The organism is Pseudanabaena sp. UWO311, from assembly GCF_006937785.1.
Taxonomy (GTDB): domain Bacteria; phylum Cyanobacteriota; class Cyanobacteriia; order Pseudanabaenales; family Pseudanabaenaceae; genus Pseudanabaena.
The window spans coordinates 55,064-112,734 of sequence record NZ_SJEE01000003.1 but is presented as its reverse complement, the minus strand read 5'-3'; the positions used below and the strand labels follow the sequence as shown (position 1 = coordinate 112,734).

Here is a 57,671-nt window from a genome sequence, read left to right as displayed (position 1 = left end):
GAAGCTGATTGTATTCGCTACTTCCCCGATGGGTTGCTGATAGTTGAAAATGGCAAAGTTAAAGACATAGGTAGTTATGAAGAGTTATACACTAAATATGCAGATATTCCGATCGCAGATTATCGTGAGCACTTGATTGTCTCAGGATTTATCGATACTCATATCCACTTTCCACAAACAGAGATGATTGCTTCCTATGGTGAGCAATTATTAGAATGGCTGAGTACCTATACATTCCCGATAGAACGGAAGTTTGCTGATCGCAATTATGCTTTAGAGATTGCTTCTATCTTTCTTGATGAATTATTACGAAATGGAACTACGACTGCTCTAGTTTTTACGACAGTATTTCCGCAATCGACAGATGCTTTTTTTGAAGAGTCCCAGCGCCGCAATTTGCGAATGATTGCTGGCAAGGTGATGATGGATCGGAATGCTCCTGAATTTTTGCGCGATACAGCAACATCTTCCTATGCAGAAACTAAGCAATTAATCGAGAAATGGCATAAATGCGATCGTCTACTTTACGCTGTCACACCAAGGTTTGCTCTGACATCGACACCTGAACAACTAACTAATATCAAAAAACTTTTAGTGGAGTTCCCTGATGTTTATTTACATACGCATCTTTCAGAAAATGTTAAAGAAGTAGAAGCAGTTATAGCAGATTTTCCTAAAAGCACTGGTTACCTAGATGTTTATGATCAAGCTGGGTTAGTTGGTGAGAGATCAATCTTTGCCCATGGAGTTCAGCTTACAGATCAGGAATTTGCGAGGCTATCAGAAGCGAAATCCGCGATCGCCTTTTGTCCAACATCTAATCTGTTTTTGGGTAGTGGACTCTTTAAAATAGAAAAGGCAAAATCTTTAGAAACCCCAGTAAAAGTGGGATTGGGAACTGATGTGGGCGCTGGAACCAGTTTCTCGATGTTACGCACCGCTAGCGCAGCCTATCAAGTCGCGCAGTTGCGATCGCAAAAACTTTCAGCCTTTCAAGCATTATTTTTGGCTACTTTGGGCGGGGCAAGAGCCTTATGTCTTGAGGATAAATTAGGCAATTTTGAAGTTGGGAAGGAAGCTGATTTTGTCGTGTTAAATTTACGCTCAACGCCAATTATGGCTTTAAGAAATCAGTCATTTGATTCAGCTAATCTACCTACACTTGCCGAAATTTCCGATCAGCTATTTGCCACAATCATCATGGGTGATGATCGTGCGATCGCCGCAACTTATATCATGGGCGAAAAAGCAGAATTTTAGAAACCCTAAAAGCAAAAGCAAAGGGAGGCGCTTCGCGCCTCCCTTTGCTTTTGCTTTTAGGGTTTTATGTAGAGCTAAAAATCTGCACTTTGAGGGAAACGGGGAAATGGAATGACATCGCGAATGTTACCCATGCCTGTGATGAACTGGACTAAACGCTCAAAACCAAGTCCAAAACCAGCATGAGGGACAGTACCATAACGACGTAAATCTAAATACCACCAATAGTCTTCAGGATTTAGACCAACACTGCGAATTCTAGCTTCCAATACATCAAGACGCTCTTCTCTTTGTGAGCCACCAATAATTTCACCCACTCCTGGGGCAAGAATATCCATAGCTCTTACAGTCTGGCGATCACTTGTAGTATCTTCATTCACGCGCATATAAAAAGCTTTGATGCCAAGAGGATAATCCATAACGATCACTGGCTTCTGGAAATGCTCTTCAGCTAAAAATCTTTCATGCTCTGATTGTAGATCTAATCCCCATGACACGGGAAACTCAAAGGTTTTGCTACACTTTTCGAGAATGGCAATTGCTTCTGTATAGGTAATTCGCTCAAATTGTTCTTCGACAATTTTGCGAGCATTGGTCATCACTTGAGCATTTACCCGTTCTTGGAAAAACTCCATATCTTCGGGACAGGTTTCCAAAACATAATTAAAAATATATTTAAGAAAATCTTCGGCTAGATCAGCATCACCCTCAAGATCGCAAAAGGCAACTTCTGGCTCAATCATCCAAAACTCAGCAAGGTGGCGCGAAGTATTTGAGTTTTCCGCTCGAAAAGTAGGACCAAAAGTATAGACATTAGAAAAGGCACTCGCCATAATTTCTGCTTCTAGCTGACCACTCACGGTCAAAAATGCTGGCTTCCCAAAAAAGTCTTGCGAAAAATCTATGGGTTTACCCGCTGCCGCAACTTTATTTAAGTCTAAAGTGGTGACACCAAACATTTCGCCTGCACCTTCACAATCACTAGCTGTGACAATCGGCGTGTGTACCCACAAAAAACCACGTTCTTGAAAAAACTTATGAATTGCAAAAGCACAGGCATTTCGCACTCGAAACACAGCCCCAAACATATTCGTGCGAGGACGCAGATGGGCGATCGTACGCAGAAATTCAATGGAGTGGCGTTTTTTCTGCAAAGGATAGGTTTCAGGATCTGCAAGACCAAAAACCGCGATCGCTGTCGCTTGCATTTCTACCCTTTGTCCTTTGCCCATAGACTCGACTAGAGTCCCAGACACCTCAATCGATGTACCTGTAGTGATCTGCTTAACTAGAGTTTCGTAGTCATCAATTGTCTGTGGTAAAACGATTTGTAATCCCTGTAGCGACGATCCATCATTAATTTCTAAGAAGGATATCCCCTTGCCTTCGCGCTTTGTCCGTACCCAACCACGAACAATATATGAGTCATTAGTTTGACCGCTACGCAATAGGTCAATAATTCTTGGAGATACCATATGCTAGAAATAATCGCTAGAAATATCTATGAATAGTTGGCAGAGCTATGAAATCAGCAATCATATAGCTCAGGCAAGTATCCTAACATTTTGGAGCATAGGATCGTCAAAAACCTTGTTTCCCCCTCTAGAAAAATCCCCCAAATATTTATGGTTTTGCCTCTTCAATGATCAGGTCATAATCCGTGAAAATTGATAAAGCATAGTCAAAATCTAAATAAAATATTAAAATTTAAACCAAATTTAAAGAGTCCAACCGTCGAGCAGCCTAGTTCTGATATGCCATTTCCCGAATTAAGGGCAAGCGATTACTAATGTAATTGCTGAGGTCATTTTGTTGGTGGGAGTCGAGTGAAGAGCGCTGCTGGACTTGATCAACCAACCAACTCATCAGGCCATCATCATCAAGATTTAAGAGTAGATTTGGCTGTGCTTGACTGACTGAGTCCCAGAAGAGGCGTATGATAGCAGGTGTCATGACGATTTACCTTAACCTTAATATTGTTCTAACATTTTATAGGTTAGTACATTTGCTCGTTAGTATTGTTAAAAATCACACAAAATGAAATAAATGACACCTCTCTCAGGATTGATTCATCAAAACCAATTTTGAGGATTTCAGCCATATAGGGTCTGAAATCCTCAAAATTGGTTTCATAATTGCTGCAATTGATTGATATTGTTCAAACCGATATTTATAAAAAAATATACAAAACGCATCATTAGTTCATTCTCATTATTCATTCGCAACAGAGGTATTTTTTATGGCTAGACAGGTAGAAATTTGGAACGATCGCGCTGAAATCACCTCAAGAGCGCTGTTATTGTGCCAGCTTGCCTATGATGAAGCGATCGCTAAAAGTCAAAGATTTACTATTGTCGCCGCAGGTGGTAGCACACCTCGCGTCTTGTATGAACTTTTAGCAAATAAAGAATGGGACTGGTCAAAGGTACATGTTTTCTGGGGAGATGAGCGCTATGTACCTGTTAGCGATCCTCAAAGTAATGAAGGTATGACTCGTACCGCATGGCTTGATCGCGTAGCAATTCCTGCGTCAAATATTCATGCAGTCCCCACTGATGCTAATGATCCTGCGATCGCGGCGGCAAAATACGAGCAGCATATTCAAGAATTTTTCGGTGTGAGTACGGGAGAAATTCCTCAATTTGATTTGATGTTGCTAGGAATGGGTGATGATGGGCATACAGCTTCGTTATTTCCACATACTAAGGCACTCAAAGTTATTGATCGTCTTGTAACCGTCGGCGAAAAAGATGGACAACCTCGGATCACGATGACCGTGCCTTTGATTAATCAGTCTAAAGAGATTATTTTCATGATCGAAGGAGCTGCGAAAGCAAAAGCTTTAACTGCGGTGTTAGCGCCCAAAGGCGATATCAATCAATATCCATCACGATTGATCACAGGGAATACGATCTGGCTATGCGATCGCACGGCGATGAAATCAAAATAATATAAAGGTGATCGCTTCGCGATCACCTTTATAAATAACAATAAAATCGTGTCTAAACTAAATCCTGAACAATACGAGCGTCTTAGGCGTGAAGCCAAATCCCCATATCGTGGTCTCCGCCTATTTATCTATATGACCCTTGCAGGCTCAGGATTTATTGGTGCGGTTGTTTTTTTTGCAAGATTAATTGCTGGAAATGGTGACCTAGAGTCAAATTTGGGAAACTTTGCCTTGCAGATTGGGGTTTTAGCTTTAATGCTATGGCTATATCGAATTGATCGGAGCAAAAAATCAAAGTAAGTACCTCGGCATAAATAAAGCCCAAAAAACTGTGCTAATCCGCTGCGCGGGCAGCACAGTTTTTTGGGCTTTATATTTAATTACGACTACCTACTGAGTCCATTGCTATAATGTCTTAATCATTTTAATTTTGATTAATCTGCAATTCCAAAAAATCTGCAATTTAGTCTAAACTGATATTTTTTAACCTTAGAAACACTTCAATTTCATATTAGGTTTGGGACGGCTTGATATGCAAAGTTGCAAAAATGCAATAGAGGAATTGGTAATTGCAGAAATTGACTTACAAATTTCTCATTTACCCCAATACCGCCGCGATCAGATTAACTTAAGCGAAGTTGCAGCCTATGCGTTAAACCGCTTACCACCGATGTACGCAACATCAAAATTAGGTTGGCTAAGACAACGCAAAAAAGCTACAACCGAAATGCGATCGCAAATTGAATCCGCAGTTCGACGAGCACTAGTCAGTGTTAAGCCTGATGCATTAAGAGACTCAAGACCTCTACCATCGCAAGAGGTCGCCAGTCATGCACGTTCCCTTGCGGCACTCCAGCAAATCTTAGGCGCAGAAAATGCATCTTGGAAGGATATTCCCACGGCTCTAGAGAATGCCTTGCTGACAGTTAAGCTCAAAAGTGCTGTAAGTAATACCTACTTGGTTACAGGTAGACGAGAAGCAGCAGCTGGAGGAGATGAAACAGCTTTTGAGCGTAAGCAACCTGAGATTTCTTGGAAAGGTAGACAGGTTCAAACTTCAGTCAATCCAAGCAAAGATCAGCAAAAAGCTAGAGATTTTCAGACTTACATGGTGGATGTTAATTATCAATTCAGTAATGTATTAGAAAAATTAGTACTGTCTCTTGCTTACCATCAAGTTCAAAAATTACATCCTGCGATCGCGGAAACAGTGGATCTCGGTGAAGCAACTGCCTATGTATTAAATCGGCTCCCTCCCATGTATGCAACTTCAGAAAAAGGCTACAAATCTTTAAGACTGAGAGCGCGAGAAGTTTACGGTAAAGAGGTAGTTGCAGCTCTCAAAGAGGCGATCGCTGTTTGCGTAGAGGCTCCAAATATTGAAAAAGTTCCTTTGCCTTTAGCCCGTTTTGAAGCGGAGCTAGAAGAATCATTGGAGCAACTAAGTTGGATCTTGCATCGCGATGATATCAATTGGCGCAATGCACCATTTATCGTTGAAGAATGTTTACTTAAAGTTGTCAATAATGAAATGGACTGGCGTAAGCGCAGCGATTATAACTATCCATACACTCCATAATACCAATTCAAGAAATGGCAACGCAATTTCTTGAATCTCAAAACCTTACTGGGTTTGTTTTTTATTCGCTGAAGTGCTAGGCGAATAGATATAAATCATCTCTTTTTGGGGTGCTTATTATTAAAAAAAAGCGCACTCAGGTGCGCTTTTTTTAATAATTTAGGATTGCAATTACAGCGCTTTACACCCAAATCCGAACCAGTAGATTTTTTATAGGAAGAGTTTTTTACTTACTGTAGCAATGTAAGCGTTGCGTAAGGCATAAAGCCCAAAAAATAGTAGCGGCTCGAAGCGCCGCCACTATTTTTTGGGCTTTGATTTTTCCTAGCTATATCTTGCATTGTCATTATAGTTATGGAGATTGCAATTTCATGATTTGTGGTGTTGATTGTTTAGAATTAATCAAGCTTGAATTGTTTACGTTGTATTTGCCAATACATTTCAGCCTAGGATTTCTTTCTATTATTTGCTCTAACATTGACAGTCGCTCACTAGAAGCTTGCATGTCATTAGGATTTGAATCAATCCATTGAGTATATTCATCTAGAGCATCATACCAATAGAGATTTTCCGCAAAGATTCTCGCCTTTTCTAGATTTGTTGAAGCTTCTTTTACTCGCTCGATTACTGATGAGTTACTTTCCCGCTTGACAATTGCTTTAGTGTCAATTTGATTACTACTATTTAAGTCTTCATATTCACTATTAGCTTGCACATAGCGAATATGCCAAGAGTAAGTTTTACTGATCTCCAAACTAGGAGAATTGGGAGGCAGTGTAAACCTATATAGTCCAGACTTATCTTTAAGAATATCTACCGAGCGCGATCTAAAAATTGATTTAGCATTAAAACCAAAACCTTCTCTCAAAATGAAATCTATATAAAAGCTTTTCTCATTTTTTACTTCATTTTGTGATTTATGGTCGATATACCAATAGAAAGTTGGACGTGCTGCAAGTGTTCTTGCCCCATCAATAGGAGCTAAAAGATCCACAGCAACTAGGTTGCCTAAATTTGCACATCTGACTGTTCCTCTTTCATAATATCGATTTTGAACTATGCCTAAACCATAAGAACTACTATCCTTTGATTTCGCTGCATTTGGCACACACCAACTAATTGCAACAAGGAAGATTGTCGCCAAGCCCAATACAGGCAAATGGAATAGAGATCGCCAGATGTAAAGTTTCATCTTTACTCATTCCCTAACTGTAAATATTCATTATTTACTAGCTATGCGGTTCTCTAAATTATATCAACCCTAAGCTTGTTCGATACACAGCCAAAATTACTACCTAAGACGGACGGTACGCTGTCATAAACCTATGTCAAATGCCAGCATCCCCAAAAATTAGCGATCGCATTACCCAATGCCTTGATAATTATTAATGCTAACCGACCAAGCTTTATGAATCTATTAAATCTCAATCAAGCTGACCTATCAAACATTCGTTTGATTGCTTCTGATGTCGATGGTACTCTTACCCAGAATGGTAAATTTGTTCCAAATTTCATCGATACTCTCCTTGATCTACAGTCATCAGGAATTAAAGTTTTTTTGGTAACTGGTCGTTCAGCGGGATGGGTCAGCGCTTTAGTTAATTATCTCCCCGTCACGGCAGCGATCGCTGAGAATGGTGGACTCTATTTGCAGCCAGATGGTAAGCAAGATTTGCTTTCTGATATTCCTGACCTAACTGAACATCGCCTTCTATTGGAGAATGCTTTCTGTCAGATTAAAAATAGATTTTCTAATCTAAAAATATCTTCTGATAATCAGTTCCGTATTACCGATTGGACTTTTGATGTGGGTGATTTAGCTGCCGATGAGATTAGTGCGATCGCAGGGCAATGTCACGAAATGAGTTTAGGCTTTACCTACAGTACTGTCCAATGTCATCTCAAACTCGCGCATCAAGATAAGGCAATAGGTTTAACAAAAATATTAGGGCGCTATTTCCCAGAGTTCAATCAGTATCAAGTTCTAACTGTTGGAGATAGCCCCAACGATGAGGCAATGTTTGATCCTGACAAGTTCCCTCTGTCTGTGGGAGTTGCCAATATCTTGCACTATCAAGACAAAATGACTCATCTCCCAAAGTATGTTACTCAAGCATCAGAGTTTTTAGGCTTCGCCGAACTGGCAAAATTATTGCTACAGCAAATCTAGCAACCAGCAATTCTAATTATGAAACCGATTGTGTTGTTTCCAGCGACTTTGGCGCTGGAAACAACACAATCGGTTTTTTGAAAGCCCACCCTCGGCAGGCTTTCAAAAAACCGATTTTTATATGAGAATCTCTGTCTAGCAACTTGATTTAGATAAAAAAAGCACCCAATGGGTGCTTTTTTGGTTAGTATGCGTCTTGTAACTCGTAAAAGTCTGGGGTGACGTAATCCTTTCGCATCGGATAGCCGATCCAGTCTTCAGGCATCAAAATCCGCTTGAGATTAGGATGACCTTCGTAGATGATGCCATACATATCGAAGGTTTCGCGCTCTTGCCAATCAGCAGTTTTCCAGATCCAGTAGACCGATGGACAACGCGGATCGGTACGCGGGAGAAATACTTTGATGCGGACTTCTTCTAAGCGATCGCTTTTATTAATGCCCTCATCAGTCAGCTTAGCGAGATGGTACATACTCACCAAACTATCACCAGCGCCAGCATCATAACCACATTGACACATCATGTAGTTAAAGCCATAGGCATATAGCGCTGTTGAGAAAGGCAGAAGAAACTGGCGATCGATTTTTAGAATTGGTACACCTTGCTTATCCAGCCCCAAAAACTCATGTTCAAAGCCATTGCTAGTTAACCATTGCGAAACTGGCGCAGTTACTTCGGTAGTAGCTAAGGCTGCTTCTTGATTTTCTTGATTATCTGCCAACGGTTTCTACCTCCTTCTGAGCCATTTGCAAAGCGGGTAAAGGAATTCCAGATTCCACCAATTCCTTAGGTGGAGCCATACGGCTAGGCATTTCTAGGTATTGTCCAGTCAAGATTGGACTTACTACCTTCATTTCATGCTTAACGGCATAGTAGCGATGAGTACGATTAAGATTGGCTCTTTCGTTGAATCCTTCAGTACCAATCTTTTTCCGCAATTTGATAATTGCATCCATAATCGCTTCAGGGCGAGGAGGGCAGCCTGGGATATACACATCCACAGGGATCAGCTTGTCAACACCACGAACTGTCGTGTAAGAATCGGTGCTAAACATGCCGCCCGTAATTGTGCAAGCGCCCATGGCAATTACATATTTCGGTTCTTGCATTTGTTCATAGAGACGAACCAGCGCTGGTGCCATTTTCATAGTGACTGTACCTGCGGTAATGATCAGGTCAGCTTGGCGAGGGCTAGAACGGGGCAATAGTCCAAAGCGATCGAAGTCAAATCTGGAGCCAATCATTGCTGCAAACTCAATGAAGCAACAGCTTGTGCCATAGAGCATTGGCCATAGGCTAGACATTCTTGACCAGTTATAGAGGTCATTGAGAGTTGTTAAAACGACATTATTCGATAAGTCTTGGGTAACTTGAGGAGTTGCCGCAGGATTGATAAGTCGTTGAGTTTGTTCTTCGATACTAAAGTCCAAACTAACATTTTCGGATTTCATGACCATTCTAAGGCTCCTTTTCTCCAAGCGTAGACTAGACCTAACACGAGAATACTAATAAAAATAAGTGCTTCCACAAAGGCAAGCAAGCCTAGTTTACTAAATGCAACTGCCCAAGGGTATAGAAATACCGTTTCTACGTCAAATATAACGAAGGCAAGTGCGAACATATAATAACGAATATTAAACTGTATCCAAGCTCCCCCAATGGGTTCACAGCCTGATTCGTAGGTGGTACGACCTGCGGCTCCTGACTGTTTTGGGCTTAACAGAGCAGACAGTCCTAGCCCTGATAGTGGGACTAGCGTACAAACAATGATGAATACCAGTAAGTATTCGTATCCGCTTAAAACCAAAATTTATTACCTCTTCAAGCTAGCTTGACTAAAATCTAATTTGTAATGAACCTTAGCTCTTCTACTCATTAGGAGATCCTAGGTACATTATATGGGAGGGATGGTAGATGAAAATTTGTTACAGACTAGAAATTTTTCTATGGCTTGGCTTATATAATTGAAACTTATGTCAAATGCTGTTGATTTTGAGGCTTTAGCTGCGATCGCAGTTTTTTGATTCACCTGCAATTATCTGGATTAATTTATCCCAGCATATATTTCTTGAATCATTTTTATTGCTGTTTTTACTACTAATTTTAAATTCATGTGAAGTAGTGCAAAGCACTGCCTAATATGAGCAATCACGTCACTTTAAATTAAAAATAATTAAAAAAATTTAGGAGATCTCATGAGTCAAGGTTTAGCGACACTCTTGCGTGTAGGCACACAAAAATCTCATTCAGCAGCAGAGAGTACCGATTTTATCAAATGCTTTTTAAAAGGTGTGGTTGACAAAACCTCCTACAGCAGACTTGTGGGAAACCTTTATTTTGTTTATAAGGCGATTGAGGCTGAGTTTGAAGTTCATAAAAACGATCCAGTTCTTAGTAAGCTTTATTACCGCGAACTATGGCGTGAAAAGAGTCTAGAACTTGATATGTTGTTCTACTTTGGCTCCAATTGGCGCGAAGAGTTTAAGCCTACCCCTGCTTGTGAGAAATATCTTGCTCGTATCCGCGAGATTTCGGCTAATGACCCTGTACTATTGGTTGCTCATGCTTATACTCGCTATATGGGCGATCTTTCAGGCGGTCAGATCCTGAAGAAAATTGCTAAAGAGGCAATGGGTTTACAAGACGACAAGGGAACAGCTTTCTATGAATTTGATGACATTCGTAACCATGGTGAATTCAAAAAGCGCTATCGCGAAGCTCTTGACACCTTGCCTGTAGATGCTGCCACAGCCGAACGCATTGTTGATGAAGCTAATGCTTCATTTCATATGAATATGGCAATGTTCCGTGAGTTAGAAGGGAACTGGTTTGTGGCTTTGACCAAGTTTGGTTGGAATTCACTACTCACCAAGATCAAGGGCGAGCCAAAAGAGAATGGCTCTGTCCGTCGTGAAACTAAAGCAGCTAGTTAGCTTTTAGCAAACCCAAAAAGAAAAGCGCCCGCTACGCGGGCGCTTTTCTTTTTGGGTTTGCTATTGCACCAACATTCCTCGTCCTAGCCATAGCTCTAGTAGCAAGATCAGGAAACCTAGCATTGCTAAGCGTCCATTCCATACTTCTGCGGATTGGGTCATTCCCCATTCCCAACGCTCTTGAGGATAGAGTTTAGTGTCCTTTTGAGGTTGGATAGTTTCAGCAAAGGTAATGGGGCGATCGCTTAAAGCTTTTGTCACAACATCAGCCAAAGCTTGAATAAAAATCGGGTCAGTATCAGGAGCAGGAACTCTTGCAAAAGTCTCAATCCCAGCATGTTCAGCAATTTCGCGGTATTCCATATCGATTTCTTCGAGGGTTTCGATATGCTCAGACACAAAACTGATGGGTACTACTACCAATTCTTTTACGCCTTGCTCAGCAAGCTCGACGATCGCCACATCTGTATATGGTTGTAACCATTCGACGGGGCCAACGCGGCTTTGGTAGGCAAGCTTGTAGGGATTGGCGCGATTAAGTTTTTGCATGATTAGAGCCGCGCAAGTTTCGATCTCTTTTTGATAAGGATCGCCTGCTTCTTTGATGTAGCTGACAGGTACACCGTGGGCACTAAAGAATATATAAGCTTCACTAGGATTTTTAACTTGATCAAGCTTGGTGGCTATCAGATTTGACATTGCTTGCAGATAGCCTGCATTGTCGTACCAAGAAGGCACAACTGTATATTTAATTTTTTGTAATTCTGGATCTCGTAGCCAAATGCGATTTAGTAATCTAAAGCTAGAACCTGTGGTACTAATTGAAAATTGAGGATACAGAGGCAAAATGACTAATTCTTCGATTTTGTCCCGTTTAATTTGGGCGATCGCTTCTTCCGTGAAAGGATTCCAGTAACGCATTCCGATATAGACATTAACATCGTGACCATTTTGCTGAAGCTGGGCTTTTAATGCTTGTCCTTGAGCTTCAGTAATGCGCCGTAGCGGAGAACCACCGCCAATTTTTTTGTAGTTTTCCTGAGATTTTTTAAAGCGCAGGGTCGAGATTAGCCAAGCCAAAGGTGCTTGCAGTAAAGGCGAAGGCAAACGAATAATTTCTGGATCAGAAAATAAGTTATACAAAAATGGGCGGACATCCTCTAGTTTGTCGGGTCCACCGAGGTTCAGAAGTAAAACGCCTAATCGCCCCATGTCAATCGTTATATCCCTTTAAAATTTATTTATCATTAAGATCAAGTTTCACTAATTATAGCTAGCGTCAGGAACGTTATACCATTTTATCCAGATATTACAGCAATTTCCGAGCTGACGAACCACAATAAATTTTTGAAAGTGTTTCAATGCAATGCTTTCAAAGGTTTATTGATTCTGTTTTGATTGAAAAATGCTGTGAGCATTGATTTTGAGAAAAGCTAATAATTCTCATTTATGAGACTAATTTTGGCTAGTCCCAAAAAGGAAAGGATTTATATGGTGAGAATGGTCGGCGCAAAGCGCCGCTCATTCTCACCTATTTAGCGCCACCTAATTTTGAGGTTTTTAGATTCAACCATGAGATCGTTGCTTCAATACTTGTTGCCTTTTCGCCTTCGGGCATTACAGGACGCTGTACCATAATAATCGGAATTCCTAATTCTCTCGCGGCGATAATTTTGGCATAGGTCGCATCACCACCACTATTTTTACTTACAATCGCTTGAATCTGATATTTTCGCAATAAATGGCGTTCTTGTTCTAAACTAAATGGCCCTCGCTCAAGTAGTACTTCACTATTGGGTAATTCAATGTCAGGAGGATCGATGGAGCGCATTAAATACCAAGTTTCTGGATGAAATTGCGATCGCTGTAAAAATGGCTCTAGTTGTTGTCTCCCTGATGTAATAAATACTCGATTTATAGATGCAGGAATAGCTTGAGCTGCTGCTGCCACACTTTCCACTTCAATCCAATTATCGCCAGATACTCTCTCCCATTGTGGACGAACGAGCATGAGATGGGGAATGTTAGCTGCTTTGACTGCGATCGCGCCATTCATGGTGATTTGCCCCGCACAGGGATGCGTTGCATCGATCAGGAAATCTATAGCATTTTCTTTCAAGAAGTTAGCTAATCCATCCGCTCCTCCAAATCCGCCGATACGAACTTCCCCAACCAGGGCTGAGGGCTTTTTGGTGCGTCCCGCAAGAGAACTAATTATTGCTATTTCGGGAATGGTTGCCAGTTTCGCAGCAAGTTTAACAGCATCACCAGTGCCACCTAAAATGAGAACTTTTTTCATGATAGCCGATGCTTACCTAATCCAATTTTCAAGAGTCTCCTTAAGTTGTTGCCTGCGGATCGGTTTACTCAGAAAATCATCCATTCCGACTGCTAAACAGCGATCACGATCTTCTGTAAAAGCATTAGCGGTCATCGCGATGATCACGACATGCTTAGATAATTCAGCAGTAGCTTCGAGTTGGCGAATGCTCTCAGTAGTTGCATATCCATCCAATAAAGGCATCTGACAATCCATCAAAACAACGTCGTAATCTTTAGTCTGCATTAACTGCAATACCTGTTCTCCATTTTCAGCGAGTTCTGCTTGACAGCCTAGTTGAGATAGATACGTCATTATAACTTTCTGATTAACAATATTGTCTTCAGCCAATAGAACTTTTAAGTTTTTGAACTTTTCTAAGCCACCTTTCTCTTTAGAATTATTACGAAGATCAGGAACAACTGTACTAGAAGAAAGTGAATCATTTACAAAAGCAGGAAGATCAATTCCCAAAGACAAAAATACTGCTTTTAATAATCGTTGCTGTTTGAAAGGTTTTGTCACATATCCACAAAAACCTTGATTAATAACTGTTTCGATTTCACCTTGACGATTTGCAGTTAACACCGCTATAAGGGGTAAGTCGGCAAAGTTCTCTATCCCATGAATTTGTTTAACTAATTGCGATCCATTAAAACCAGTTAAACTCCAATCGATTAATGCTACATCAACTTGCTTTTTTGAGTTCAAATAAGCGAGCGCTTCACTAATATTTGATGCTTCATAAATTTCTGCAACTAGTTTAGTGAGGTAATGACGAATTGTGTAGCGAGAATGTTTATTTGATGAAATCACTAAAATATTTCGATTACTTAAAGCTTGCGAATCATAATTCAAAAATTCCTGATCTTGGGGTGGCTGAAGAGTAAAAGGAATTCTGAACCAAAAACAAGTACCTTTTCCATCTATCACTGGACTGGATACACCAATCTCGCCTTGCATTAACTCCACTAACTGACGACTAATCGCTAATCCTAATCCAGTTCCACCAAAACGACGATGGGTGGAAGTATCAACTTGCGAAAATGGTTTAAAAAGCTTGTTCTGATTAGCGGGATCAATGCCAATACCTGTATCGATAACAGAGAACCGTAAATAGATTTGAGGTTGTGACATTGTTAAAGTCTGCTCAAAAGCGCGATCGCGTTCGACTTGCACAATGATTTCACCTTCAGTAGTAAACTTAACGGCATTACCAATTAAATTCATCATGATTTGGCGAAATCTAACCGTATCAGCCATTAGGAAATTAGGTAAACCTTCTTCAAAACAGGCATTAAGTTCCAATCCATGATTATGCACTTGCAAAGCAAAAAGTTCAAGGATTTCTTCTATGCATTGCTCTAAATTAAATGGCGAATTTTCTAATTCCAATTCACCTTCTTCTAACTTTGATAAATCCAAAATACGATTAATCAAACTGAGTAATAGATTGCCACTCAGTCGAATATTTTCGACAAAGTCCTGCTGGTGGTCATCTAAAGATGTACCAAGCAATAGGTCGGTCATTCCCAAAACACCATTCATGGGAGTGCGAATTTCATGACTCATATTTGCCAAGAAGATACTTTTAGCTTTGGCAGATTGCTCGGCAAATTGTCTGGCAGCTAATAACTCTTGTTCTTTACGTTTTAGTTCTGTAATATCACGACCAACATAAACAAAGCTGTCATTTGATTCAATACTGTATTCGATTTGTTGGTTTTGTATAGTTGAGCAAGAAAATGCGATCAAAATCTCTTCTTTGTTTTTCGATACGCATAATATTTCAAGGTTTGTAAAATAGCGATCGCTATCTAGAGATTGTTCACTAACAGATTGATTTTCAAGATGACTTTGATGAATTAACTCTAGTTGATTGGGATTTTTAAATAATGAAGAAATCGAACGATCAATTAGCTCTTTTTGGGTATAACCAAATAAATTGATAGCCGCAGGATTTACAGTTTTAATTCTGCCTTGATGATCAGTAACTATCAACGCATCTGCCATTGCAGAAATGATTTTATCAATATATTCATTTGATCTTTGCAAGGCATTAGCCATTAAATCAGACTCATTTGCCCTTTGCATTAATGCTTGAGACATGATCATTATATCTGTGACATCTTCAATACAGATGATGATATTTTTATCTGCCTCTTCTAATTCATTTGTTCCGATGATATAAAAATCAAAATAGAGAGGTTTATTGGGATTAGTAGAACGACAAATCCCTTTAATCGTAAAACTAGTAGCTTGGTTAAGCCAAATACTATTAAAAGATTCTTCTAAACCAATTGTTTCTGGAAATGCATTCCGAATATCCTTATTTAGCAATGGCTCGTAGGGATACTCAGAAAATCGCTCGGCTCCGAATGAAGTATCAGTAATCAGAAGCTGGCGATCAACCATAATGAACGATCGCTCTGAAGCAGTGAGAAGTTTTTTGAGAAGTTGTGACTGTTTCATAGCAGCTCATGATGTAAAAGAATACCGAATTGTTATTTGCCAAACATATTTTTAATCATAGAATTACAAATATTTAACAGCAGAGATTAACCTATTCTAGCATTAGCATTTGACGAGCTAGTTTTTGGAATGTTTCATCTACACCTTCACCTGTTTTAGCGGAAGTTATATATATAGGTATGTTGAGATTAGCGAATTCAGTTGGGATAGAGTGCAATAGATTCTCTCTTTCATTTTTATCAATCAAATCAACTTTATTTAATGAAATAATTACACTAGATGTGGGATTTATTGATTGAAAAAGTTGCACATGATCTTTGAGGCTTTGCATACTTGATTGCCTTGTTACATCCCCAACTATTAGGGCTCCTTTTGCTCCCTGTAGGTAGCTAGGAGCGATCGCCTTAAATCTTGTACTCCCTTCAATATCCCAGACAATCAATTGCAATTGTTTTAAATCTACTGGCGTGTTATCAGACAAGTTATTAATAGACACTAACTTGCGAGAGATTTTTACGCCAACAGTAGACAAGTATTTATCACTAAATTGACGATCGACAAACTGACGAATTAGGCTGGTTTTGCCAACGCCAAAATCACCGATAAGACATATTTTTTGAGAAACTACTTTTGCAGGAGAATGCATTTAATTAGATACGGACATTGGCTTTAGAATCGGCTGAAATTCTACCCATCTTAACATTTGGTCAGAGGGTTGATGAGTAGATGTATCTATTATCCCAGAAATATGTAAACGTTTAGCATTTACGCCTTTTTGTAATAGCGCAGCTCGAACCGTTTGAGATCGTTTCATCCCTAATTGATAGTTGATGGAGGGATCGCCAATATTATCATTTTTGACAAAAATCTTAATATTGTAATCTGGGTAAAGATCGAGAAACGACTTAACCTCTATTAGCTTTTCGTTGTCAGATGGTTCGAGTGTTGTCACCCACAAGGGAAAGTAGATACGTGTTGACAGCTTTGGAGTCAAGATCGTAACACCATTACTAACTATATTAATTCCTGCAATTTTAGTAAAAGCCTGCGTAATTTTTGGCATCATGCTCGGCTGTTCAATCTGTCCAGTAATTGTTACTTGCCCATCTTTAAACTGGCTCTGGATATTCACCCCCTGAGTGTAGTTTAGGGCTTTAGTAAGCCGCTGGACTTCGTTCGCCACGAGTTCAGGGTCGGGCGGGATATTGACGGTATAGATATTATTGTTAATCTTACCGTTTGCTATTTCTGCTTTTGAGGCAGAGATCGCTACTTGGAGGGCGCGATCGCGTAAATTTTGATTTGGCAATTTGCCTGTTAATTTCAGCCGATCGCCATCGGCAGCAACATTAAGCCGATAGACGGCAAGTTCGGGCGTACTGGTTAAGGCTTCTAAAACTTTAGCTTCAAGTTGGCGATCGCGATTAGATTGATATTGAAAAATTCCTATTGGCACCAAAATTAAAGCAAGTATGCCTAAGCTCATAAAAATCAAAGTTTTGGGTGATTGTTTGGATTTTTTAGCATGTTCAAATTCCATTAAGGTCTTGAGTTCAATTTCAGCCTCCATTGGAACCATACTGGGATCGCCGTCGAACTCTTTAAAGCGATCGCCATAGACTTGCACAATCCGCCCAAATACATCGCGAATCTTGTTTACTAAGGCTGAGTCAGGTTCTCCCCGAATGATTACCGCAAGATAGCAATATCCCGCAACTTCTAGCAATATTTTGGAGCCACTGTAGTTAATCGCATCAAGTTCTGTCGTACTTTCCGATCTGGACATGCATTCATTAGCAAAGCTCCGAATCGCTGTTAACATCCCTGCTAGCATATCTGAGTCAATGGGATCGATTAAATCATCAAGGTCACTTTTTTGGATGTCAATCATTACTAATCCCGAAAGATTGTGGATCAGGAAGATGGCTTGAATTTCAAAAGGGACAGATTCTTTGAGAATTAATTCGGCTTCAGAAACACCTTGCATTTTGGCGCGGATTTTTCGTTGTACTCCTTCTACACTGAAAGTCTGCTCAACTTTTTGATTGATCGAACGAATTGCTTCAGCGAAATATTTAGCGATCGTATTTCCAATTACTGGATAGAGCGCGTCAACCATTGCATCACGTTCAAGCACAATCTGTTGCTTAATGGCCGCGCCCATTTCTGGCGCAAGCGCATCAACGATTTCATCACGATCAAGTCTTATTTGTTCGCGAATTGCTGCGCCAACTTCTGGTCCAAGCGCTTTAGCAATTTGCTCAGGGTTACTACGAATTTGTTCACTAATCGCATTCGGCAAAAGATCGGCGATCGCATGGCTCATGGACAATCGATCTAGTTGCGATCGCTCAAAAATCACCTCAGCAATAATTGGCGTTATCGCCTGACACATCTCTTCTCTAGCCTGATCTGCTTTGATGCTGAGCAACTCAGCAATAATTGGCAACAAAAGCTGAACTAATTCTGCTGGTTCATTAATTTGATTTTCTAACTGAGCAACGCGATCGCTAACCTTATCAATCTCCATTGGAATATTGCTCTGTTCATCATCCATTACTGAAAGTCGGCGAGAAGCATTTTGCAATAAACTTTCCAACCCTTCAATTTTGTTCATGATTGCAGGATTATTAACCTGACTTTCGACTATTCCCAGCTTTTGCTCAACTGCAATTTTGAAGTTTCGTAAGTCTTCTAGCTCTGGAACAACCAGAATATCCTGTAACATATGAATTGCTTTATCATCCTCCTCTGATAATTCTTCTAAATCATTGTTTTGTGAATGTGATTGGGATCTAGGAGCAGTGACAGATGGAGATGGATTCTGAGAAGTCGCTTGAGAAGATAATTGAGTAATGGATTGAGATTTTTTCTGAGGGGTTTGCAATGATGCTATTTGAGAAATCTGTGAAGATGAAACCTGGTCATTTTCACTGCCAAAAAGAAGCTCTTGGATAAGATTTACCGTCTCTACTTCTTCCGTTGTCGAGGATTCAATTTTTTCTAAGATTACATTGTCATTATGATTTGAGCGATTTAAATTTTCATGATGTCGATCTTTATCATGATTCTGATCAAACCCATTTAAATTAGCAGGCTGAATGTCTCTTAAAAATGGTAGCTCATCTAACAGACTAGGGAAAGGGTATATAGAAGGCGATCGCGCTATATCTAAAAAATCTTCATCTGGAGATTTTTGTATGGGCTTAGCCAATGAGTTCTGTCCATTTGGCGATCGCTCTACATCTAAAGATTTCCTATCTAAATATTTAGGTTTCGACTGAGCTGACAATTCCTGATCGATCTCCAATCGTCTGGAGATGGACTTACTAGACTTAATGTCTATATATTTATCATCTTTATGCTCAATATTTAATAGCCCTGAATCATCTATGCGTTGCAGATTTTGAAGATTTTTAGGTTTTTCAGAGTCAATAATATTTAGATCGGAGAGCAGGAGTAAAAACTTCTCAACATCACTGAGCGCTTTATTCTGGAAGTTACCCTGTTGCTCTTCTTTTTGCTCTGACATACTACTTTTGCACAATGACAGTATTTTTGTACTATAGCAATGAAAGTTTTGCTTAGAACATAAAACCCAAATAAATAAGGGCGGAGCAAAGCGCCGCCTTTATTTATTTGGGTTCGCCATATCACAAATGCAAAAAAAGGCTCTGAAGACCCTTGTTTTGCATTTGCGTTTACTTTTTATGGAATTTATGGCTTGGCTTTAGAAGTGCGTGATGTAGTTCTAGTTGCAGGGCTAGTTGACTCCGCACTAGTTGAGACTTTTGGCGCAGAATCGAGGATACTCACCCGCTCATACTTCTCTTCGACCTTTTCTTCAGCCGCCTCGCGTAGCTCAGGGACAAACTCAGAACCTTTGAGTCTCATACCTAGCTCAAATAGCAACTCGGCCATATCGTCTTTGGAGAGCTTGTCTTCACGAAGAATCGAGAAATGACGGTCTAGCTCTTCTAAAACTAGCGATCGTAGTTCACGATTATCATTTTGCAAATTATCTCTAGTTTGGGCGAGTTCTTCCCGTAGCGATACCCGCTGAGCCTCAACAGTCTCATCAAGAGTTTCAATACTACTGGTAAACTTGCGGTTAATGCGATCAAACTGTTGACGAAGGTCAGCGGTTTCTTCTTGAGTTGATGCACTAATCGATTTTAGTCGCTTATCAATGGACTCGACCGCAGCTCTTAACTCACTTGCTAAAACTGACTTTAAGTCGCTAAGGCGATCACGGACATCTTGCTGCATAGCTGCAATATCCGACTCAGCCTTATCTAACCGACTCGTGTATTCGCGCAAATGTGCGCCGAAAATGATATCGCGAATTTGATCAATATTGCCTAAACGTTCGCGGATCTCATCTCTGGTGATTTCACCCATTAGGTTACCTCTAGGAATGATTTGAAAAAATATTAAAGTTTTAGCCCAAGGATTTACATATCAATGTTTTCAAATTATCTACGACAACTTGAAAACCATAAAACCTCTACTGATTTTGGCTTGAGTTTTTTACATTGGCAAGGACAATGTGAAAAGCTCAATATGCATAATGTTTCTGGCGATCGCCAATACAAATAACCATAGCAAAGTCTTGCCATTTTTGCTGTCTTTTGAGAACAGTGCTAGCAATGCTTTGCTCTAACTCTACATTTTCGGCATTAATTGGGTAATATAAACAAAGCAATGCTAGTTGGCATAGCTACTATTAGCAAAATATGTCTGCGATCGCCCAATTACCATACAAAAAGCTACGCTGGCAAAGAAGCAAAAGTTCTTCACTAGCCCGTCAACGTGAGGTATTCTTAGCTGCGTTTACATTCCTGTTTTTTATATGGTGGGATAAATTTTGGCAAGACAATACATCACGGACGCGCAGCAAAAGAGCGGAATGGTTAGTTCGCAATATGCTCGAACTAGGACCAACATTTATCAAAATCGGTCAATCCCTATCCACTCGCGTCGATTTGTTGCCACCCGAATACATTAGTACTTTGGCGCAACTTCAGGACAAAGTGCCAGCATTCAGCGCCAAAGAAGCCAGAGATATTATCGAACTCGAACTCGGAAAATCTCTTTATGCGATTTATCGAGACTTTGACGAAATTCCTCTTGCAGCCGCTAGCCTTGGGCAAGTACATCGAGCTACTTTATATAGTGGCGAAGAGGTTGTCGTCAAAGTCCAACGTCCGGGGTTAAAAAAACTATTCGACCTTGATTTACTTGCGGTTGGTAAACTTCTCAAAGTATTTCGCCGCTATTTTGCTTGGACACGCAAATACAATCTAGAAGGAATTTATCAAGAATTTTTCACTATTCTTTATCAAGAAATTGATTATGCGATCGAAGGAGGTAATGCCGATCGCTTTCGCAAAAATTTTGAAGGCTATCCGCGCATTGTTATCCCAAAAATTTATTGGGACTATTCCACTTCAGTGGTTTTGACCTTAGAGTATGTTCCTGGCATCAAAATAGACGATCGCCAAGCCTTAGAAGCTTGTGGATTGAATCCCAAAGAAATTAATCAATTAGGAATATGTTGTTATCTCAAACAACTGCTCCAAGATGGCTTCTTTCATGCCGATCCCCACCCTGGCAATTTAGCTGTTAGTCCTAGTGGAAGTTTGATTTTCTATGACTACGGCATGATGGCAGAAGTCAAAACTATGGCAAAGGATCAAATGGTGAAGACTTTCTTTGCGGTGCTGCGTAAAGATACCAACGAAGTTGTTGACAGCCTGCTGAGCATGGGGTTTATCGAACCGATCGCGGATATGAGTCCGATTAAACGAATGTTAAAATTTGTGTTAGATCGTTTCACCGAAAGACCAGTGAATATCTATGAGTTCGAGCAAATTAAAGGTGAAGTGGTAGCCATATTCGAGAAGCAACCTTTCCGTTTGCCTCCCCAAATGACCTATCTCCTCAAGTCCCTCACCACTCTTGACGGGATTGCCAGAATTCTCGATCCAGAATATAACTTTACCACCGCTGCCCAGCCCTTTGTGAAAAGCATTGTGCTGACTAAAGGTCGGGGTAATACTTTAGGAGCATTGGCTCAACAAGCAAAAGATTTTCTGATTTATCAACTCAATAAGCCCAGTCGCATGGAAATTTTATTAGAACGGTTGGAAGAGAGAATCGAGCGTGGCGAGTTGATGATTCAGGTCAAGTCTTCCGAAAGCGATCGCACTCTCAAAAGAATTAACATTGCTGTTAAAGCTTTAATCTATGCCTGTCTAACAGGCTTCTTGGCTTTAGTTGGAGCCGTACTATTAATTGGTACTACTGCTTATGCTGGCTGGGCGATCGCTGCCTTTACAGGTGCTTTTTTCTGTGGATTTTCGCTAATTCGCGCTCTAGTCCAGCTATCAATCCGTGAAAAAATTGATAATATTGCTGAACAGTAATTAAGGATAGTTATCCCAATTCACAAAAGTGTGGCTACACTTTTGTGAATTAAAAACCAAACCCTGTAAGGGTTTTAAAAGCACAAAATGGCTACGCCATTTTGTGCTTTGGTATTAGGACTTACGCAAAAGAACGAAATGTAGGGGCAATTCATGAATTGCCCCTACGATGAAATGCAGATTTTAAGCCATTTTTGCGTAAGTCCTAATAATTTTTGATAGGGCTGTTTGCTAGAGATTCCAAACCCGATGACTTGAGTAAATTTTGCCAAATAGATCTAAGTTCGGGATCGTTGGGGCTGGCAAAGCGCAATTTCACCAGACTATCCAGAGCTTCATACCAAATCCCAGACTTAGCATATAGATCAATACGATCGCTTTCTTTGGCTTTTGCCAACTTCCCAATCACATCTGGACTTGGCTTGATGCGGTGAACAATTCCTTCAGAGAAATTATCTTCAGGATCGGGAATCTCACAAACTACAGACACCAACCACTTGTAATCTTGCCCAATCGCTAATGGGGTATCAAACTTAACGCTGACAATGCTGGGTGAATTTGTAAGGTCTACCCTCTTTTGCTCAATTCCCTCCCCCTTACTCTCAAGGGTAAAGACAACTGCGATCGCTGAGGTTTTCGGAATATAGGCATAAAGTCTTGGGTTAGCTGAGTAGGTGAGTCCAAACTTTTTAATCGGTAGTAATGGACTTAACTGTTGCTCCAAAGACTCTTTAGATAGACCATTTGTAGGCTGTACACGATCCTTAGGGCATTTGCCATCACCACGTCTTCCACCTCCTAAAGTAGTAGTTGGTTCAGGATCGCCAACGGGTTGAAATAAACCTCTTGTTCCACCCCCTCTAGTAGGCGATGGTTCAGGATCTCCTACAGGTTGAAATACTCTTTGAGTTCCACTTCCAGATGTTTGAATTGGTGTTTTGTTTTTTTGCTCAGGCTGAGCTTGAATGTCTGATAAAGAGATAGAGAAAATAAGAGACTGCGAGAACATTGCGATCGCTAAGGGCGAAAAGTAATAATAAAAAGATTTGGGGGACATAATATTTTTAGTAGTTGTTTTCTTAGCCGATATAAACACCAAAATCGGCTTCATAATAAAAATTGCTATTAGATGCCTTAAGAAATTGACGATTTAAATCATAACCAGTTCCCAATTAAAACGAAAGGCGACCAATAAAACGGATGCCTAAACGAAGAATTCTTGAGAAGGCTAATCTGGGCGTTGCGTAAAGCGTCAGCCTTCGTCGTTCCAGTTTTTGCTAGTTCCTGATAAAAAATTTCCATAAATTTAGCTGTTGCACTATCCTCCACAGACCATAAGCTAGCGATCGTACTCCTCGCTCCCGAACGGATTGCCATTCCTGCTAATCCTAAAGCAGCGCGTTTATCTCCTTTCGCAGTTTTACAGGCACTAAGAACTAATAGTTCAATGGGAACTCTACTATCTTGGGCTTTAGTTTGCAGTAGTTCTCCAAGTTCCCTGACATCAAGGCGATCGTCCCATGTCAACACATAGGTTTCATTGAGATCAGAACTAAATTGTCCATGAGTAGCTAAATGAACGACTCTATAGGGAATTAGACTTATTTGATTTTGGATTGCTAGACTAGTGAAGCTCTGATTAAGAAGCGGTGGTTGAGTGCTCACGATCGACGATATCTGTTTCAACTCATTCTCGACATTTGGTAATGCATTAAATTTCTGGGTTTCCTCGCTTACTCCACCGACGAATACTTCTAACTTTTGGCGTTTTAACGGACGAGGATCGAGGAGTTGTAATCCAGGGGTAAGGGCGAGATTGTATTTTTCAATCAAGTATTGATTACCGTCGTAAAGGATAGCCATTGGTAAGTTTCTCAGAGATCCATCAAGAACAAATGCCAAGGTTTTGATATCTTTTTCCTTGAGTTTTGCTTCTATTTCTTTTCCAAGCAGGAGATCGTAGACTTCCTGAGAGGCTTTTTTAGTTCCAGACTCAAGGGCGGTACGGCTTAGTTTTTGTCGAAGGTTACCCAAAAGGATTTCAAGATCTTTCTGAGCAATCCTTGAGGTTTTGTGAAGTAAAGTCCGCTCTTTGTCTGGGAGAGAAATCACAACTTCGATACTTTCGGGCAGAATAATTGGGTAAACAACGGCTGCTTGACGATCAACTTCATCAATTTGCGTGGATTTACCTGTAAGACAGGCTTCTTTAAAGAAGTTATCTAATTCCGCTAGTTGCAGTGACTCGATTACTTTACGAGCCTCTTTGAGATTGTCTTGACTGACTTCTTTGTCTTTGTCATGGGTCAGGAGCAATGTTACAAGCTGTCGATAGACTGGCTCAATACTTTCACTAAAAGAAAATTGAACGTCTGCGTTACTAGATACGAGCTCGCCCCGAATGGAAGTAAGCGTGCTGACAGCTTCGCTATAGGCAACGATCGCTTGTTTAGTCTCACCTTTAGCAGCTAGCAATCGTCCGAGTTGCCATTGCCATTGATAGGAGATGTCGGAGGCATTATTGGTTTGAGCGATGACGAGGGCTTTTTCGGTATATCTTTGGGCTTCTGTAAGCAGTTGTTTTTGTTCGGCGAGATGTCCCTGATAACCGATCGCATAAGATTCAGCTCTAGGATTGCCCATGTCTCTGGCTTGTTGGGCGGCGACGGCGATTATTTGATCGGCGACTTCGAGATCTTTGGCAGTTAGATTGAGTTTGAGCCAACTTTGGACAAAGTTGATTCTTGCGTAGATCGCGTCATGGCTAGGCGAAATTTTGGGTAGTTCAGATTGGAGCTCGGCTGCTAATAGTCGCGCTGTATCAATTTGCTTTACTGCAATCTGGAGTTGTAATTGGTTGAGCTGTACTTGGACTTTTTGGAGTGGTGAGATGGCTAAACTCACTGCTTGCTGATATTTACTAGTCGCTTGCGCAATTAGTTGTTGCCGATCGCTCTGTTTCTCGATGGGATCGTTGAGATTCTCATCTTTTATTTGGCTTTTGGCGATATTACCGATACTGAGGAGGGCTTCAGCAAGGGTTGGCGTATTGTTTAATTTCTGCGCGATCGCAATGCTGTTTTCTAAGGCTTGCAATGCTTCTGGGAGATCGCTGTTGAGTTGGAGGGTATCGCCGAGGTTCAAAAGTAGGGAAGCTTTAAGAGCTGAGTCGGGGGTGTCTTTGAGTACTTGGATGAAATCGCTAATGCTATTTTCTTTTTCGCTGTCTAAAATAGTTGCGTCAGGGCGATTTGTTATTAATTGCTTGAGGCGATCGCTGAGTATTTGGGCGAGTTTCTCTTTTGACGTTGAGTCGAGGTTATCTTTGAGGATTTGGGTGAGGGTTTCTTTTGCCTTGGGATATAAACCTAGCGATCGCATGGCTTGACTTTGATTAATCCTGCTGCGGATGGCTCCGTCTTTGTCGCCAATTTGCTCGTAGGTTGCGGTTGCTTTTTGCCAAGTGGTGAGTGCGGCTTGAGCTTGACCTTGGGCGAGTTGGATGTTGCCTTGGATATTTTGGGCTTGGGCAAGTAGTTTTAGCTGTTGGGGATCGGCTTGCAGAATTTTTAAACTATTGGCAATCGCCTGATTTGCTTCTGTCCATTGACCTAGTTGTTGATAGGCTAGGGCTAAATTGTTGAAAGCAACTGCTTGATTGAGGCGATCGCTTTGTTTTGTGTATATATCAAGGGCTTGCTGCCATGTGGCGATCGCGATCGTGTATTGTCCGTTTTGGTATTGTTGTTTGCCTGTTTCAATTAGTGCTGATGGATTTGTTGATGAGGTGGTCATCACAATATCTGTCATGACTTTTGGGGAGTTTTGGGCAGGGTTGGCGATACTTGGTTGAGGGTTCCATCCTGCGAGTATTGCTAGTAGGGTTGTGCAGGTTGCGATGCTGGCATAGCCTAGGAACTTACCGATTTTGAGTTTTATCTTTAAGATGGATTTCCAAAGTGACATAGTTTTTCTCTTTTGTTGTTACTGACAGGCAAGTTGAGGTATAGCAGGACTGAGGGGAGCAAAGGCTGAGACTAACTCTATTGAACCATTGCGACGAATTATTGTATTTGCTTCTACTAATCGGGTAGGTGTCTCTGGAGTTGCTTCTGTTTTTTGTTCTGTTGTATTGGTTTGACTGATGCTGCTAGTTACTGGATCTGATAGCTCTACTAGAACCTGATTGCTAGATGCTGCATCACTGGGACTCTTGGGTACTCCTCCTTTTCCAGAGATGGTAAAGCTATTGTTGCGATTTGCTAGTTTGCCTCCAATGACACAGCTTTGATTGACTTGTTTGGATGGGTCGGCGAGGTTGAGGGGTAATGTGGTTAGTCCGCGACTGGGATCGATGCCTGGGGTGGTCACGAGGACGCTCCCTTGTAAACCAAATTGGGAACTTGCCGTGATATCGCTAAAAGAAGTCAGACTCGGACGGAACTCTAGTCCATAGATACCATTAGTAGTGATGTTGACGTTACCGCCATTTCCCCTAAATGCGTTAGCAAAGATATCGCTATCTTCGCCTTTGACTCCAACGATGAATCCAGCAGTGATGTTGATATTGCCGCCGTTGCCGCCTGCGTTGGCTGTGCCTGCGGTGGTGCTGATTTGGCTGCCGTAGCGGAGGAGTAGAACTGCGGGGATGTTGAGGTTGAGGTTGCCTCCATCGGTGCTGGCGGTTTCGGCGGTGATAGAGGAACCGTTGAGGAGAGTGAGGTAATTGGAAATTATATCAATGTTGCCGCCGATGCCTGTGCCAAGGCTGCCAACAGCGATTTTTGCTCCATCTTTCAGAATTACAAGCTGTGGATCGATATTAATATTGCCACCATTACCGCTTGAGCCTTTGACGGTGTCAGAAAATAAACCTGTGCCGTTACCTTGGAGAATGATGTTATTCGCGACATTTACTTTAATTGTGCCTGAGTTACCAACCCCAGATGTTGTGGTTAGAATTTTAGATCCATTAGAAAGTGTGAAGTTATTGGCTTTAACAGAGATATCTCCTGCTTTCCCTGTTCCTGCAGTGGAAGCAGAAACTAAGACTCCATCAGTGAGGGTGAGGTTTTGGGTGGAAAAGCTGATGTTTCCTGCGTTGCCTATTCCTGATGTCTCAACAGCAAGTTTGCCACTGCCTAAAACATTAATCGATTGCGGGGCGGTGACGAATAAGTTGCCACCATTACCTTGTCCTGATGTTGATGCAGAAATCTGGGAGTTGAGAGTGAGAGCAAGACTGAGTGCTGTATCTTTACTGTAGGGATTGAGAAAGAGTGTGCCTGCGGGCGCGATTCCTTGGGTTTCGGCAAATACTCCGACTGTGCCAAAGAGATTCATAGTCGATGCATTAAGCGTGATGCTTCCGCCTCCTTCGGTATTAGTGGAAGTAGCGGTGGCGGTGGCAGTGATTCTTGCTTGATCTGAGAGGTTGAGAGTGGGCGTATTAATGAGAATGTTACCTGCTTTACCTGCTTTACTGGTTTGGACAGAGAGTACTGGGAAGGCATCTAGGATACGTATCAGATTAACGGATGTTGGAGCATTGACAGTAATGCTGCCCCCTACTCCATCGTTATTGGTTTCTGCTAATACTTGCGAACCGCCTGTAATTGTTAGTACAGGGGAATTAAGCAGAATATCTCCTGCTTTGCCTTGTCCATTAGTTGTGGCAGTTATTTGACTATTGTCTTTGAGTGTGATGCCTTGATCTGCTTTAACTGTAATACTTCCAGCATTCCCTATGTTATTGCTGTTACTAAGGATTTGACTATTGTTTTGGAAGGTTACGAAACTGGGGCTAGTGATGGAAATATTGCCAGCAGGATCTGTTCCTTGTGTGGCAGTATTGATGAGGGTATTGTCAAAGGCGAGGCTCCCTAATCCTATAATATCTACGTCCCCCGATCTACCAATTTCACCAGTATCAAAGGTAATATCTCCGAAATTAACTTTGATAGTTACTTCCTTACTTGTGCTAATCTGAAAATTGGTGATAGCTAAATTTCCTAACCCGTTGATTTTGAATATACCTGCTGTCGCAGAAGAGGATTGGGTAAAAAACTCCAGATTACTCATTACGGATTTTGCTTCTAATGTAATGTTACCGCCATTACCACTTGTTAGACCAGCTAAAGACACTGTAAAAGAATATACTGAAGATCTGTCGGGGAAACTGCTAATGTTGCCATTGGGGGCAGAGAGGAATATTGATCCTCCATTCCCAGCATTACCAGAATCCGAGTACGAAAAAGATTTCAAGGACGAATTATTTAACGTAATATTACCGTAGTTGGAGGTTACGAAAATTGTTCCACCATTCCCTGCATAATCCAAGCCGTTTGATAAAGAATACGAATCCAAGCTAGAATATTCGCCTAACGTAATATTGCCGAAGGTGGAGGCTAAAGTTATTATTCCACTATTTCCTGACCCCAAAGAGCCTGAGTACAAGATAGAATCTCTACCCAACGTAATATTACCAGAGTAAGAAGTTAAGGAGATCTCACCTCCGTTTGCCGTGCCAATTGAGTACGAGGCCAAGTATGAACTAAACGTAGTAATATCGCCAGAGTAGGTAGTTAAGGAAATTGCTCCTCCATTCCCATCAATGCCATTTCCCGATTCCGAAGTCGAGATCAAGTTTATATCATCCAGTATAATATTCCCCGAATTGGAAACTAGAGAAATTGCCCCTCCACCTCCTATATTACCTGTACCGTAGGATAGAGTGGAAGAATCCAAGATTGTAAAATCATTCAGTTTGATATTGCCAGAATTGGAGATTAAGGAAATAGCCCCTCCATCCCCAGTATTTCCGTTTGATGATGAGGTTGCAAATAAATATCCTGCTATGATAATATCACCTGAATTGGAGGATAGGGAAATCGCGCCTCCATTCCCAGCATTTCCAGAATCCGTTTTCGATGACGAGTTCGCCAATCCTAAAAAACTTCCTGTCATGATAATATTGCCTGAGTTGGAGGCTAAGGAAATAGCCCCTCCATTCCCAGTATTTCCAAAGGACGTTTGCGATGACGAGTCAATCGATGTATAAGAGCCTATTATATTGCCTGAGTTGGATGCGATAGAAATTAGTCCCCCATTCCTACTATTATATCCATTTTTCGAGGAAGAATTTAATTGCGCGGAAAAAAATTCGGTACCGCCATTCATCTTGATATCACCTGAGTTAGAAGCTAAGAAAATTGTGCCTCCATTCCCTGAATCCACAGCATAGCCGCTATAAACATATACTGGATCATTAAAACTTCGCCAACGATAAAATCCCGCGTCGGAGGATGAAATCAATTTCGAACTATCATCTAACGTGATATTACCAAAGTTGGAGACCAGAGAGATTGTCCCTCCATTTCCCGCAGTGCCAGAATTCACCAGCAAATACGAATAAGGAGCTAATGTAATATTGCCAAAGTTGGAAGCTAAGGAAATGGTTCCTCCATTTCCCGTAGTGCCAGTGTAAGAGCCAGAAGACGATTCCAATCCAAAAAATCCTGCTGTCGTGATATTACCAAAGTTGGAAACCACAGAAATTGTTCCTCCATTCCCTGCATTGCCAGTATCTGCGATAGAGGACGAATTTGAAGAAACCATAATATCTCCCCGTCCATAGACTCGAATATCCCCTCCGTTTGCCTCTGCAACTGATGTACTAGTATCTACTCCAGCGAAGATCGTGCCGTTTAGAGTATTGGGGCTGAATTGGTTAGTCAACAAAACTAATCCACTTGGTCGAACGATTTGACCAAACACAGTAATATCTGCACTGACTGGAGGACTGGAATAGGTAGGATCAGGTGTGATTGCCACAAAAATTATTGGACTAGTCGGCAAACCACCCAACAGCGACCAATCCACTCCAGCACGTACATCCAAAGTCGCCTGAGTACTACCATCAATCGTAATAGGAGTCTGAACTGGTATAACTTCCTTAACCGATCCATCACTATTTAGTACAGCTTTGTAGTCAGTCCAAGTAAATGTGGCTAGGCTCGCCAAAAACGGGGATGGATTATTTGGATTGATAGTCGTATCTTGTGTTCCAGTACTATCAATCGTGACAAAACCGAGAGTCACACTTCCCCCCGCTAAAATATGGAGCGAAGCCCCTGTATAGTCTCCGAAAGTCACATTACCACTCGCCAAAATTATTGGATCGTTAGGACTAAGTAAATTACCAACGCTTCCATCCAACTTTTCAATTTTCAAATCTCGACCAGCATAGAAATGAGCGTCTCCAATTACAGGATTCTGCGATCGCAACACCATATTCCCACCCGACCAAAACCCACTATTGACATTATTCAGAGTAAAAATATCAACAGATTGATTTCCCTGCACCAGCAAATCGCGACCCGCCACAGCCCAAAATGGAGTTGTCACAGTATCCCGAATCTTCACCGAGTCCTGAGCTTGCAGCGTCAAATCTCTCCCCGATCGCAAAGCCCCCTGCAAACCCAACCTATCCGCATTCAAACCCAAATCCTGACCCGCCGACAAATTACCAAAATTGCTAATCGTCGCCCCCTGATTACTAGTCCCATACTGCACCCCAGGAGTAATATCTATCGTCAACAAAGGCGGAGCCTGAGGATTTGTCGCACTAAACTCGCTACCATCAGTAAACTTAAAACTATTCGCCGTAGAACCAACAAAAGTACCACCAATATCTAACTTCGCATTAGCCCCAAACGCGATCCCATTTGGATTCAGCAAATATAAATTCGCATTCCCATTCGCCTTAATCAACCCATCAATATTAGAAACAGAATTACCCGTCACCCTCGTCAACACATTCTGAACCTGTGCAGCATTATTAAAATGCGCCGTGTTATTCGTCGGAACCGAGAAGTCTTGAAAACTGTGATAGAGATTAACGCCACTCGTCGTACCGCCATCAATCGTATGAACTTGCCCCGTCGTCGTCACTGTAGAATTTATAGGCAAAGTCGCATCAGGAACAATCTGTGCTGAAGCCGAGAGTGCAGCAGAGAAATAGCTCAAAGCACAGGCACAGGATAAACAAATATAGCGACGGGGTAGTTTCATAGCTCATCACTTGGCAAGAACTTTATGTTAAACGCTTCACTAATAAAATTACGCAATGTTACTAATTATTATTACTGACAGGCAAGCTGAGGTATGGCGGGACTGAGAGGAGCAGATGCTGAGACTAATTCTAGATTACCATTGCGACGAACTATTGTATTTGCCTCTACTAATCGGGTGGGTGTCTCTGGGGTCATTTCTGGTTTTTGTTCTGTTTTCGTCGCTTGGCTAATGCTGCTAGCTACGGGGTCAGATAGTTCTACTAGAGACTGCGTGCTAGATACTCCATCACTGGGACTCTTGGGTACTCCTCCTTTTCCAGAAATAGTAAAGCTATTGTTGCGGTTCGCTAATTTACCTCCAATTACACAGCTTTGATTGACTTGTTTGGATGGATCGGCGAGGTTGAGCGGTAAGGTGGTTAGTCCGCGACTGGGATCGATCCCTGGGGTAGTTACGAGGACGCTTCCTTGTAAACCAAATTGAGAACTGGCGGTGATGTCGCTAAAAGTGGTTAGACTGGGACGGAACTCTAGTCCATAGATACCATTAGTAGTGATGTTGACGTTACCGCCATTTCCCCTAAATGCGTTAGCAAAGATATCGCTGTTTTCGCCTTTGACTCCGACGATGAATCCTGCAGTGATGTTGATGTTACCACCGTTACCATCATTTGCAGCAGTGGCACTGATTGAGCTACCCTTTCTTAACAAGAGTAAGTCTTGCATCTGCAAAAGAATGTTGCCCCCTCTGCCATTAGCCGTTTCTGCAATGATCTGGGCTTTATTATCGAGAGATAGCAAGCCAGCAATAATCTGAATACTGCCACTATCTCCTTTGCCTAGACTGCTTACAGAAATCTTTGCACCGTTTGTTATAGTTACAAAAGATGGATCGATAAAAATTGCTCCACTTTCACCAGTAGAATTAGCTTCAGCACCCGCAAAAATACCACTATCATTTCCATCGACTTTAAGTAGATCTTTGAGGAATAGCGAAATATTACCTGCTGCTCCACTACTAGAAGTGTTAGTTATCAACTTCGCGCCACTAGAAATTCCCAATAGATTAGCAGTGACCTTAATGTCTCCGCCTTTACTAGCACTGGCAGTTGATGCATTCAAAACTGATTGATTTGTCATCTGAAAGTCATTAGTGAACAGCTTCAGATCGCCACCATTGCCTTGACTTGTAGACGTTACGTTGCTAAAAACACTTCCATTATTTAAGAAAATCGAATCACTGGCAAGAATTTCGACTTTGCCAGCATTACCAGAGCCCCTTGACTCCGAGGTAATGAAAGCTCCATTTAAAAGGTTAAGGGTACGAGTCTTGATATCAATAGTTCCAGCATTGCCGATCGCATTGGTTTGTACCGCCGTACCAATACTGCTAAAGAAATTTTGTTCAGACACCGATCTCAGTCCATCTATCGTAATGCTATCAGCTTGAATTACGATCTGTCCGCCATCTCCTTGCCCAAATATATTCGCTCCAATTTGAGCGCCATCTAGCAATTGCAAAGAGGTTGCAAGGATCGAGAGGTTTCCTGCATTCCCTTTACCATTCCTTTCGACACCTACAGAAACAGAACTCCTCTCTATTTTGACCACATTATTCGGGTTGAAGAAGTTTTTGAGTGGTGAAATCGCAATATTTCCTGCTTTACCAGTCCCTCCAGTAAAGGCTTGAAGTGCAGAATTGCTTGACAGAGAGAGAGATTGAGTAAAAAAGTTGATATTGCCTGAATCCCCAATCCCTTCAGTATAAGCACTTACTCTGGAGCGATCGCTAATGGTTATTGACGGAGAGAAAATGTTGAGACTGCCGCCCTTACCATTGCCAGTATTGCCAATAACGTTGCTTATAGTACTGTTGTTGATGGCGGACACAAGTTCACTAGCACGAATATTAATATCCCCTGAATTGCCGCGACCATTAGTGGCAGCTTCAATATAAGCCCTATTGCTAAGATGAAGTATACGACTACTCAGATTGATATCCCCAGCATTGCCGATCGCCGCATTTGTTTGTACATTTGTGGCGATCGCACTTTGCGAGGGTTTGCCAAAAATTACTCCCGTACCACTCAAGAAAACTGTATCCGCTTGAACTGTGATTTTGCCCCCAGAACCATTGCCAAACACTGATGAACTGAGTAATCCCCCATTCAGCAATTTCAAGCTATTTGCAGACAAAAATATGTCTCCACCCTTGCCTATTGCGCCAAGATTGATTGAGGCATTTGCCAAACTGCTATCAAAGATTATGTCACCCGTGGCGAAAATGCTAAGGTCGCCAGAATTTCCACGACCAAAAGTAGTAGAACTAATCTGTCCTTGATTGGTTACATTTAGAGAATCAAGATTTAGAGTAATTTTCCCTCCATTAGCATTTGCAGTCGGAAACACTTGGTTATTTATCGCACTACCGATACCGTCTATATTGATAGAATTGGCTAAAATTTCAATATCTCCCGAATTGCCCAAGCCTGCTGTTAAGGCATTTATCTGTGCTCCATTCTGAAGTTTGAGATTTCCCGCATACACTTTGATCAATCCGCCATTACCTGTAGCATTTTGGGCGACTTGGCTGATAATCTGAGTTGGGGCACTATTCACAAAGCCATCAAGCATTACACTTCCAGTAATATTTAGACTGATGTTGCCAGCTTTAGCTGCTCCTAAAGTCCCAGAAAATATTATAGAAGGATTAATAGGGGATTTTTGCAGCGATAGCGATGCTGCCGCGATATTAATGTCACCACTATTACCAGCGATCGCAGATGCAGTGCTTGTACTATCTATGCTTAGTCCTTGCCCTGATATTGCTCCATTTGCCTTAAGATTGATCTCTCCGCTTAAATTGGACGCTGATGACGTAATAATTGCATTGTTGCCAAAGCTAATATTGTTGTTGGCGAGTAAGGTTATGCTGCCACCATTGCCCAAGGGTGCAGTCGAAGATGTATCGATGATTTTATCTGATTTAATATTCCATCTTGAATCGATGAATATAGAGCCGCCATTACTGATATTACTCGACACATCAATACCCGTATAACCCAAACCACCTGTTCCAGTGATGGTAATATCTCCCCTTGCCAAAGCCAGATTGGGCTGATAATTATTCGTTAGTAAAACGATTCCGTTAGGGCTGTCAATCCTAATATCACCGATGGTGATTCCACTCCCAGTATTAGATTGAATCGTACTCGGTGGGAGTGTAGGAGATGGATAATTATTGTAGAAACAGTTCGCCCCAAAAAATACACAACTAAAAAAGTTTGTGCTAATTGCACCTATGATGCCTGATGTACCTATATTTGCAGGATTAACTCCTGCTCGAATGTCAACTGTTGGCTTCGTACTCCCATTAATGACCAGCGTTTTGCCGTTCGAGAGCGTAACATTGGCTAGGTTGGGCGTTCGGGTTGGATTGATTGTGGTATTGGTGGTATCTGTACCAGTTATAAAGATCGTATCGATGTTAATCTTTCCTCCAGCAATGACATGGAGGGAACTTCCTACATAAATACCAAAAGTCACATCGCCAGCAGAGCGAACAATCGGATCGTTGGGACTATTTAGATTGCCTAGCCGTCCATTTAACTGCTCGATTTTGAAATTGCCACCTGTGTAATAATGGGCATCACCAATAACAGGATTCTCAGAGCGCAACAACAGGTTGTTACCTGCATAAAAGCCACTCAAATCGTGTTTTAGTGCAAAGATATCTATAAGGCGATCGCCTTGAACAGTTAGATTGCCTCCTGACAACGCCACAAAAGGTCTAGTATTGCTATCGCGAACGATAATCGCCTCTTTTGCGATTAGATTCAAATCGCCATATGTTCCGATCTGGCTTTCAGTCAGTTGTAGATTGTGGCTTGCCGTGAAAGTTGCGGTTTGGGCAATCGCTTCTCTAATCTGTATATCTCCTGCGATCGCCTCCACCAGAATATTTCCCTGCGGCGCTGAGAGAGCACCTGAACTCGTAACACTCCCTCCTGAAAGCGTCAGGTCTTGTCCGACGATCAAATTTCCCGCATTGGTTATTGGTGCAGGGTTAGCACTACTATATTGCACCCCAGGCGTAACAGTCATCGTTAACAAAGGCGGAGCCTGTGGATTTGTCGCGCTAAACTCACTACCATCAGTAAACTTAAAACTATTCGCCGTAGAACCAACAAAAGTTCCACCAATATCTAACTTCGCATTAGCACCAAACGCAATCCCATTTGGATTAAGCAAATATAAATTCGCGTTACCATTCGCCTTAATCAACCCATCAATATTAGAAACAGAATTACCCGTCACCCGCGTCAACACATTCTGAACCTGTGCAGCATTATTAAAATGCGCCGTGTTATTCGTCGGAACTGAGAAGTCTTGAAAACTGTGATAGAGGTTAACGCCAACCGTCGTACCATTATTGATCGTATGAACTAGTCCCGTCGTCGTCACTGTCGAATTTACAGGCAAAGTCGCATCAGGAACGATTTGTGCTGAAGCCGAAAACGCAGCAGAGAAATAGCTCAAAGCACAGGTACAGGATAAACAAATATGACGAATGGGTAGTTTCATGACTCATCACTTGGCATCACTTGGCAAGAACTTTATGTTAAACGCTTCACTAATAAAATTACGCAATGTTACTAATTATTATTACTGACAGGCAAGCTGAGGTATGGCGGGACTGAGAGGAGCAGATGCTAAGACTAATTCTAGATTACCATTGCGACGAACTATTGTATTTGCCTCTACTAATCGGGTGGGAGTTTCTGGGGTCATTTCTGGTTTTTGTTCTGTTTTCGTCGCTTGGCTAATGCTGCTAGCTACGGGGTCAGATAGTTCTACTAGAGACTGCGTGCTAGATACTCCATCACTGGGACTCTTGGGTACTCCTCCTTTTCCAGAAATAGTAAAGCTATTGTTGCGGTTCGCTAATTTACCTCCTATTACACAGCTTTGATTGACTTGTTTGGATGGATCGGCGAGGTTGAGGGGAAGTGTAGTGAGTCCGCGACTGGGATCGAGTCCTGGTGTTGTCACGAGGACGCTACCTTGTAAACCAAATTGAGAACTAGCGACGATATCGCTAAAGGGAGTGAGTTTGGGGCGGAACTTCAGTCCGAAGATGATATTAGTGTTGATGTTGATGTTGCCGCCATTCCCTGTAAAGGCATTGGCAAAGATATCGCTATTTTCGTCTTTGATTCCGATGATAAAACCAGCATTGATGTTGATGTTACCGCCGTTGCCACCTGCGAGGGAATTGCCAGCGGTGGTACTGATTCTGCTAGCGTACCTTAGGAGTAGAAGTGCGGGGATATTTAAGTTGATGTTTCCTCCATTCGCGCTAGCAGTTTCAGCCTTAAGAAAAGAACTGTTGTAAAGAGAAAGATTATTAGAAAATATAGTGATATTTCCTCCAATGCCAGAACCGAAACTACTGGTAAAAATCCCCGCTCCATTTTGAAGGGTTACGTTTTGCGGATCGATGAAGATACTGCCTCCATTACCTGTAGAGCTTGGTAAATTTGCTGTAGCAGCGTTAATTGATGTACCAACACCATCGAGCATTAGAGATTGAGTAAGGAAAAGATTTATGCTGCCTGCATTGCCACTACTAGCTGTAGATGTGGAAATTTGACTTCCGTTCAGCATTGTCAAGGTTTTAGTAGTAATATTTACATTTCCTCCATTACCAATTGCGCTCGGATTCACAAAACTAGATATACCATTAAATTCATTACCTGAACCAGATAACAGAATTGAATCAGTAGCATTAATAGTTATATTCCCTGCATTCCCTTGTCCCCATGTTGAATTTATTAGTACTGCGCCATCTGTTACAGATAAAGAGTTCGCATTAACATTAATATTGCCACCGTTACCTTTAGTAGTTAAAACATTTGGACTTCCAACAGTACTATTTGTAAGGGTGTTTGCCCCAGAGAACACAACTGAATCGATAGCACTAATATTGATACTTCCTGCATTTCCTATTCCAAATGTTGAGGTTTGCAATTGAGCACCATCCTTTACATTAATAGTATTTGCTTTAATATTCACATTGCCCCCATTGCCTATACCTATTGGTGCATTACTACTGCCAACTGAGCTAATTGCAGCAGTATTTGTACCAGCTAGTAAAACTGAATTCGCAGCATTGATATTGATATTACCTGCATTCCCCGTCCCAAATGTAGAAGCAAGCAGTTGAGCTCCATTTAACACGGCTAGAGAGTTTGCATTCACATTTACATTACCCCCATTGCCGATCGCAGTTGGTACATTGATAAAACCCACCATGCTGTATGTACCACTTAAATTTCCATTATTATCTCTTCCAGAGAACAAAACTGAGTCAGCAGCTGTAATGGAGATATTTCCTGCATTACCAGTTCCAAATGTAAATGCTTGCAATTGAGCGCCATCCGTTACAGATACTGATGGTGCGTTAATGAATATATTCCCACCGTTACCAATTGCTGTTCCTGTGTTACCAATACTTCCTACAGGTTGAGCCGTAAGCCCTCCTCCAGGGAAAACCGAACCACCTACATTGGTTGCGGCAATTGAGTTTGCGCCAGAAAACAGAACGCGATCGCTTGCATTAATCTTAATATTTCCCGCACTTCCCGTTCCATATATAGAAGCATTTAATTGTGCGCCATTCTCTATAGTTACAGATTTTGCATTGATGTTTATATCTCCAGAATTGCCAATTCTATTAAGAAATACAGAGGTGAATGCACTACTACTTAAACGATTAAAACCATTAATGCCAGAAAATAAAACTGAATCGGTCACATTGATATTGATGCTTCCCGCATTACCTCCTCCTTGTGTAGCAGCAATTAGCAATGCTCCATCAGTTACTGACAATGATTTTGCGTTGATGTTGATACTAGCTGCATTCCCAGAAAATCCACCATCATTATTGGCATCAATAAGAGTAGGAAACCCAAATGGGCTTCTCCCAGAGAATGATACGCTATCTGTAGCATTGATAGTGACGGCTCCTGCATTTCCGGTGCTCCATGTCTGAGTTTGGATTTGAGCGCCACCAGTAAAAGTCACTGAGTTTGCATTAATCGTGACGGTTCCCGCATTTCCCTGACCAAATGTTACGACAGACTACTTTGTAAAGATACAGTGTTTGCATTAATTATAATGTTGCCACCATTGCCTGTTGATGATGGTTGTGCGGGGCTTAAAAGTCCTGTAAATCCGAATGTATTGTTCGTGATTTGAAATAGATCGGTGGCATTAATAGTGATATTTCCACCATTCCCCGATCCAAAAGAAGTAGCATCCAATAGACTACCGTCAGTGAGAGATACTGATGAAGCATTAATGTTTATATTCCCTCCGTTTCCCACTCCAGAGACCGCAGTATATATACCTAATCCACTAGCAAAATCCACTTTCCCATTAGCTGTTAATGATACAGCTCCCGCATTTAGAGCATTAGAAGAAGTATTTATTTGATTGCTGGACGAAATATCTCCTTTGGAGTCTATTACCACCGATCCAGCATTCCCAAATGAATTATTTGTATTTATCGCCCCTACTAATATGTTGCCTGCTAGAGCGGCATTAGGCGCAAACTGATTCGTCAAAAAGACTAGTCCATTAGAACCCGCCAAGGAGTTATCAATCGAGATCGAACCAATAGAAATATTTGCACTCGTTGGAGTGCCAGTTGTAGTCACCGCAGGACTAGAAAAGAACCCACTAGGCAAAACGCCCGCCCGAATATCTAGCACTGGATTGTTTATGCCATCAACAATTAAAGTCGATCCATTAGAAATCGCAACTGTGCTGTTATTAAAAGCCGCACCAGCCCCAGTAATCCGAATTGCTCCAGTCGTAACGCTACCGCCTGCAAGAATTTGTAAAGAAGTACCACTGTACCCCCCAAAATTAACGTCTCCGCTATATTGAAAGATCGGATCGTTCAAACTGTAAATATCACCAAGCCTTCCATCTAACTTTTCTACTCGAAAATCTCCACCACCACTCCAATGAGCATCAATATTAATGGGATTCGCCGATCGCAAAACTACGTTTCCACCAGCAAACAAACTACTATTCGGATTCGCCAATACGTTCATTTCGACATTGCGATCGCCCTGTATTAGCAAACTTCCACCAGCCCTTGCCACAAAGGGACTGGTCAAAGAATCGCGAATCTTCACCGAATCCTGCGCTTGCAGCGTCAAATCTCTCCCCGATCGCAAAGTCCCCTGCAAATCCAACTTATCCGCATTCAAAACTAAATCCTGCCCTGCCGACAGATTACCCAAATTACTAATTGTCGCCCCTTGATTGCTAGTCCCATACTGCACCCCAGGCGTAATACTCATCGTCAACAATGGCGGAGCCTGAGGATTAGTCGCACTAAACTCACTACCATCAACAAACTTAAAACTATTCGCCGTAGAACCAACAAAAGTCCCACCAATATCTAACTTCGCATTTGCCCCAAATGCGATCCCATTCGGATTAAGCAAATACAAATTCGCATTCCCATTCGCCTTAATCAACCCATCAATATTAGAAACAGAATTACCCGTCACCCGCGTCAACACATTCTGAACCTGCACAGCATTATTAAAATGCGCTGTGTTATTTGTCGGAACCGAAAAGTCCTGAAAGCTATGATAGAGATTAACGCCAACTGTAGTACCGCCATTAATCGTATGAACTTGTCCCGTCGTCGTCACTACCGAGTTGACAGGCAAAGTCGCATCAGGAATGATCTGTGCTGAAACCGAAAACGCCGCAGAGAAATAGCTCAAAGCACAGGCACAGGATAAACAAATGTGGCGACGCGGTAGTTTCATAGTTCATCACTTGACAAGGACTTTATATTAAACGTTTCACAAATAAAATTACGCAATGTTACTAATTATTATTACTGATTGGCAAGTTGAGGTATAGCAGGACTGAGAGGTGCATAAGCTGAGACGAACTCAATTGTGCCAGTGCGAATCATATTCGCCTCGACCAAGCGGATGGGAATCTCTGAAGTTATTTCTGGCTGTTGTTCTGTTGAGTTTTGCTCTACAGCAAATAGTCCTATCGTTTCTTGTTCTAGGGTGAAGATCTTGAGAGCCTTTGGCTCGATGTCGCCGTTACTATCTGCACTAGCAAATAGTCCTGTCTTTTCATCGTCTAGGGTGAAGTTTAAGTTATTAACTGGATTTATATCAATGGCAAATAATCCTGTCTTTTCATTCTCTAGGGTAAATATGTTTGAGGGAGTTTCTCCATTGCTGAGAGTAAGACTTTTGGTTTTCGTGGCAATAATTGCATCATTATTACGACTTAATGGACAGGCAAGCTGAGGTATAGCGGGACTGAGAGGAGTAGAAGCTGAGACTAGTTCTAGAGTGCCATTGCGACGAACTATTGTATTTGCCTCGACTAATCGGGTGGGTGTCTCTGAAGTTGCTTCTAGTTTCTGCTCTGTGGTTGAGACTTGACTAATGCTGATAGGTACTGGATCTGATAGCTCTACTAGTGACTGCGTGCTAGATACTCCATCACTGGGACTCTTGGGTACTCCTCCCTTACCAGAAATCGTAAAGCTATTGTTGCGGTTCGCTAGTTTGCCTCCGATCGCACAACTTTGATTGACTTGTTTTGATGGATCGGCGAGGTTAAGGGGTAAGGTGGTTAGTCCGCGACTGGGATCGATGCCAGGAGTAGTCACGAGGACGCTCCCTTGTAAACCAAATTGAGAACTTGCCGTGATATCGCTAAGCGTGGTCAGACTGGGACGGAACTCTAGTCCATAGATGCCGTTAGTGGTGATGTTGACGTTACCGCCATTGCCTGTAAAGGCGTTAGCAAAGATATCGCTGTTTTCGCCTTTGACTCCGACGATGAATCCTGCGTTGATGGTGATATTGCCGCCGTTGCCGCCTGATAGAGCTGTGCCTGCGGTGGTACTGATCTGGCTGCCGTAGCGTAGTAGTAGAACTGCGGGGATATTGAGGGTGATGTTACCGCCGTTGGTACTGGCGGTCTCGGCGGTGATGGAGGAATTGTTGAGGAGGGTGAGGAGGTTAGAGATGATGGTGATGTTGCCGCCGATGCCTGTACCAAGACTACCTACAGCGATTTTGGCTCCATCTTTCAGGAGTACTAACTGCGGATCGATGAAGATATTACCTCCTTTGCCTGTGGAGTTTTTAACTGTATCAGCAAACAAGCCTGTTGTTGTTCCTGCAAGGGTGAAGTTATCGGCGACTCTCACATCAATGGTGCCTGAGTCACCACTACTAGAGGTAGTAGTTTGGATTTTTGCGCCATTGGAGATTGTGAAGTTATTGGCTCTAACCAAGATGTCTCCTGCTTTGCCTAGTCCAGTAGTAGATGCCGAAACTAGGACTCCATCGGTGAGGGTTAGCTGTGAGGTGGTGAAGCTAATGTTTCCTGCTTTGCCTGTGCCTGATGTTTCGACGGCGAGTTTGCCGTTGCCTGCGACGTTAATTGATTGTGGTGCGGTGAGGATTAAGTCGCCGCCGTTGCCGCTAGCGGTTGTCGAGGCGGAGATGGCGGAGTTGTTGGCTAGGGCGATTTTGAGGTTTAGGTCGTTGCTGTAGGGATTGAGTTTGAGGATACCTGCGGGGGCGACTCCTTGGGTTTCGGCGAAGATGCCGACTGTACCGAAGAGATTCATGGTGGTGGCGTTGAGGGTAATGCTGCCGCCACCATCGGTGTTGGTGGATGTGGATGTGGCGGTGGTAGTAATTTTGGCTGTTCCATCTAGGTTTAGTAGGGGGGTGTTGATGGTGATGTTGCCTGCTTTGCCTGCATTTGTGGTTTGGGCGTTGAGTTCGCTTTTGTCTAGGATTGAGATCGCTTTGGCGGCATTGATGGTAACGCTTCCTGCTAAGCCACTGTTGTTGGTGCTGCTTAGGATTTGGCTATTGTTTTGAAAGGTAATAGTACTGGGGCTAGCTATAAAAACATTGCCAGCAGGATCACTTCCTTGGGTTACAGCATTGATCGAACTTCTGTCAAAAGTGAGATTGCCCAACCCAGTAATAATTACATCTCCAGATCTTCCGCTTCGACCAAGTGGGAAGCCAATTACAGGCAAATTGTTTCGTGAGATCGGGCGACTCGGGCTATAGAGCGGATTTTTAACGTTTATCGTCTTACTCGTAATAACATTAAGGTTCGTAATAGTCAGATCTCCTAATCCGTTAATTTTCACCGTACCTGCTACCTCAGTGGATGATTGGGTAAAAATCTCAATGTTACTTATTAGAGTTTTAGATTCTAGTGTAACGTTGCCTCCAGCACTGCTTTTACCACTAATGGTGACTGAAAAAGAATTTAGAGAAGAAGAACCTATACCTGATATATAGCCATTGATAGCAGAGGAAAAAATGCTTCCTCCCTCTTTTGCAGAACCATTCCGTGCAACCGAGAAAGAGTTCGATAACGAGTTATTTAGTGAGATATTCCCATAAATTGAAGTCATGGAAATTGATCCCCCGTTCCCTGAATCTGCTGTAAAAGGAATTCCTCCATTCCCAAAATCGCCAGTCCCTGCTAACGAGAAAGAGTTCAAGGAAGAGTTAACTAGTGAGATATTTCCAGAATTTGAAGTTATAGAAATAGCTCCTCCATTTTCTGAACCGCCAAAAAATGCGGCTGAGGATGAGTCCAAGGAAGAGTTAACTAATGAAACATTTCCATAATTTGAAGTAATAGAAATTGCTCCTCCATTCCCTGCAAATCCAATATTGCTCATACGCGAGAATGAGTTGATACCTGAGTTAGTTAAGGTAATATTACCGTTATTGGCGGAGAAAGAAATCGACCCTCCATTTCCTGAATCGCTTGGCGATCTCGATGACGAGTTCGTATCTCCTCCTTGGAGAGTAATGTTACCGAAATTCGACGTTAAAGAGATCCTTCCTCCATTACCTTTAACAATGTCTGAATATGACCCTAAAATCATATCTGCAAAACTTGGTGATACAAATGAGCCAGTATTAGTGATTTCGCCCTTCGCTGAGAGTTCGATCGCACCACCATTACCAGTAATACTAGAAGTATCAATCCAACCAAAAGTAATACTTCCATCTGAACTCCCTAAATTAGGAGAAGCAGAAGCAACCCCTGCCCTCAAAATCACCGAAGGAAGAGTTGTTAAAGTTATAAAATCTGGATCGGTACTGGGAATACCGCCAACACACCCCACCGTTCCCGCTTGACAATCTGGTCTTGTAATCCGAATACCACCCGTTTGAATACTACCCGTCGCCTCCACCTTCAGCGCCGCCCCCGTATAGTTACCAAATGTCACATTACCATTTGCATAAATAATCGGGTCGTACTTACTAACAAAATTAGCCACTCCTCCAGTAATCGTCAAAAAAGAAAGATTACCACCACTTAAAAAGTGAGCATCCCCAGAAATAACCCCATCACCTACTAGGCTTAAATGTCTACCACTCAAAATCTGCGTCAAAGGATTATTGAGAGCAAAGACATCAACATCTCGATCTCCCTGAATCGTCAAATCTCTCCCAGAATTTGCTACAAACGGACTAGCCACACTATCCCGAATCTTCACCGAATCCTGAGCTTGCAAAGTCAAATCTCTACCAGCCTGCAAAGTCCCCTGCAAATCCAACCTATTAGCATTCAAAACCAAATCCTGACCCGCCGACAGATTACCCAAATTACTAATCGTCGCCCCCTGATTACTATTCCCATACTGCACCCCAGCCGTAACACTCATCGTCAGCAAAGGCGGAGCCTGCGGATTTGTCGCGCTAAACTCACTACCGTCAGCAAACTTAAAACTGCTGGCAGTACTCCCAACAAAAGTACCACCAATATCTAACTTCGCATTAGCCCCAAACGCAATCCCATTCGGATTAAGCAAATATAAATTCGCATTCCCATTCGCCTTAATCAAACCATCAATATTAGAAACAGAATTACCCGTCACCCGCGTCAACACATTCTGAACCTGCAGAGCATTATTAAAATGCGCCGTGTTATTCGTCGGAACCGAGAAGTCTTGAAAACTATGATAGAGATTAACGCCAACTGTAGTACCGCCATTAATCGTATGAACTTGTCCCGTCGTCGTCACTGTCGAATTTACAGGCAAAGTCGCGTCAGGAACGATCTGTGCTGAAGCTGAAAATGCAGCAGAGAGACAACCTAATGCACAGGCACAGGATAAACAAATATGGCGAAGGGCTCGTTTCATGGTTTTTCTAGTTAGGATCTGGCTGTCTTAGCGGAGCATTAGGCTGGGATATTGACTCTATTAAAGTTTGCGGGTGTAATGAAATCTTTGTCACGAAGGGTAAGGTTATTGGCAAATTGGAGAATGTCACCACTGAAACTAAGATCTTGGCTAATGACTGAAATGCCATCTCCGTATTGGATGAGAACATATGATGAGTTTATGAGAGTGTTGTTGTTTTTGTCTGTTAAGTTTTGAGCAAATAGTCCTATCTTTTCTTCTTCTAGGGTGAAGAGCTTGTCAGCTTCTAGAGCGATGTTGTTGCCATTACTATCTGCACTGGCAAATAGTCCTATCTTTTCTTCTTCTAGAGTAAAGTTATTAACTGTATTTATATCAGCAGCAAATAGTCCTGTCTTTTCATCGTCTAGGGTGAAGTTTAAGTTATTTACTGGATTTATATCAACAGCAAATAATCCTGTCTTTTCATTCTCTAGGGTAAATATGTTTGAGGGAGTTTCTCCATCGCTGAGAGCAAGACTTTTGGTTTTAGTGGCAATAATTGCATCATTATTACTACTTAATGGACAGGCAAGCTGAGGTATGGCGGGACTGAGAGGTGCAGAAGCTGAGACTAATTCTATTGTGCCATTGCGACGAATTATTGTATTTGCTTCTACTAAGCGGGTGGGTGTCTCTGGCGTTATTTCTGTTTTTTGTTCTATGGTGGGGGTTTGACTGATGCTGCTAGCGACGGGATCAGATAGTTCTACTAGAGCCTGATTGCTAGATGCTGCATCACTGGGACTCTTGGGTACTCCTCCTTTACCAGAAATCGTAAAGCTATTGTTGCGGTTTGCGAGTTTTCCTCCAATTACACAGCTTTGATTGACTTGTTTGGATGGGTCGGCGAGGTTGAGGGGTAAGGTGGTTAGTCCGCGACTGGGATCGATGCCTGGGGTGGTTACGAGGACGCTTCCTTGTAAACCAAATTGAGAACTGGCGGTGATATCGCTAAAACCAGTCAAGAGTGGACGAAATTCCAAGCCGTAAATACCGTTAGTAGTGATATTGACGTTACCGCCATTTCCCCTAAATGCGTTAGCAAAGATGTCGCTGTTTTCGCCTTTGACTCCGACGATGAATCCAGCAGTAATGTTGATGTTGCCACCGTTGCCGCCTGCGAGGGCTGTGCCTGCGGTGGTGCTGATATTGCTGGCGTAGCGAAGTAGTAGTAAGTTAGGGATGTTGAGGGTGATGTTGCCGCCGTTGGTGCTGGCGGTTTCGGCGGTGATGGAGGAACTGTTGAGGAGACTAAGGAAATTGGATATTAGGGTGATGTTACCACCAATGCCAGTGCCAAGGCTGCCAACGGCGATTTGCGCTCCATCGCGGAGGGTAACTGCTTGTGGGTCAATAAAGATATTGCCACCTGCACCAGAGGAGCCAGTCAAGGTATTTGCAAATAAACCTGTTTTTGAGCCTGTGAGATTGAATTGATCGACGACTCTCACGTCAATGTTGCCTGAGTTACCACTATTTGAGGTTGCGGTTTCAATTCTTGCGCCGTTGGTGATGTTGAAGTTATTTGCTTTAACAAAGATGTCGCCTGCTGTTCCTTTTCCTGATGTAGATGCTGAAACTAAGACTCCATCGGTGAGGGTTAGTTGTGATGTGGTGAAGCTAATGTTTCCTGCTTTACCTGTTCCTGATGTTTCGACAGCGAGTTTGCCGTTGCCTGCGACGTTAATTGATTGTGGTGCGGTGAGGCTTAAGTCACCGCCGTTGCCACTTGCGGTTGTCGAGGCGGAGATGGCGGAGTTGTTGGCTAGGGCGATATTGAGGTTTGAGTCGTTGCTATAGGGATTGAGTTTGAGGATTCCTGCGGGGGCGACTCCTTGGGTTTCGGCGAAGATGCCGACTGTGCCGAAGAGGTTCATGGTGGAGGCATTGAGGGTGATGCTACCGCCGCCATCGGTGTTGGTGGATGCTGCTGTGGCGGTGGTGGTGATTTGGGCTGTGCCATCAAGATTTAGGAGTGGGGTATTGATGGTGATGTTGCCTGCTTTGCCTGCGGCGGTGGTTTGGGCGTTGAGTTCGCTTTTGTCTAGGATTGAGATCGCTTTGGCGGCGTTGATTGTGACGCTTCCTGCTAAGCCACTGTTGTTGGTGCTGCTTAGGATTTGGCTATTGTTTTGAAAGGTGACAGTGCTGGGGCTAGTGATGGAAATATTGCCAGCAGGATCGCTTCCTTGGGTGATGCTGTTGATAGTGGTTTTGTCAAAGGTGAAGCTGCCCACTCCTGTAACTGTTACATCTCCTGAACGTCCACTTTTTCCAACCTCAAAGGTAAATGTTTTATTGAGGGGAGGAGGTAAAGTAAGACTTATCGTCTTACTGGTAATGACTTTGAGATTATTAAGATAAAGATCTCCCAATCCGCTGATTTGTACTATCCCTGCTTGTTCACTAGAAGATTGAGTAAGGAGTTCCAGTCCACTTATTTGAGTTTTTGCTGCTAGGGCAATATTACCGCCATTACCACTAGTTTGATTGAGCTCTGACAAGGAAAAAGAATTTAGAGAAGATATGCCAGAAGAACCGATTAGGCTGCCCTTCGGAGCAGAGATAAATATATTCCCACCAGAGCCCGAATTGCCTGATACAGAGTACGAGAAAGAGTAAGAAGAATAGTTATTGAAAAAAATATTACCAGTATTTGTAGTAAGAGAAATTGCTCCGCCATTCCCTGAAGTACCACCTTTATAGGGAGAGGTAGAGTATAAAGTGTTCAAGTATACGTCGTAAGAGATAGAGTTAGCGAAAGATGTCAAGTCGTTGAAAGTAATATCACCAGTATTGGTGAAAAAAGAAATTGCTCCGCTATTCCCTGTATTGCCTGCAAGGTATGAGATCGAACTCGAATCCAAGATCGAGGAGGTAAGTGAGATATCAGTATTGGCGGAAAAAGAAATTGTTCCGCCATTCCTTGGTTTGCCAGAGTCCGAACTCGAGCTCGAGTTCAAGATCGAGGAGGTAAGTGAGATACCAGTATTGGCGGAAAAAGAAATTGCTCCACCATTCCCTGGGTTGCCAGATCTTGAGTTCGAGTACGAGTCCAATTGAGACGAGTTAAGTGAGATATCACCAGTATTGGTGGAGAAAGAAATTGCTCCGCCATCCCCTGAATTGCCGGAAAGATTCGTACTCGAGATTGAGGTCGAGATTGAGTACGAACTCAATCTCGAGTATTTAAGTGAGATATCACCAGTATTGGTGAAAAAAGAAATTGCTCCGCCATTCCCTGAATTGCCAGAGGACGAATCCGACGAGAACGTGGACGAGTCCAAGTACGAGGTGACAGAAGAAAATCTTCCAATATTTTTTTCGCCAAGTAGTGAGATATCACCAGTATTGGTGGAAAAAGAAATTGCTCCACCATTCCTGCCAGGCGAGCGCAAAAGTGAGTGGTTAAGTGAGATATTTCCAGTATTTGTAGATAAAGAAATTGCTCCACCTTTGCCTCCCGAACCCGAGTCCAATCTCGAGAGGGTAAATGAGATGTCACCTCTCCCATAGATTCTAATATCTCCTCCATCTGCCCCCACAACATCCGTGCTGGTATCAATTACATAAATTAAAGGAATCCCATTTTCAGGATCAAATCTTGTTGCACGAATAGCAGAAATTTCTCCTGATAAAGTATTTGGATTAAACTGATTGGTCAACAACACCAAACCACTGGGTTGGCTCACCCGAATTTTCCCATTCATCGTAATATCTGCCCTGCCAGAAGCAGGAATGGGATAGGTAACAACAGAAGGAGCCACTGTGCCCAATATGGGTGTAGTCGGCAAACCTCCCAACTGCGACCAATCCACTCCCGATCGCACATCCAAAGTTGCCTGCGTACTCCCATTAATCCTCATCGGAACCGCAACTGGCACAACCTCCTTAACTGTCCCATCACTATTTTTGATCGCCTGATATTCCGTCAAATTAAAATCCGCTAAATCCGCATACCTTTTCGTCGCATTAAATAGATTTGTATTACTAGGGTTGATCGTAGTATTAACATCAACCCCAACATTATTGATCGTGATATTCCCCAGCGTGACCCCCCCCCCCGCCAATATATGCAAAGAAGCCCCTGTATAGTCACCCAAAATCACATCCCCACTTGCTAAAATAACTGGGTCATTAGGGCTAAGTAATTTACCAGAAGTTCCATTTAAGTTCTCAACATTAAAATTACTACCAGCAAAGAAATGAGCATCGCCTAAGATGGGATTATCCGATCGCAACACCATATTGCCACCCGACCAAAACCCACTATTGACATTATTCAAAGTAAAAATATCAACAGATTGATTACCCTGCACCAGCAGATCGCGACCCGCCACAGCCCAAAATGGAGTACTAACAGTATCCCGAATCTTCACCGAGTCCTGAGCCTGAAACGTCAAATCTCTCCCAGCTTGCAAACTCCCCTGCAAATCCAACTTATCCGCATTCAAAACCAAATCCTGCCCCGTCGAGAGATTACCCAAATTGCTGATCGTCGCCCCCTGATTACTAACCCCATACTGCACCCCAGGCGTAACACTCATCGTCAACAAAGGCGGAGCCTGAGGATTTGTCGCACTAAACTCGCTACCATCAGTAAACTTAAAACTATTCGCCGTAGAACCAACAAAAGTACCACCAATCTCTAACTTCGCATTTGCCCCAAACGCAATCCCATTGGGATTAAGCAAATATAAGTTCGCATTCCCATTCGCCTTAATCAACCCATCAATATTAGAAACAGAATTCCCCGTCACCCGCGACAACACATTCTGAACCTGAGCAGCATTATTAAAATGCGCCGTGTTATTCGTCGGAACCGAAAAATCTTGAAAACTATGATAGAGATTAACACCAACCGCAGTACCGCCATTAATCGTATGAACTTGCCCCGTCGTTGTCACGGTGGAATTTACAGGCAAAGTCGCATCAGGAACGATCTGCGCTGAAGCCGAAAATGCCGCAGAGAGACAGCTCAAAGCACAGGCACAGGACAAACAGATATGGCGAAAAGCTCGTTTCATGGTTTGCAATCCCTAAACTTAGTAACAACACCTATAGGACTTACGCAGTAGCCCTGCACTCAAGTGCGGGCTAAAAGCTCAAACCTGTTGAAACGGGTTAATTAACAGTATTCTGTAGTCCACTTCAGTGGACTTGAGCTTTTAGCCAAGAACTTGAGTTCTTGGTTTATTTGCGTAAGTCCTAACTTAAACAAAGTTACGCAACAACCTTCTGACTACTCGCCCAAATAGTTCAGAAATATTAATTGTTCTAAAATATCACACTTTAGATGAAATCAATAAGATCGAAAAAGCCTATAAATTGACCAAGATCGTGTATTTAATAACTCACAATTCTTGCGTAGGGTGAGTTAGCGCAGCGTAACGCACCACAGATAGGATTGATGCGTTACGGCTGTCGCCTAACACATCCAATAATCGCCCCCTAGCCCCCAATTCTGGGGGAACAAGAAAATAAAATCCCTTCAAAGTCCCCCAGAATTGGGGGATTTAGGGGGCTAAATAGCTCGAAACGAAGACAGACAGACTTGTGTGTACAAGAAATGAATTATTCAGATAGGGACAATCCCCGTGATTGCCCTGCTTCGCTAGCAGCAAGAGATTCATCATTTTCGTTCTGCATAACATCAACTCTTAAATAGTTTCTAAGTTGAAAAACTTTTAAAATGGCGGAATTTCTTGACGAATTTTAAAACTATTTTAATTAAATTAGTAATTCATGACAATCAAACTACTTTGAATATTTAGTTAATCTACGCATAAAATCTGATGAAAAATATTTTAAACAATGTATATATTAGTTTGGATAGTAAAAATACAATGCATTAACGATTCGATCAAATGATTCGAGCAAATTAATATCAGTATGTTATTAGAAAAATCAGGCAACTTGCAGTGTACGAATAGATTTTGCCACAAGCTTTTGAGCTTTATATTTAATTATGCCTAGATAATTAGATATTTGAATCTTGCTATTAATCACGTTAATTTTTACTCTAAAAAATAATTTTAAAGTTTCTACTCAAATTTTGAATCAAATCTGTTAAATTATCCACCAACAGGTTTTTTGGCTTCAGGAATAAATTATTGTGAATAAATTGTATCCGAGTAAATCCACAAACTCAAAAGGGGTAAAAACAGCTATTTTTGCATTAGCGATCGCTGCTGTCAGCATCTACCCCCAAGCGATCGCCGCACAAACTCCTCAACTTCCTGCCAACACTCCACGTACCCCCGAAAACACTCCACGCACACCACCAAAGCCACCATCCGAACCGACCAAACCTCCATCACCCGATCTACTCAAACCAACAACCCCAACGCCTTTAGAGATCCCCAATACTAATACTTCTGAAACCATTGTCGTCAAGAAATTTGAATTTATTGGCAGCACCGTTTTTAGCGATGCAGAACTAACAGAGCTTACCAAGGAATATACCAACAAACCCATTTCCATCAACGAGCTATTTCAAGTACGCACCAAAATCACCAAACTATACGCAGACAATAAATACATCACCTCAGGCGCATTAATTCCCGAACAGAAACTCACCAGCGGAACGATCAAGATCCAGATCGTTGAAGGCGGAATCGAAGAAATTAAAGTCATCGGACTGACCCGACTCAACCCTAGCTATATCCAATCGCGCATTGCGATCGCTACACAGAAACCCCTCAACAGCAAACGCCTACTAGAAGCACTCCAACTACTGCAAATCAATCCCCTAATTGAGAGCATCTCCGCCAATTTATCACCAAGCTTACAACCAGGGCTAAACAACTTAGAAGTCAAAGTTACCGAAGCGAAAACCTTCAGCTTACCAATTACCTTTGATAACGGTCGCACACCTAGTGTGGGAACAGATCGCCGCCAAATTCAGCTTGGCGAATCAAACCTCACAGGATTAGGCGATCGGCTGAGCCTGAGTTATTCTAATACCAACGGCAGTAACTCCTTTGATGCTAGTTATACAGTTCCATTCAATCCCTACAATGGAACGATTAGCTTCAACTTTGGAACTTCCTCTAGTAAAGTCCTCCAAGCACCTTTTGATATCCTTGATATCGCCTCCAGTTCGCGGAACTATGGATTATCAATTCGTCAGCCCATACTCCAAACCACCTCTCAAGACCTAGCCCTAGGGCTGACCTTTAACCAAAGCCAAAGCCAAGCGTCATTACTAGGCGGCGCAATTCCCTTTCCTTCCCTAGGCTCTGACGAAAATGGTCAAACGAAAATTTCCGCCCTTCGGTTCTTTCAAGAGTACGTACAACGCAGTGGTGAAGAAGTATTTGCCGCTCGTTCTCAAGTTAGTTTTGGACTTAATGCTTTTGGATCAACCATTAATCCCATATCTCCAGATAGCCAATTTCTAGCTTGGCGCGGACAAGTCCAATATGTACGGCTGCTCGCACCCGAAACCCTCTTGTTTCTGCGTGGCGATTTACAATTTGCCGATCGCTCACTTTTGTCACAAGAACAAATTAGTTTTGGAGGACAAGATACCCTGCGGGGATTTCGGCAAGATAGCATCACAACCGACAATGGGCTGCTGTTCTCAGCAGAATTGCGGATACCAGTAATGCGTATCCCTGAAATTGGTGGACTATTGCAGATTGCCCCGTTCTTTGATTTCGGCACAGCATGGAACTACAATGGCAGTACAAACCCAGATCCTGGCACCTTAGCATCTCTGGGTTTTGGATTACGCTTTCAAATGAGCGATCGCCTTACTATCCGTCTCGATTGGGGAATACCCCTCAGCCGAATTTCTGGCGATAAAACGACTTTACAAGAACGTGGGCTTTACTTTTCTCTAGTTGCTAATCCATTCTAAAGGCTCCAAAACTTAATCATGTGGATCGACCTCAAAAAGCAACTTTGGAAATGGCGAGATGTCCTCATAACCGTCCCTGCCACAACAGGAATTATATTAGGACTTCGCTTTGTAGGACTGTTACAGCCATTGGAGCTATCTGCCTACGATTTATTCTTTCAATTGCAACCACCAGAAAAGACCGACGATCGCATTGTCATCGTCGCAATTGATGAGTCCGATATTCAAAAATACAACTCGCCAATTACTGATGCTAATTTAGCCAAACTGCTAAATATCATCAAGCAACAGCAACCAAGAGCGATCGGGTTAGATATCTATCGCGATTTACCAGTAGAACCTGGACATCAAGAATTAATTGCCGTATTCAAATCCACCCCAAATTTGGTTGGGATTCGTAAGGTAGTGGGAACTGGTGTTTCCGCTTCCCCCATTCTTGAAAAACTCAATCAAGTAGCCGCTAACGATCTTCTTCCCGATGGCGATGGCAAGATTCGCCGCGTTTTTTTGTCACTCACAGATAAGCGCGGTAAAGTATTTGAGAGTCTCAGTGCAAGCCTAGCCGAGAAATATCTCAAAGCCGAAAAAATCGAACCTGAATTACTAGATGCAAAAACGCTAAAATATAAATTTGGGAAAGCAATACTCGTTCCATTTAGGGCGAATGACGGAGGTTACGTTAGCTCTGGCGCAACAGGTTCTAAGATAGAAGATTCTAAGACAGAAGGCTCTAAAACTGAAAGTTATAAACTGTTAGCAAATTACCGTAATTTCCCTGATGGCTTTCGCACAGTTTCGCTAACACAAGTGCTGGAAGAACAAATCCCTAAAGACATTTTTCGCGATCGCCTTGTACTGATCGGAGTTACCGCAGAAAGCAGCAGTGATTATTTTATCACCCCCCATAACAACTCTACCTTCGGGAAGTCCTTCACAGTAACCAATGGAGTCGAACTCCATGCGAATATTGCTAGCCAATTAATCAGCAGCGCCATTGAAGGAAGACCGATTCTCCAAGTTTGGTCAAAGCCAATGGAATACCTGTGGATTTCAGTCTGGGCGATCGCTGGAGGGCTAATATACTGCATTAGTCGTTATACAAAACAGAAGAATAAACACAAGCAGCTACTGCAATTGCCTTGGGGAACTCTAGCGATCTTAATATTCGGCAGTGGGCTCGCCTTTTGTAGTTATATCGCATTTTTGCAGGGGTGGTGGATTCCTTTAGTTCCTGCCTTACTAGCATTATTTATTTCGGCGATCTTAGCTACGAGTTATACGGCACGAAGTGTCCACAAAATTCGGCAGGTATTCGGACGCTATTTGACTGATGAAGTAGTCTCCAATCTTTTAGAAACGCCTGAAGGTTTAAACTTAGGCGGAGAGAAGCGGAAAGTAACATTGCTATTTTCCGACCTGCGAGGTTTTTCGGCTCTATTTGAGAATGTTGAACCAGAACAAGGCGTTAAAGCGATCTCGCTCTATCTTGATGTGATGACCGAAGTAATTACTAAGTACAAAGGCACAATCAACGAGTTCGTCGGTGATGGCATCTTTGTGATGTTTGGTGCACCCATTCAGCGACAAGATGATATTCAACGAGCTGTCACCTGTGCGATCGCCATGCAACTAGCCATGAATGAAGTTAATGCTGAATTGGAAACTATGCAGATCCCTGCCCTACAAATGGGGATTGGCATACATACAGGCGAAGTGTTAGCGGGTAACATCGGTTCGCAACGACGGGCTAAATATACAGTTATGGGTAGCAATGTCAACTTAGCATCAAGAATTGAATCATATACTGTTGGCGGACAAATCCTAGTTTCTGAAGCGGTTTTCAATCAGATCAAAGAAATCGTTCGCATTGATGCTCAAATGCGTGTCAAGCCGAAGGGATTTAATGATGCGATCGTTATGTTTGATATTGGCTCTATAAATGACCTCGTGTTGCCTGAAGACAAGGAACACTTGGTGTCATTAGTCCAACCTATTGCGATGGAATGGAATGCGATCGAAGGAAAGCATGTTAAAGCAAAGAGCTATACAGGCAATCTCATCAAGCTTTCGGCTAATAATGCAGAAATACGAGTTGATACCACTTTAGAACCTTTAACGAACTTGCAGATCACTTTTATTGATTGCGAAAAAGAAAGAAAAATGGATGATGTCTATGCTAAGGTCGTAGAAGTTGATCTCGAAGATTTATCTCATGGTTGGATTCGCTTTACTGCGGTTACATCAGATATAGCAGAATGGCTTTACGATCTTCGTCAGAATTCTACGATGATTTCTATGTCATACGAGGAGACTGAATTATCCAGAAAAATTGATAATATTGCGGAACAATAACATCCGAAAACTGCGATCGCGTTTTTGTGGTTAATGCGATCGCAGTTTGAAGATCGAGAAATTAGAAATCTGTTAGAATCAATTAGCAGATACGCTCAGATATATCATGTCTAATCCCATGTCAATTCGCCTCAGTCGCGATCGATACATCAACCTACTCACAGACTTTGGCTTCAAACGCCTATTTGGAACTGAGCCAAACAAAGACTTATTAATTGACTTTCTTAATGTAATTTTACCCATCCAGCATCGCGTCAGAGATTTAACATACCGTAATACAGAAAACCTTGGCAATACGCCCATTGATCGTAAAGCGATTTTCGATCTTTACTGCGAAAGTGAAACAGGAGAAAAGTTTATTGTCGAAATGCAGAAAGCAAAACATAATTATTTTAAAGACCGTAGCATTTACTACTCCACTTTCCCCATTCAAGAACAAGCAGAAAAAGGAAATTGGAACTACAAGCTTACTCCAGTCTATGCCATTGGCATTTTAGACTTTATTTTTGATGAAGATAAAAACGATGACACCTTATTACATATTGTTGAATTAAAAGATCAAGATGGCAAAGTCTTTTACGAGAAGCTAAAATTTATTTATCTTGAACTACCAAAGTTTAAGAAATCAATTGATCAACTAACCGACCATTTTGACAAATGGTTATTTTTGCTACAACATCTACCCGAATTGGAAGAGCCGCCTTTACCGTTGCAAGAAAATGTATTCATTCAATTGTTTGAAGCCTCCCAAATTGCTAGCTTTTCCCAAGAGGAAAGAGATGCTTATGAAAACAGCTTAAAGTACTACCGAGACATGAAAGGTGTCGTAGAAACAGCAAGAGAAGAAGGTCGAGAAGAAGGTCGAGAAGAAGGAAAGGCTCAAGGTATACAAGAAGGTAAACAAGCACTTTTGCTCAAACAACTATCTCGAAAACTAGGAATTATCATAACCGATGAGCTGAAAGTTCAGTTGCATCAGCTAGATCCCAATGTGTTAGATACATTGAGTGAAGCGCTGTTTGATTTAGAAAATTTGGAAGATCTTCACAATTGGCTAAAGAATATTAACCATCGGTTATAAGTAATTATGTAAAATAAATTACCCAAACCCGTAAAGTTGCGACCCTGCGGGGCAAAACTTTACGGGTTTGGGTATGTAATTAATTATGTACATCTACTTAGATGATTTTTAGTAAGTAGGATTGGGATGATCGCAGTATCTTTTTGATTGGGAGTTCCGACCTTAGTCTGCTGAAGCAGACTTTAGCAAATAAGCCAAGAAGTTCAGTTCTTGGCTTATTTGCGCCGCCACTCGTTTGTTATTTTGGGAACCAAAATCTCCAGTCAGTATTGGGATTTGTTGGCGGTTTGTACAAATCAGGATTACCTGTGAATAGAACTTCAGCAATCAGAGGAAAACTCTCAGTCTGGCTCGGTGGGCAACCCCAATCAGGATGATGCCATTCATCAAGACATAAAATCTCAGTCAATCCATCGGGAATAAACTTTCCATATTCTTCTCGATTAGCCAGTAACTCTTCACGATAGTTTTCTAATAATGCGATCGCAATATTAGGCTCATACTCAGAAAAAAGCTCTGGACGTGCAATAATCTTCAACTCTGATAAAGGAATAGTCTTGCCACGCACGGTTACATGATAATCATTGGGCATTTCATCGTATTTAATTTGTCCTGTAATTAGGTAGCGATCGCTATCAAATCCTTGTCTTCCCAGTACGCAGTTGCCAACGCACTCCAATATCGTCGTCAATCCTTCGCCCGCTGGACACCAAGTAATTGAGTTAAATAGAATTAACCAGCGACTGTCATCCCAAAATGCCAATAATCTGGAAGAAATATAGTCAATATTCACATTGCCAAAACAAGGCATATCGATCGCATCAAAACGGAGATCGAGAAATTCTAGGATTTTTTGAGGTGAGTCCATATATGTTTGCGGCGATGAATACATTGCTTTGCAATGTCTCTATCTTATATCTTTGATAATTTTATTGATAACTGTCTGTTGAGATTCTATGCTCTCCACTAACCGAAACTGAACAAGCGATCGCAATAGATTATGTTCAGGATATTTAACATTAAAGTAGATGCTTCCAGCTAAATAATCGGTAAAAAAGCGCAACCCCAACTCAAAGGTAATCACGCGAACCGCATCATAAATATAAGCATAATCATACTCTGTAAGAAAAGATCGCGCCATTGAGAAATATCCCTGCAAAATCCCTTGACAAAGTTCCGTATCAAATTGAACATCTTCCCATTGATTCGTCTCCTCTCCAGCAGGATTACATCCCGATCGCAAACAATCACCAATGTCATAATGTACTAATCCAGATTTCACTGTATCAAGATCAATCACACTCACCGATAATTTTGTCTGCCGATCAAACAAAATATTATTCACCTTAGGATCGCCATGCATTGTTCGCAATGGTAATTTCCCAGCTACTTTTGCATTTTCTAAAATATGTGCTAAGCCCTTGCGATCGCTTACAAATTTCAAACAATAATCGACTTCAGGCGATCGCTTAAAATTACTGCTTGCAAGAACTTCCTCATGCTGGCGAAAATAGCGTGGCGTAATATGAAAACCCTCCAAAGTATCCGCTAATCTCTCTGGCGCTAAATCACTAGTCAGAAGATGGAAAGTTCCCAAAGCATAGCCAAATTCTCGCACTTGCTCAATACTTTCCATCACATCAAAGGATTGCGAATCTGCAATAAAACTAAGCGATCGCCAAAACTCTCCGCTTTCAGTTTGCCAATAGTCTTCACCCTGCTGAGTTTGTAATACTTGCGGTACATCCCAGCGCCGATCTAATGGCGAGTCTTGAATGCGATCGCGCACATGATTCGCATAGGTTCGCATATTCTGCATGACTAACTTTGGTTCGCGAAATACCTTCGTATTTATGCGCTGCAATATAAAGGAATATGTTTCAGCTTC

32 protein-coding genes (2 of these 32 running past the window's edge) are annotated in these 57,671 nt (G+C 42.0%); 10 read left to right on the top strand and 22 right to left on the bottom strand.

The annotated features are described in order from the left end of the window. A protein-coding gene (gene guaD, locus PseudUWO311_RS03915; RefSeq protein ID WP_142653769.1) for a guanine deaminase crosses the window boundary here: on the top strand, positions 1–1,260 show its 3' portion. It extends 72 nt beyond the left edge of the window; the window shows 1,260 of its 1,332 coding nt (coding positions 73–1,332); its start codon lies off the left edge, out of view; its stop codon occupies positions 1,258–1,260. Positions 1,261–1,334: 74 nt separating this feature from the next. On the opposite strand, the gene asnS is transcribed toward guaD, so the two are convergent. Both asnS and PseudUWO311_RS03905 read right to left on the bottom strand, forming a co-directional pair. After that, entirely contained in the window at positions 1,335–2,735 is a 1,401-nt protein-coding gene (gene asnS / locus PseudUWO311_RS03910; protein ID WP_142653768.1) for an asparagine--tRNA ligase, read from the bottom strand. Positions 2,736–3,003: 268 nt separating this feature from the next. Further along, a complete protein-coding gene (locus PseudUWO311_RS03905; RefSeq protein WP_103667564.1) occupies positions 3,004–3,213 on the bottom strand; it encodes a hypothetical protein in 210 nt (69 codons plus the stop codon). A gap of 286 nt (positions 3,214–3,499) precedes the next feature. On the opposite strand from PseudUWO311_RS03905, the gene pgl reads away from it, so the two are divergent. The 3 genes from pgl to PseudUWO311_RS03890 all read left to right on the top strand — a co-directional run bounded on the left by pgl (position 3,500) and on the right by PseudUWO311_RS03890 (position 5,789). Further along, complete coding sequence (gene pgl / locus PseudUWO311_RS03900; protein WP_142653767.1) at positions 3,500–4,210, top strand: 6-phosphogluconolactonase; 711 nt, start codon at positions 3,500–3,502, stop codon at positions 4,208–4,210. Between the two features lie 48 nt (positions 4,211–4,258). Next, the gene (locus PseudUWO311_RS03895; protein WP_142653766.1) at positions 4,259–4,510 is read left to right on the top strand and encodes a DUF3493 domain-containing protein; all 252 of its coding nucleotides are present in this window, start codon (positions 4,259–4,261) and stop codon (positions 4,508–4,510) included. 232 nt (positions 4,511–4,742) lie between these two features. Continuing rightward, positions 4,743–5,789: a late competence development ComFB family protein gene (locus PseudUWO311_RS03890; RefSeq protein WP_142653765.1), complete on the top strand. Its 1,047-nt coding sequence runs from the start codon at positions 4,743–4,745 to the stop codon at positions 5,787–5,789. 352 nt (positions 5,790–6,141) lie between these two features. On the opposite strand, the gene PseudUWO311_RS03885 is transcribed toward PseudUWO311_RS03890, so the two are convergent. Then, on the bottom strand, positions 6,142–6,981 hold the full coding sequence (locus tag PseudUWO311_RS03885) for a DUF928 domain-containing protein (RefSeq protein ID WP_142653764.1): 840 nt from the start codon (positions 6,979–6,981) through the stop codon (positions 6,142–6,144). Positions 6,982–7,197: 216 nt separating this feature from the next. Here PseudUWO311_RS03885 and PseudUWO311_RS03880 point away from each other — a divergent pair, with 216 nt between their 5' ends. Further along, entirely contained in the window at positions 7,198–7,959 is a 762-nt protein-coding gene (locus PseudUWO311_RS03880; protein WP_142653763.1) for an HAD-IIB family hydrolase, read from the top strand. Positions 7,960–8,143: 184 nt separating this feature from the next. Here PseudUWO311_RS03880 and PseudUWO311_RS03875 read toward each other — a convergent pair whose 3' ends face one another. The 3 genes from PseudUWO311_RS03875 to ndhC are packed head-to-tail and all read right to left on the bottom strand — an operon-like array spanning position 8,144 to position 9,769. Further along, on the bottom strand, positions 8,144–8,680 hold the full coding sequence (locus PseudUWO311_RS03875; RefSeq protein ID WP_142653762.1) for an NAD(P)H-quinone oxidoreductase subunit J: 537 nt from the start codon (positions 8,678–8,680) through the stop codon (positions 8,144–8,146). Further along, entirely contained in the window at positions 8,670–9,410 is a 741-nt protein-coding gene (locus PseudUWO311_RS03870; protein WP_190303390.1) for an NADH dehydrogenase subunit K, read from the bottom strand. The genes PseudUWO311_RS03875 and PseudUWO311_RS03870 overlap by 11 nt, the downstream gene beginning before the upstream one ends. Next, the gene (ndhC, locus tag PseudUWO311_RS03865; protein WP_103667558.1) at positions 9,407–9,769 is read right to left on the bottom strand and encodes an NADH-quinone oxidoreductase subunit A; all 363 of its coding nucleotides are present in this window, start codon (positions 9,767–9,769) and stop codon (positions 9,407–9,409) included. The genes PseudUWO311_RS03870 and ndhC overlap by 4 nt, the downstream gene beginning before the upstream one ends. Before the next feature lie 385 nt (positions 9,770–10,154). Between ndhC and PseudUWO311_RS03860 the strand changes: the two genes are divergently transcribed. Beyond that, on the top strand, positions 10,155–10,892 hold the full coding sequence (locus PseudUWO311_RS03860; protein ID WP_142653760.1) for a heme oxygenase (biliverdin-producing): 738 nt from the start codon (positions 10,155–10,157) through the stop codon (positions 10,890–10,892). A 60-nt stretch (positions 10,893–10,952) separates the two neighbouring features. On the opposite strand, the gene hemH is transcribed toward PseudUWO311_RS03860, so the two are convergent. The 6 genes from hemH to PseudUWO311_RS03830 all read right to left on the bottom strand — a co-directional run bounded on the left by hemH (position 10,953) and on the right by PseudUWO311_RS03830 (position 20,085). Then, positions 10,953–12,104, bottom strand: a complete 1,152-nt coding sequence (gene hemH / locus PseudUWO311_RS03855) for a ferrochelatase (protein ID WP_142653759.1) — start codon at positions 12,102–12,104, stop codon at positions 10,953–10,955. 319 nt (positions 12,105–12,423) lie between these two features. Beyond that, the gene (locus PseudUWO311_RS03850; protein ID WP_142653758.1) at positions 12,424–13,191 is read right to left on the bottom strand and encodes a cobalt-precorrin-6A reductase; all 768 of its coding nucleotides are present in this window, start codon (positions 13,189–13,191) and stop codon (positions 12,424–12,426) included. A gap of 12 nt (positions 13,192–13,203) precedes the next feature. Continuing rightward, positions 13,204–15,684 (bottom strand): response regulator, encoded by a 2,481-nt coding sequence (locus tag PseudUWO311_RS03845; RefSeq protein ID WP_142653757.1) that lies wholly within the window; start codon positions 15,682–15,684, stop codon positions 13,204–13,206. 91 nt (positions 15,685–15,775) lie between these two features. Beyond that, positions 15,776–16,330, bottom strand: coding sequence for a Rab family GTPase (locus PseudUWO311_RS03840; RefSeq protein WP_142653756.1), 555 nt, complete (start codon positions 16,328–16,330; stop codon positions 15,776–15,778). After that, positions 16,331–19,216 carry a BON domain-containing protein gene (locus PseudUWO311_RS03835; RefSeq protein ID WP_142653755.1) on the bottom strand — a complete coding sequence of 962 codons (2,886 nt, stop codon included), beginning with the start codon at positions 19,214–19,216 and terminating at the stop codon, positions 16,331–16,333. Positions 19,217–19,401: 185 nt separating this feature from the next. Further along, entirely contained in the window at positions 19,402–20,085 is a 684-nt protein-coding gene (locus PseudUWO311_RS03830; protein ID WP_223807437.1) for a hypothetical protein, read from the bottom strand. Positions 20,086–20,420: 335 nt separating this feature from the next. On the opposite strand from PseudUWO311_RS03830, the gene PseudUWO311_RS03825 reads away from it, so the two are divergent. After that, entirely contained in the window at positions 20,421–22,112 is a 1,692-nt protein-coding gene (locus tag PseudUWO311_RS03825; RefSeq protein WP_142653754.1) for an ABC1 kinase family protein, read from the top strand. Between the two features lie 205 nt (positions 22,113–22,317). Here the strand turns inward: PseudUWO311_RS03825 and PseudUWO311_RS03820 are convergent, their stop codons facing one another. The 8 genes from PseudUWO311_RS03820 to PseudUWO311_RS03785 form a co-directional block, all read right to left on the bottom strand. After that, on the bottom strand, positions 22,318–23,169 hold the full coding sequence (locus tag PseudUWO311_RS03820; RefSeq protein WP_190303389.1) for a DUF928 domain-containing protein: 852 nt from the start codon (positions 23,167–23,169) through the stop codon (positions 22,318–22,320). A 98-nt stretch (positions 23,170–23,267) separates the two neighbouring features. Then, entirely contained in the window at positions 23,268–26,078 is a 2,811-nt protein-coding gene (locus PseudUWO311_RS03815) for a CHAT domain-containing protein (RefSeq protein ID WP_142653752.1), read from the bottom strand. Positions 26,079–26,096: 18 nt separating this feature from the next. Continuing rightward, the gene (locus PseudUWO311_RS03810; RefSeq protein ID WP_142653751.1) at positions 26,097–31,184 is read right to left on the bottom strand and encodes a filamentous hemagglutinin N-terminal domain-containing protein; all 5,088 of its coding nucleotides are present in this window, start codon (positions 31,182–31,184) and stop codon (positions 26,097–26,099) included. 71 nt (positions 31,185–31,255) lie between these two features. Beyond that, positions 31,256–35,770, bottom strand: coding sequence for a filamentous hemagglutinin N-terminal domain-containing protein (locus tag PseudUWO311_RS03805; RefSeq protein WP_142653750.1), 4,515 nt, complete (start codon positions 35,768–35,770; stop codon positions 31,256–31,258). Positions 35,771–35,851: 81 nt separating this feature from the next. Next, positions 35,852–38,272, bottom strand: a complete 2,421-nt coding sequence (locus PseudUWO311_RS03800) for a beta strand repeat-containing protein (RefSeq protein ID WP_142653749.1) — start codon at positions 38,270–38,272, stop codon at positions 35,852–35,854. A gap of 47 nt (positions 38,273–38,319) precedes the next feature. After that, positions 38,320–40,041 (bottom strand): filamentous hemagglutinin N-terminal domain-containing protein, encoded by a 1,722-nt coding sequence (locus tag PseudUWO311_RS03795; RefSeq protein WP_142653748.1) that lies wholly within the window; start codon positions 40,039–40,041, stop codon positions 38,320–38,322. Positions 40,042–40,112: 71 nt separating this feature from the next. Then, a complete protein-coding gene (locus tag PseudUWO311_RS03790) occupies positions 40,113–44,444 on the bottom strand; it encodes a filamentous hemagglutinin N-terminal domain-containing protein (protein WP_142653747.1) in 4,332 nt (1,443 codons plus the stop codon). 38 nt (positions 44,445–44,482) lie between these two features. Beyond that, the gene (locus tag PseudUWO311_RS03785; protein ID WP_142653746.1) at positions 44,483–49,513 is read right to left on the bottom strand and encodes a filamentous hemagglutinin N-terminal domain-containing protein; all 5,031 of its coding nucleotides are present in this window, start codon (positions 49,511–49,513) and stop codon (positions 44,483–44,485) included. 1,088 nt (positions 49,514–50,601) lie between these two features. Between PseudUWO311_RS03785 and PseudUWO311_RS03780 the strand changes: the two genes are divergently transcribed. The 3 genes from PseudUWO311_RS03780 (at position 50,602) to PseudUWO311_RS03770 (ending at position 55,783) form a co-directional block, all read left to right on the top strand. Beyond that, entirely contained in the window at positions 50,602–52,350 is a 1,749-nt protein-coding gene (locus PseudUWO311_RS03780) for a ShlB/FhaC/HecB family hemolysin secretion/activation protein (RefSeq protein ID WP_223807436.1), read from the top strand. Positions 52,351–52,368: 18 nt separating this feature from the next. After that, on the top strand, positions 52,369–54,702 hold the full coding sequence (locus tag PseudUWO311_RS03775; protein WP_142653744.1) for a CHASE2 domain-containing protein: 2,334 nt from the start codon (positions 52,369–52,371) through the stop codon (positions 54,700–54,702). A gap of 106 nt (positions 54,703–54,808) precedes the next feature. After that, positions 54,809–55,783: an Rpn family recombination-promoting nuclease/putative transposase gene (locus tag PseudUWO311_RS03770; protein ID WP_142653743.1), complete on the top strand. Its 975-nt coding sequence runs from the start codon at positions 54,809–54,811 to the stop codon at positions 55,781–55,783. Between the two features lie 238 nt (positions 55,784–56,021). Here the strand turns inward: PseudUWO311_RS03770 and PseudUWO311_RS03765 are convergent, their stop codons facing one another. Both PseudUWO311_RS03765 and PseudUWO311_RS03760 read right to left on the bottom strand, forming a co-directional pair. Continuing rightward, the gene (locus PseudUWO311_RS03765; RefSeq protein ID WP_142653742.1) at positions 56,022–56,651 is read right to left on the bottom strand and encodes a DUF7003 family protein; all 630 of its coding nucleotides are present in this window, start codon (positions 56,649–56,651) and stop codon (positions 56,022–56,024) included. A gap of 39 nt (positions 56,652–56,690) precedes the next feature. Next, on the bottom strand, positions 56,691–57,671 hold the 3' portion of the coding sequence (locus PseudUWO311_RS03760) for a phosphotransferase enzyme family protein (RefSeq protein WP_142653741.1). 144 nt of this gene lie beyond the right edge of the window; 981 of the gene's 1,125 nt are visible here — the last part of the coding sequence; its start codon lies beyond the right edge, outside the window; it ends in the stop codon at positions 56,691–56,693.

What these genes read in the sequence shown, in the direction of transcription:
- asnS (WP_142653768.1), bottom strand. Translation starts at nt 2,735, where the DNA reads ATGGTATCTCCAAGAATTATTGACCTATTGCGTAGCGGTCAAACTAAT.
- PseudUWO311_RS03905 (WP_103667564.1), bottom strand. Translation starts at nt 3,213, where the DNA reads ATGACACCTGCTATCATACGCCTCTTCTGGGACTCAGTCAGTCAAGCA.
- pgl (WP_142653767.1), top strand. Translation starts at nt 3,500, where the DNA reads ATGGCTAGACAGGTAGAAATTTGGAACGATCGCGCTGAAATCACCTCA.
- PseudUWO311_RS03890 (WP_142653765.1), top strand. Translation starts at nt 4,743, where the DNA reads ATGCAAAGTTGCAAAAATGCAATAGAGGAATTGGTAATTGCAGAAATT.
- PseudUWO311_RS03885 (WP_142653764.1), bottom strand. Translation starts at nt 6,981, where the DNA reads ATGAAACTTTACATCTGGCGATCTCTATTCCATTTGCCTGTATTGGGC.
- PseudUWO311_RS03880 (WP_142653763.1), top strand. Translation starts at nt 7,198, where the DNA reads ATGAATCTATTAAATCTCAATCAAGCTGACCTATCAAACATTCGTTTG.
- PseudUWO311_RS03870 (WP_190303390.1), bottom strand. Translation starts at nt 9,410, where the DNA reads ATGAAATCCGAAAATGTTAGTTTGGACTTTAGTATCGAAGAACAAACT.
- PseudUWO311_RS03860 (WP_142653760.1), top strand. Translation starts at nt 10,155, where the DNA reads ATGAGTCAAGGTTTAGCGACACTCTTGCGTGTAGGCACACAAAAATCT.
- hemH (WP_142653759.1), bottom strand. Translation starts at nt 12,104, where the DNA reads ATGGGGCGATTAGGCGTTTTACTTCTGAACCTCGGTGGACCCGACAAA.
- PseudUWO311_RS03850 (WP_142653758.1), bottom strand. Translation starts at nt 13,191, where the DNA reads ATGAAAAAAGTTCTCATTTTAGGTGGCACTGGTGATGCTGTTAAACTT.
- PseudUWO311_RS03845 (WP_142653757.1), bottom strand. Translation starts at nt 15,684, where the DNA reads ATGAAACAGTCACAACTTCTCAAAAAACTTCTCACTGCTTCAGAGCGA.
- PseudUWO311_RS03840 (WP_142653756.1), bottom strand. Translation starts at nt 16,330, where the DNA reads ATGCATTCTCCTGCAAAAGTAGTTTCTCAAAAAATATGTCTTATCGGT.
- PseudUWO311_RS03835 (WP_142653755.1), bottom strand. Translation starts at nt 19,216, where the DNA reads ATGTCAGAGCAAAAAGAAGAGCAACAGGGTAACTTCCAGAATAAAGCG.
- PseudUWO311_RS03830 (WP_223807437.1), bottom strand. Translation starts at nt 20,085, where the DNA reads ATGGGTGAAATCACCAGAGATGAGATCCGCGAACGTTTAGGCAATATT.
- PseudUWO311_RS03825 (WP_142653754.1), top strand. Translation starts at nt 20,421, where the DNA reads ATGTCTGCGATCGCCCAATTACCATACAAAAAGCTACGCTGGCAAAGA.
- PseudUWO311_RS03820 (WP_190303389.1), bottom strand. Translation starts at nt 23,169, where the DNA reads ATGTCCCCCAAATCTTTTTATTATTACTTTTCGCCCTTAGCGATCGCA.
- PseudUWO311_RS03815 (WP_142653752.1), bottom strand. Translation starts at nt 26,078, where the DNA reads ATGTCACTTTGGAAATCCATCTTAAAGATAAAACTCAAAATCGGTAAG.
- PseudUWO311_RS03810 (WP_142653751.1), bottom strand. Translation starts at nt 31,184, where the DNA reads ATGAAACTACCCCGTCGCTATATTTGTTTATCCTGTGCCTGTGCTTTG.
- PseudUWO311_RS03805 (WP_142653750.1), bottom strand. Translation starts at nt 35,770, where the DNA reads ATGAAACTACCCATTCGTCATATTTGTTTATCCTGTACCTGTGCTTTG.
- PseudUWO311_RS03795 (WP_142653748.1), bottom strand. Translation starts at nt 40,041, where the DNA reads ATGAAACTACCGCGTCGCCACATTTGTTTATCCTGTGCCTGTGCTTTG.
- PseudUWO311_RS03790 (WP_142653747.1), bottom strand. Translation starts at nt 44,444, where the DNA reads ATGAAACGAGCCCTTCGCCATATTTGTTTATCCTGTGCCTGTGCATTA.
- PseudUWO311_RS03785 (WP_142653746.1), bottom strand. Translation starts at nt 49,513, where the DNA reads ATGAAACGAGCTTTTCGCCATATCTGTTTGTCCTGTGCCTGTGCTTTG.
- PseudUWO311_RS03775 (WP_142653744.1), top strand. Translation starts at nt 52,369, where the DNA reads ATGTGGATCGACCTCAAAAAGCAACTTTGGAAATGGCGAGATGTCCTC.
- PseudUWO311_RS03770 (WP_142653743.1), top strand. Translation starts at nt 54,809, where the DNA reads ATGTCTAATCCCATGTCAATTCGCCTCAGTCGCGATCGATACATCAAC.
- PseudUWO311_RS03765 (WP_142653742.1), bottom strand. Translation starts at nt 56,651, where the DNA reads ATGGACTCACCTCAAAAAATCCTAGAATTTCTCGATCTCCGTTTTGAT.